Source organism: Lactobacillus sp. A27, from assembly GCF_016742815.1.
GTDB lineage: Bacteria > Bacillota > Bacilli > Lactobacillales > Lactobacillaceae > Lactobacillus > Lactobacillus gallinarum.
The window spans coordinates 1-57,671 of record NZ_JAEHNT010000001.1 but is presented as its reverse complement, the minus strand read 5'-3'; the positions used below and the strand labels follow the sequence as shown (position 1 = coordinate 57,671).

At 37.3% G+C, this 57,671-nt stretch carries 57 protein-coding genes, 1 tRNA gene, 4 pseudogenes and 1 other annotated feature (1 of these 63 running past the window's edge); of the genes and pseudogenes, 51 read left to right on the top strand and 11 right to left on the bottom strand.

The window, feature by feature from the left end:
- Together JEM49_RS00305 and JEM49_RS00300 are read left to right on the top strand one after the other, a co-directional pair.
- Positions 1-419 carry the 3' end of a restriction endonuclease subunit S gene (locus tag JEM49_RS00305; protein ID WP_201873000.1) on the top strand. 970 nt of this gene lie to the left of the window's left edge, so only the last 419 of its 1,389 coding nucleotides appear in the window; the start codon falls outside the window, past its left edge; the stop codon is at positions 417-419.
- Positions 416-1,519, top strand: coding sequence for a hypothetical protein (locus JEM49_RS00300; RefSeq protein WP_201872982.1), 1,104 nt, complete (start codon positions 416-418; stop codon positions 1,517-1,519). The genes JEM49_RS00305 and JEM49_RS00300 overlap by 4 nt, the downstream gene beginning before the upstream one ends.
- Before the next feature lie 285 nt (positions 1,520-1,804).
- Here JEM49_RS00300 and JEM49_RS00295 read toward each other — a convergent pair.
- Both JEM49_RS00295 and JEM49_RS00290 read right to left on the bottom strand, forming a co-directional pair.
- Positions 1,805-2,819: pseudogene (locus tag JEM49_RS00295) on the bottom strand (IS30 family transposase).
- A 160-nt stretch (positions 2,820-2,979) separates the two neighbouring features.
- Positions 2,980-3,177: a hypothetical protein gene (locus JEM49_RS00290; protein WP_201872980.1), complete on the bottom strand. Its 198-nt coding sequence runs from the start codon at positions 3,175-3,177 to the stop codon at positions 2,980-2,982.
- Between the two features lie 181 nt (positions 3,178-3,358).
- On the opposite strand from JEM49_RS00290, the gene JEM49_RS00285 reads away from it, so the two are divergent.
- Genes JEM49_RS00285 through JEM49_RS00270 form a run of 4 tightly spaced genes read left to right on the top strand, consistent with a single transcriptional unit; the run spans position 3,359 to position 6,296 of the window.
- Positions 3,359-4,018, top strand: a complete 660-nt coding sequence (locus JEM49_RS00285; RefSeq protein WP_098044127.1) for an amino acid ABC transporter permease — start codon at positions 3,359-3,361, stop codon at positions 4,016-4,018.
- Positions 3,999-4,673 (top strand): amino acid ABC transporter permease, encoded by a 675-nt coding sequence (locus JEM49_RS00280; RefSeq protein ID WP_013438314.1) that lies wholly within the window; start codon positions 3,999-4,001, stop codon positions 4,671-4,673. The genes JEM49_RS00285 and JEM49_RS00280 overlap by 20 nt, the downstream gene beginning before the upstream one ends.
- Positions 4,674-4,682: 9 nt before the next feature.
- Positions 4,683-5,423 carry an amino acid ABC transporter ATP-binding protein gene (locus JEM49_RS00275; RefSeq protein WP_013642224.1) on the top strand — a complete coding sequence of 247 codons (741 nt, stop codon included), beginning with the start codon at positions 4,683-4,685 and terminating at the stop codon, positions 5,421-5,423.
- Between the two features lie 12 nt (positions 5,424-5,435).
- Complete coding sequence (locus tag JEM49_RS00270; RefSeq protein WP_098036608.1) at positions 5,436-6,296, top strand: transporter substrate-binding domain-containing protein; 861 nt, start codon at positions 5,436-5,438, stop codon at positions 6,294-6,296.
- A gap of 41 nt (positions 6,297-6,337) precedes the next feature.
- On the opposite strand, the pseudogene JEM49_RS10385 reads toward JEM49_RS00270, so the two are convergent.
- The 4 genes and pseudogenes from JEM49_RS10385 to pyrF form a co-directional block, all read right to left on the bottom strand.
- Positions 6,338-6,439 (bottom strand): annotated as a pseudogene (locus tag JEM49_RS10385) (DNA methyltransferase); the annotation flags it as partial.
- Positions 6,412-7,275: pseudogene (locus tag JEM49_RS00265) on the bottom strand (IS30 family transposase). The pseudogenes JEM49_RS00265 and JEM49_RS10385, both read right to left, overlap by 28 nt.
- Positions 7,276-7,696: 421 nt before the next feature.
- Positions 7,697-8,335: an orotate phosphoribosyltransferase gene (pyrE, locus tag JEM49_RS00260; RefSeq protein WP_201872978.1), complete on the bottom strand. Its 639-nt coding sequence runs from the start codon at positions 8,333-8,335 to the stop codon at positions 7,697-7,699.
- A gap of 1 nt (position 8,336) precedes the next feature.
- Complete coding sequence (gene pyrF, locus JEM49_RS00255) at positions 8,337-9,044, bottom strand: orotidine-5'-phosphate decarboxylase (RefSeq protein ID WP_201872976.1); 708 nt, start codon at positions 9,042-9,044, stop codon at positions 8,337-8,339.
- Positions 9,045-9,296: 252 nt separating this feature from the next.
- On the opposite strand from pyrF, the gene JEM49_RS00250 reads away from it, so the two are divergent.
- From JEM49_RS00250 to msrB, 9 genes are all read left to right on the top strand, one after another.
- Positions 9,297-10,220: a dihydroorotate dehydrogenase gene (locus tag JEM49_RS00250; protein ID WP_191335765.1), complete on the top strand. Its 924-nt coding sequence runs from the start codon at positions 9,297-9,299 to the stop codon at positions 10,218-10,220.
- A gap of 174 nt (positions 10,221-10,394) precedes the next feature.
- Positions 10,395-10,937: a bifunctional pyr operon transcriptional regulator/uracil phosphoribosyltransferase PyrR gene (gene pyrR / locus JEM49_RS00245; RefSeq protein WP_025006322.1), complete on the top strand. Its 543-nt coding sequence runs from the start codon at positions 10,395-10,397 to the stop codon at positions 10,935-10,937.
- Between the two features lie 144 nt (positions 10,938-11,081).
- Complete coding sequence (locus JEM49_RS00240; protein ID WP_056945465.1) at positions 11,082-12,038, top strand: aspartate carbamoyltransferase catalytic subunit; 957 nt, start codon at positions 11,082-11,084, stop codon at positions 12,036-12,038.
- Positions 12,038-13,315, top strand: coding sequence for a dihydroorotase (locus JEM49_RS00235; protein ID WP_201872975.1), 1,278 nt, complete (start codon positions 12,038-12,040; stop codon positions 13,313-13,315). Before JEM49_RS00240 ends, JEM49_RS00235 begins: the two co-directional genes overlap by 1 nt.
- Before the next feature lie 6 nt (positions 13,316-13,321).
- Positions 13,322-14,413: a carbamoyl phosphate synthase small subunit gene (locus JEM49_RS00230; RefSeq protein WP_201873020.1), complete on the top strand. Its 1,092-nt coding sequence runs from the start codon at positions 13,322-13,324 to the stop codon at positions 14,411-14,413.
- On the top strand, positions 14,406-17,594 hold the full coding sequence (carB, locus tag JEM49_RS00225; protein ID WP_201872970.1) for a carbamoyl-phosphate synthase large subunit: 3,189 nt from the start codon (positions 14,406-14,408) through the stop codon (positions 17,592-17,594). The genes JEM49_RS00230 and carB overlap by 8 nt, the downstream gene beginning before the upstream one ends.
- 135 nt (positions 17,595-17,729) lie before the next feature.
- Positions 17,730-18,593: a GRP family sugar transporter gene (locus JEM49_RS00220; protein ID WP_087176578.1), complete on the top strand. Its 864-nt coding sequence runs from the start codon at positions 17,730-17,732 to the stop codon at positions 18,591-18,593.
- 113 nt (positions 18,594-18,706) lie between these two features.
- A complete protein-coding gene (locus tag JEM49_RS00215) occupies positions 18,707-18,988 on the top strand; it encodes a hypothetical protein (protein ID WP_056945464.1) in 282 nt (93 codons plus the stop codon).
- The gene (gene msrB, locus JEM49_RS00210) at positions 18,981-19,406 is read left to right on the top strand and encodes a peptide-methionine (R)-S-oxide reductase MsrB (protein ID WP_098036615.1); all 426 of its coding nucleotides are present in this window, start codon (positions 18,981-18,983) and stop codon (positions 19,404-19,406) included. Before JEM49_RS00215 ends, msrB begins: the two co-directional genes overlap by 8 nt.
- Positions 19,407-19,458: 52 nt before the next feature.
- Here msrB and JEM49_RS00205 read toward each other — a convergent pair whose 3' ends face one another.
- Positions 19,459-21,840, bottom strand: a complete 2,382-nt coding sequence (locus tag JEM49_RS00205) for a Xaa-Pro dipeptidyl-peptidase (protein ID WP_098044116.1) — start codon at positions 21,838-21,840, stop codon at positions 19,459-19,461.
- 152 nt (positions 21,841-21,992) lie between these two features.
- On the opposite strand from JEM49_RS00205, the gene JEM49_RS00200 reads away from it, so the two are divergent.
- Together JEM49_RS00200 and JEM49_RS00195 are read left to right on the top strand one after the other, a co-directional pair.
- Complete coding sequence (locus JEM49_RS00200) at positions 21,993-22,601, top strand: SHOCT domain-containing protein (protein WP_201872959.1); 609 nt, start codon at positions 21,993-21,995, stop codon at positions 22,599-22,601.
- A gap of 84 nt (positions 22,602-22,685) precedes the next feature.
- A complete protein-coding gene (locus JEM49_RS00195) occupies positions 22,686-22,946 on the top strand; it encodes a hypothetical protein (protein ID WP_087176582.1) in 261 nt (86 codons plus the stop codon).
- A 50-nt stretch (positions 22,947-22,996) separates the two neighbouring features.
- On the opposite strand, the gene JEM49_RS00190 is transcribed toward JEM49_RS00195, so the two are convergent.
- Together JEM49_RS00190 and JEM49_RS00185 are read right to left on the bottom strand one after the other, a co-directional pair.
- Positions 22,997-23,353, bottom strand: coding sequence for an arsenate reductase family protein (locus JEM49_RS00190; RefSeq protein ID WP_098044114.1), 357 nt, complete (start codon positions 23,351-23,353; stop codon positions 22,997-22,999).
- An 8-nt stretch (positions 23,354-23,361) separates the two neighbouring features.
- Positions 23,362-24,258, bottom strand: coding sequence for an alpha/beta hydrolase (locus JEM49_RS00185; protein ID WP_087235440.1), 897 nt, complete (start codon positions 24,256-24,258; stop codon positions 23,362-23,364).
- Between the two features lie 154 nt (positions 24,259-24,412).
- On the opposite strand from JEM49_RS00185, the gene JEM49_RS00180 reads away from it, so the two are divergent.
- The 5 genes from JEM49_RS00180 to JEM49_RS00160 all read left to right on the top strand — a co-directional run bounded on the left by JEM49_RS00180 (position 24,413) and on the right by JEM49_RS00160 (position 28,799).
- Positions 24,413-24,486 (top strand) — tRNA-Arg (locus tag JEM49_RS00180).
- Between the two features lie 225 nt (positions 24,487-24,711).
- Positions 24,712-25,905: a GH25 family lysozyme gene (locus JEM49_RS00175; protein WP_201872956.1), complete on the top strand. Its 1,194-nt coding sequence runs from the start codon at positions 24,712-24,714 to the stop codon at positions 25,903-25,905.
- A 117-nt stretch (positions 25,906-26,022) separates the two neighbouring features.
- A complete protein-coding gene (locus tag JEM49_RS00170; protein WP_201872953.1) occupies positions 26,023-27,819 on the top strand; it encodes a DUF2207 domain-containing protein in 1,797 nt (598 codons plus the stop codon).
- A gap of 71 nt (positions 27,820-27,890) precedes the next feature.
- Positions 27,891-28,070: a 2-hydroxymuconate tautomerase gene (locus tag JEM49_RS00165; RefSeq protein WP_003547962.1), complete on the top strand. Its 180-nt coding sequence runs from the start codon at positions 27,891-27,893 to the stop codon at positions 28,068-28,070.
- A gap of 66 nt (positions 28,071-28,136) precedes the next feature.
- Positions 28,137-28,799 (top strand): HI_0552 family protein, encoded by a 663-nt coding sequence (locus tag JEM49_RS00160; RefSeq protein WP_025005861.1) that lies wholly within the window; start codon positions 28,137-28,139, stop codon positions 28,797-28,799.
- Between the two features lie 42 nt (positions 28,800-28,841).
- Here JEM49_RS00160 and JEM49_RS00155 read toward each other — a convergent pair.
- Positions 28,842-29,867 (bottom strand): annotated as a pseudogene (locus tag JEM49_RS00155) (branched-chain amino acid aminotransferase).
- Between the two features lie 136 nt (positions 29,868-30,003).
- Here JEM49_RS00155 and JEM49_RS00150 point away from each other — a divergent pair.
- The 25 genes from JEM49_RS00150 (at position 30,004) to JEM49_RS00030 (ending at position 52,232) form a co-directional block, all read left to right on the top strand.
- Entirely contained in the window at positions 30,004-31,371 is a 1,368-nt protein-coding gene (locus JEM49_RS00150) for a DUF2325 domain-containing protein (RefSeq protein WP_025005859.1), read from the top strand.
- Positions 31,372-31,442: 71 nt separating this feature from the next.
- Positions 31,443-31,523 (top strand) — a sequence feature (ribosomal protein L21 leader region).
- A 14-nt stretch (positions 31,524-31,537) separates the two neighbouring features.
- The gene (gene rplU / locus JEM49_RS00145) at positions 31,538-31,849 is read left to right on the top strand and encodes a 50S ribosomal protein L21 (RefSeq protein WP_003627604.1); all 312 of its coding nucleotides are present in this window, start codon (positions 31,538-31,540) and stop codon (positions 31,847-31,849) included.
- Positions 31,850-31,867: 18 nt separating this feature from the next.
- On the top strand, positions 31,868-32,158 hold the full coding sequence (gene rpmA / locus JEM49_RS00140) for a 50S ribosomal protein L27 (RefSeq protein ID WP_007125344.1): 291 nt from the start codon (positions 31,868-31,870) through the stop codon (positions 32,156-32,158).
- A gap of 112 nt (positions 32,159-32,270) precedes the next feature.
- Positions 32,271-33,380, top strand: coding sequence for a M24 family metallopeptidase (locus JEM49_RS00135; protein WP_201872950.1), 1,110 nt, complete (start codon positions 32,271-32,273; stop codon positions 33,378-33,380).
- An 81-nt stretch (positions 33,381-33,461) separates the two neighbouring features.
- Complete coding sequence (gene efp / locus JEM49_RS00130) at positions 33,462-34,031, top strand: elongation factor P (protein ID WP_025005857.1); 570 nt, start codon at positions 33,462-33,464, stop codon at positions 34,029-34,031.
- 17 nt (positions 34,032-34,048) lie between these two features.
- On the top strand, positions 34,049-34,480 hold the full coding sequence (locus JEM49_RS00125; protein ID WP_025005856.1) for an Asp23/Gls24 family envelope stress response protein: 432 nt from the start codon (positions 34,049-34,051) through the stop codon (positions 34,478-34,480).
- A gap of 7 nt (positions 34,481-34,487) precedes the next feature.
- Positions 34,488-34,880 (top strand): transcription antitermination factor NusB, encoded by a 393-nt coding sequence (gene nusB / locus JEM49_RS00120; protein ID WP_201872947.1) that lies wholly within the window; start codon positions 34,488-34,490, stop codon positions 34,878-34,880.
- Between the two features lie 59 nt (positions 34,881-34,939).
- On the top strand, positions 34,940-35,785 hold the full coding sequence (locus tag JEM49_RS00115) for a bifunctional methylenetetrahydrofolate dehydrogenase/methenyltetrahydrofolate cyclohydrolase (protein ID WP_201872945.1): 846 nt from the start codon (positions 34,940-34,942) through the stop codon (positions 35,783-35,785).
- Positions 35,782-37,125 carry an exodeoxyribonuclease VII large subunit gene (gene xseA, locus JEM49_RS00110; protein ID WP_025005853.1) on the top strand — a complete coding sequence of 448 codons (1,344 nt, stop codon included), beginning with the start codon at positions 35,782-35,784 and terminating at the stop codon, positions 37,123-37,125. The genes JEM49_RS00115 and xseA overlap by 4 nt, the downstream gene beginning before the upstream one ends.
- A gap of 2 nt (positions 37,126-37,127) precedes the next feature.
- Positions 37,128-37,370, top strand: a complete 243-nt coding sequence (locus JEM49_RS00105) for an exodeoxyribonuclease VII small subunit (protein WP_025005852.1) — start codon at positions 37,128-37,130, stop codon at positions 37,368-37,370.
- A gap of 1 nt (position 37,371) precedes the next feature.
- Positions 37,372-38,241, top strand: a complete 870-nt coding sequence (locus tag JEM49_RS00100) for a polyprenyl synthetase family protein (RefSeq protein ID WP_201872943.1) — start codon at positions 37,372-37,374, stop codon at positions 38,239-38,241.
- A complete protein-coding gene (locus JEM49_RS00095) occupies positions 38,242-39,054 on the top strand; it encodes a TlyA family RNA methyltransferase (RefSeq protein ID WP_056945479.1) in 813 nt (270 codons plus the stop codon). It abuts the gene before it with no gap.
- Between the two features lie 10 nt (positions 39,055-39,064).
- On the top strand, positions 39,065-40,747 hold the full coding sequence (recN, locus tag JEM49_RS00090) for a DNA repair protein RecN (RefSeq protein ID WP_025005850.1): 1,683 nt from the start codon (positions 39,065-39,067) through the stop codon (positions 40,745-40,747).
- Positions 40,740-41,180 carry an ASCH domain-containing protein gene (locus JEM49_RS00085; RefSeq protein ID WP_025005849.1) on the top strand — a complete coding sequence of 147 codons (441 nt, stop codon included), beginning with the start codon at positions 40,740-40,742 and terminating at the stop codon, positions 41,178-41,180. The genes recN and JEM49_RS00085 overlap by 8 nt, the downstream gene beginning before the upstream one ends.
- A 136-nt stretch (positions 41,181-41,316) precedes the next feature.
- A complete protein-coding gene (gene gmk / locus JEM49_RS00080; RefSeq protein ID WP_025005848.1) occupies positions 41,317-41,931 on the top strand; it encodes a guanylate kinase in 615 nt (204 codons plus the stop codon).
- Positions 41,932-41,933: 2 nt separating this feature from the next.
- The gene (gene rpoZ / locus JEM49_RS00075; RefSeq protein WP_003627587.1) at positions 41,934-42,158 is read left to right on the top strand and encodes a DNA-directed RNA polymerase subunit omega; all 225 of its coding nucleotides are present in this window, start codon (positions 41,934-41,936) and stop codon (positions 42,156-42,158) included.
- Positions 42,159-42,207: 49 nt separating this feature from the next.
- Complete coding sequence (priA, locus tag JEM49_RS00070; RefSeq protein ID WP_087176434.1) at positions 42,208-44,607, top strand: primosomal protein N'; 2,400 nt, start codon at positions 42,208-42,210, stop codon at positions 44,605-44,607.
- Positions 44,608-44,619: 12 nt separating this feature from the next.
- Positions 44,620-45,564 (top strand): methionyl-tRNA formyltransferase, encoded by a 945-nt coding sequence (fmt, locus tag JEM49_RS00065; protein ID WP_201872941.1) that lies wholly within the window; start codon positions 44,620-44,622, stop codon positions 45,562-45,564.
- Entirely contained in the window at positions 45,515-46,879 is a 1,365-nt protein-coding gene (rsmB, locus tag JEM49_RS00060; RefSeq protein ID WP_201872939.1) for a 16S rRNA (cytosine(967)-C(5))-methyltransferase RsmB, read from the top strand. The genes fmt and rsmB overlap by 50 nt, the downstream gene beginning before the upstream one ends.
- A gap of 4 nt (positions 46,880-46,883) precedes the next feature.
- Positions 46,884-47,639, top strand: a complete 756-nt coding sequence (locus tag JEM49_RS00055) for a Stp1/IreP family PP2C-type Ser/Thr phosphatase (RefSeq protein ID WP_025005845.1) — start codon at positions 46,884-46,886, stop codon at positions 47,637-47,639.
- Positions 47,629-49,644 carry a Stk1 family PASTA domain-containing Ser/Thr kinase gene (pknB, locus tag JEM49_RS00050; RefSeq protein WP_201872937.1) on the top strand — a complete coding sequence of 672 codons (2,016 nt, stop codon included), beginning with the start codon at positions 47,629-47,631 and terminating at the stop codon, positions 49,642-49,644. The genes JEM49_RS00055 and pknB overlap by 11 nt, the downstream gene beginning before the upstream one ends.
- A complete protein-coding gene (gene rsgA, locus JEM49_RS00045) occupies positions 49,645-50,535 on the top strand; it encodes a ribosome small subunit-dependent GTPase A (protein ID WP_087176438.1) in 891 nt (296 codons plus the stop codon).
- Between the two features lie 12 nt (positions 50,536-50,547).
- Positions 50,548-51,198 (top strand): ribulose-phosphate 3-epimerase, encoded by a 651-nt coding sequence (rpe, locus tag JEM49_RS00040; protein WP_056945477.1) that lies wholly within the window; start codon positions 50,548-50,550, stop codon positions 51,196-51,198.
- Entirely contained in the window at positions 51,198-51,884 is a 687-nt protein-coding gene (locus tag JEM49_RS00035; RefSeq protein ID WP_201872934.1) for a thiamine diphosphokinase, read from the top strand. The genes rpe and JEM49_RS00035 overlap by 1 nt, the downstream gene beginning before the upstream one ends.
- A gap of 138 nt (positions 51,885-52,022) precedes the next feature.
- On the top strand, positions 52,023-52,232 hold the full coding sequence (locus JEM49_RS00030; protein ID WP_087235451.1) for a hypothetical protein: 210 nt from the start codon (positions 52,023-52,025) through the stop codon (positions 52,230-52,232).
- 97 nt (positions 52,233-52,329) lie between these two features.
- Here the strand turns inward: JEM49_RS00030 and rpmB are convergent, their stop codons facing one another.
- Entirely contained in the window at positions 52,330-52,515 is a 186-nt protein-coding gene (gene rpmB, locus JEM49_RS00025; protein WP_025005840.1) for a 50S ribosomal protein L28, read from the bottom strand.
- Between the two features lie 157 nt (positions 52,516-52,672).
- Between rpmB and JEM49_RS00020 the strand changes: the two genes are divergently transcribed.
- From JEM49_RS00020 to plsX, 4 genes are all read left to right on the top strand, one after another.
- Positions 52,673-53,035, top strand: coding sequence for an Asp23/Gls24 family envelope stress response protein (locus tag JEM49_RS00020; protein ID WP_003547910.1), 363 nt, complete (start codon positions 52,673-52,675; stop codon positions 53,033-53,035).
- Positions 53,036-53,056: 21 nt separating this feature from the next.
- A complete protein-coding gene (locus tag JEM49_RS00015) occupies positions 53,057-54,718 on the top strand; it encodes a DAK2 domain-containing protein (protein ID WP_201872930.1) in 1,662 nt (553 codons plus the stop codon).
- Between the two features lie 3 nt (positions 54,719-54,721).
- A complete protein-coding gene (gene recG / locus JEM49_RS00010) occupies positions 54,722-56,752 on the top strand; it encodes an ATP-dependent DNA helicase RecG (protein ID WP_201872927.1) in 2,031 nt (676 codons plus the stop codon).
- A 19-nt stretch (positions 56,753-56,771) separates the two neighbouring features.
- Positions 56,772-57,671: phosphate acyltransferase PlsX (gene plsX / locus JEM49_RS00005; protein WP_201872924.1), on the top strand; the 900-nt coding region annotated here is incomplete at its 3' end.

The following is a 57,671-nucleotide window of genomic DNA, read 5'->3' as shown; positions in this document are numbered from 1 at the left end:
GTGTGAACAATAAAATCAATAAGGTTACTAATCCAACTAAAATTATAATCAATAAAGATAAAATTGCTTCAAGAGCGCGACAAGTTTTAAGTAAAAATGATATTTTATTCTCTGTAGTAAGACCATATTTAAAAAATATTGCTATGGTGCCAAATACAAAAGACGTTCAAGTAGGAAGCACAGGTTTTTATGTGCTAAAACCATATAATTTATTAAATAGGCATTATCTTTTTTACTTGATGTTGTCAAAGTATGTGATACAGAATATGACTAATAAAATGAGAGGTGATAATTCTCCTTCTATTAGAAAAAGCGACCTTCAAAACCTTCTAATTCCTCTTCCTCCAATTAATGAGCAGCTCCAAATTGTTAATATAATTCAAAATTTGAATCTTATATTTAATAAGGTACAAGAATGATGAAAAGAAAACCAAGTAAGTTAGATGAAACTTGGACTAAATTAGTTAGCTTAATAAAACAAAATACAGTTTACGCATTAAATACAGAGAATACTAAAATACAATTTGCTTATACTAAATGGATCGAAAATATTGATAATAGATATCTTTATGTTCTTACACCTGCAACGGATAAATTGTTTTCTCAATTTTGTAAAGAAATTTGTTCAAAATCCACATATAGGTTATTTAGTTTAGACCAAATGAGGCGTATCGCTTTTGCTGAAGTTACCGATTTGATGAATCATCCTTGGAAAAAAGCTAATCTTCAAAATCTGTTTAAAAGAATTGAGAAAGAAAAGAACAATAAGAAGACATATATTTTTGCAATAGCTAGAAGCAAAAGTGATCTTGAAGATATCTACAAAGTACATAATGATATAAGAATAGGTAAGATGGTCGATTTGTTAAGAGATATGAAGGAAAATTATGGAGTTGATGATATTTCCTCAGAATTTTCTGATTTTTCAAAAGAAAATGGGCTTTTTATTGAAGTGGATGTCTATGGAAAAAGAGATCATGAGAATTTAAATAAAGCTATAGTCAAAGGACAAAAGATTATTAACTTTATAAATTACTTTGCATATTACGTACAAGGTGATATGGAACCAATTCACCTGATTACTAATTTAAATCAATTAGATTATTCAAATAGTTATAGTTATATCGTAAAATCTGAAAACAATGAATGGCACATTTCATGTGCGGGAATAGATCACCAAAATATTGGTTTTGTTAATGTTAACAAAGAATTGATTGATAGAGTAAGAAATCTGTTTAAGCGATGCGATAAAAATAATTTTTATGTTAAGGTAGAACAAGCCATTAATTGGTTAGGCAAATCTTTGATAGAAGATAACTATAATGACAGAATTATGGACGTTATGATCGCTTTTGAATGTATGGCAGAAAGAAAGGTAAAAAATGTATCTATTGTAAATCAATTGGTTAACTTTGTTTCATATATATTAGGTACGCATGATAAAAAACTTTTTAAAAAAAGATTTCAAAATACTATACTCTTAGATCCAAGATTGTCCATGATGGATTTAATGATGTAAGTTCAGAGCAATATTGGGATATTTTTTCACTAGTAAGTATGTTGGTAAATGAATTACTTACAAATAAATTTTATAAAAAGGAAGACGCTATTTGGGATGAAGCAAATAAAAATGATTTGAATCAGAAAGAGTAGTCAGGATATTATGTTTAAAGTATTAAAAACATTATAATCAGACGAATATAGGCAAAAATTATGAGTAATAGAAAATTTAGTTATGATAAAAGTAAAATCGTAATTGCAATAATAAATTGAACATTTAGGCTGTTTGATAGATTTTATCTAATTATCTTTTGAAGATTTCATCTGGCGTGTGATATGCCAAGATCTTTCTGGGCAAAGAGTTGCACCAGGTTTCAATATCAATGATTTGTTGGAGAGAATAGTTATTGATGCAGTCTCCTTTAGGAATGAATCTGCGGATCAGGCCATTATGTCTTTCAACAGTTCCTTTATCACAAGAAGTATAAGGATGAGCATAATAAATAAGCGTTTTAGAGACTTGTTCCAGATCAGCTAGATCCGCAAACTCTGAACCATTATCAGTAGTAATTGTCTTAAAGATATCGTTCCAATGCTCGCTATACTGTTTTTGAAGCATTTGAAAGGTTTGCATGACGCTGGCAGATGTCTTATCAGGTATACGAATAATCAGGAATTCGCGGCTCATGCGCTAGGAAAGAGTTAACAGAACCTGATCGTCCTTGATCTTATGACCCAAGACAAGATCACATTTCCAATGACCCAATTCGCTGCACTGCTCAATCTCTTTAGGCCGCTCTTCGTTGCTTCGTCCCAGCTTCTTCTTATTTTGGCGAACATGATGAAGCTTGGTATTACGTTTATTTTTTTCAGGCAAATCATAGTTCTTAATTGCAATTAGGCCTTGATCTACATAGTTGTACAAAGTTCAGGTGCAGACTGTTTGATAATGCGAGAATTCCCCGGTAGCTAAACTACGGTTGACACAAACGTCAAGCGACCAGACGTTTTCAAAGAAATGCTTAATGACATAATTGATAAAGCCAGCCTTCTTCAAGAAATCTGATTTACGACCACAGTGGCGCCGATTTATTTGATAAACACTTTGGCCCTGATCAGCCTCGTAGCGCTTCTGCTTGCCGTGATAGAGAGAAACAGTGCCCCCCGTCTGACTTCATAGCTGATCGTAGAAGGAGAGCAGCCCAGTTCGCGAGAATAGAGCAGCCGTCTTTTAAGCGAGTTTGGATAATAACCCGTTCTTCAAATGACAAGTGCTTGCCTTTAACGTGCTGATTCATGGTAAAATGTAAAGAGTCCATTTGTGACCTCCAATAGATGTTTTTGTGGATATTAACATTCTATCAAACAGGTCCAGATGGGCTTTTATTTTTATAAAGTGTTCAACTTGATTTTACAATCGGCGAGTCGAATAGAATAAAAAGAAAATGATTCAATACCACTCAAGGTACTGAATCATTTTTAATTTGCAATCAATATTTTACAAAGTGAACTGCTAGTGTACCAGTTCTGGGGCTGAATAGCCGCTAAGCTAGCTACAATGATGAAGATGCCACCAATGGCAATAGATAAGGCAAAGATGTAATTAACCATGGTGAATTGTGAACTTTCATTAATAGATTGGCGCAAAATATGGATAGCAAGCGCAACTAAAACCATCCCTATTGAGATACCGATTTGGTAAAAAATACATCAACTTTTCCCCAGTCTTTTTAAATCTGTTAAATATTATATGATTTTTTGAATAATAAGCAAAAATTAAAATTAAATTTGACTTATATTAATAAGTCTATTATTATTCACACTAAAGTATGATGTTTCATGAATGAGAGGTATATAAATGGACTGGACTATTATACAGCAGGCATTGCCAGCATATGGGCATGGCTTCGTTCTTACCGTTTGGCTCTCATTGGTTGGGATTATTGGCTCAATCATTGTTGGAGTCATTGCAAGTTTGCTGCAATATTTTAAGACCCCGATCTTAAGTCAGATTGCAACAGCTTATGTCGAATTGGCACGCAATACACCGCTTTTAATTCAACTTTTCTTTTTGTATTATGCATTTCCAGTAATTGGTTGGCGAATGTCATCAATTACTGCCGGAATTATTGGTTTGATTTTCCTTGGGGGAGGCTACATGGCTGAAGGGTTCACCGGTGGCTTCCAAGGGGTAACGGATAGTCAAATCAATTCTGGCGAAGCTTTAGGAATGAATCGCTTTCAATTAGCAAGATACGTTGTGTTCCCGCAAGGATTTGCCTTAAGTATGCCAGCTTTGGCAGCTAATGTGATTTTTCTTATTAAGGAAACATCTATCTTTACAGTGATTGCGATTCCAGAATTGACTAATACCGCATTGGACCTAATAGGAATGTATTACCGGTCTAACGAATATCTTTTAATGTTGGTTATCGGCTATGTGATTATTATGATTCCAGTAATTTTGCTTTTAAACTGGCTAGAAAGGAAAGTTCGTTATGGCGCATTCGGGGATTAATGTCTTATTTAGCGGCAGCAACTTTGATCGGCTATTAGTTGGTTTATGGACCTCTATTTGGATTGCTGCTTTGTCAATTATCATTGGATTGCTTATCGGAACTATATTCGGTGTTCTTCGGACAATGCCGAATAAAATAATTCGTTGCATTTTAAGAGTCTACATGGAGATCTTTAGGATTTTACCTAGTGTAGTTCTACTTTATTTGGTTTATTATATTTTGCCTCGTAGCTTGCATATTAATTGGCCGGGTACTTGGATGGCAGTCTTAGCTTTTTCGCTTTGGGTAGCAGCAGAGTTCAGCGATATTGTTCGTGGGGCTTTGCAATCCGTGCCATTAGCTCAAAAGGAAAGTGGCTTGGCATTGGGTTTGAGTAAGATGCAGCTTTTCTTGTATGTTTTGTTGCCTCAAGCATTCAAATTAGAGTTACCAGCTACGATCAACTTAGCAACAAGAGTAATTAAAACAACTTCTATTTTAATGTTGATCAGTGTAATGGATGTTATCAATGTGGGACAACAAATTATTGAAGCAAATAATCAAAAATTCCCAACAGGTGTTTTCTGGGTTTATGGTTTGATTTTCTTCTTTTACTTTATCCTGGATTATCCTTTATCAGTATGGGCAAAGAGTTTAATGGCAAAGCAAAAATAGGTGAGAAAAATGACTGAAGAAATTTTAAAAGTGGAACATCTAAACAAGTTTTATGGTGACTGGCAAGCACTTCACGATATTAGCTTTAATTTGAAAAAGGGTGAAGTTTTGGCGATTCTGGGTCCCTCAGGTTCAGGTAAATCAACACTCTTAAGAACACTGAATGGTTTGGAAAATTATAAAAATGGTGAGATTGTCTTTCATGGTAAAAAGGTCCAGTCCTCTCCAAAAGAATGGCAAGCTATTCGACAAAAGATTGGCATGGTTTTTCAATCATATGATCTTTTTCCAAACCTAACAGTAATGCAAAATATTCTTTTGGCACCTACAAAGGTCCAAAAACGGGATCGAGCAGAAGTAGAACAAGAAGCACATCATTTGTTAAAACGGGTAAATATGGATCAATATGCTGACACGTATCCTCGAGAATTATCTGGTGGTCAACAACAAAGAGTGGCAATTGTCCGTACTTTAGCTATGAAGCCTGAAGTTATTCTACTTGATGAAATTACTGCATCTCTTGACCCTGAAATGGTTCGTGGTATTGAAGATATTGTTAAAAAACTTTCAGAAAATGATCATATGACAATGATTTTAGTTACTCACCAAATGAACTTTGCTAAACGTGTCGCTGATCAAGTCCTCTTTTTGGAAAAAGGCAGGATTATTGAAAAAACTCCTTGTGAACAGTTCTTTACTGAACCACAATCTGAAAGAGCTCAGCAATTCCTCACTGATATGGACTTCTAGGGGGATGAAACTATGAGTGGACGAAAGATATTCAACACTATTATTAGTGTAATTGCCGCTGTCGTAGTGTTAGCTTCAGCTTATATGGGTTTAACTAAACCATATCTAGCTCGTTCTGCTGGTGGTAGCGGTTGGAGTAACAATAATAGTGTGACCCAAATTAAGCGTCGAGGTTATATTCGAATTGGTGTTTATGGCGACTTACCACCATATGGTTGGGTTAACTCTCAAGGTAAACGGGTTGGTTTTGATTTGCGACTTGCACGAGAATTAGCTAAAGAATTAGGTGTGAAACCACGATTTACCCAACTTAACGGAAATAACCGGGTTGACGCATTGAATTCTAATAAAGTAGATATGGTCTTAGCCAACTTTACCAAGACTCCAGAAAGAGCAGAAGTAGTAGATTTTGCCCATCCTTACATGAAAGTATCAACTGGTGTCGTTTCACCTAAGAGTCACCCGATTACCAGTGAAAAGCAATTGCGAGGGAAACAATTGATTCTTTTGAAAGGATCAACGGGTGAAAACTACTTTGCTAAGCGTCCTGGAATAAAGCTTTTACGTTTTGATTCAGAAACCCAGCAATTTAATGCAATGAAAAATAAGCGAGGAGCTGCATTAGCTGATGATAACTCCTACTTATATGCCTGGATTAAAAAGAATCCGCAATATGTAGTAGGAATTAGATCAATTGGTCCTCACCAATTTATTGCACCTGCTGTTAAGAAGGGTAACAAATCTTTGTTGAAGTGGACTAATAAACAAATCAATCGTTTGACTGCTGAAGGTTTCTTCAAGAAAGATTACCAAATTGAACTTAAACCATACTTTGGTAAAGGAATTGTGCCTAGCGACATTTTGCTAAAGTAGACTAAAAAGGAGAATCAATTCAAAGTTTGAATTGGTTCTCCTTATTTTATGCCGAAATATTTTTTAGCCGCGTCGCTCATCTTATTAGGTGACCAGAGCGGGTACCAAACGAATTCTACGTCAACATTTTTAACTTCCTCGACTTATCCAACTTCTTTTCAAAGATTTCATCTGGGGTATGATATGCTAAGATCTTTCTCGGTAGTGAATTGCACCAGGTTTCAATATTAATGATGTATTGAAGATGTCGTTCCAGTGCTCGCTGTATTGTTTTTGAAGCGTTCTAAAAGCATGCATGACACTGGCAGCGGTCTTATCGGGAATCCGCAAGATTAAAAACTCGCGACTCATTCGCTCAGACAAAGTCAGCAGTACTTGATCATCTCTAGTCTTATGTCCTAAAACCAGATCGCATTCCCAATGGCCGAACTCTTTTCAATCGTTGATCTCTTGTGGACGTTCTTCAATGCTTCGGCCAAGCTTTCTCTTATTTTTGCGGATGCGATGAATTTTAGTGTTGCGTTTTAACTTTTCGGGCAAATCACAGTTTCTGATATCCATTAATCCTTGATCGACATAGTTATACAGGGTTCTAGTACAAACCGTTTGATTACTAGAAAATTCTCCTATAGCCAAACTGCGATTGGCACATACATCAAGCGACCAGTCGTCTTCAGAGAAATGCTTGTTAACATATTCGATAAAATCAGATTTCTTCAAGAAGCCTGATTTGCGGCCACAATGGTATCGATTAGCCTGATAAACGCTTTGACCGTGATCAGCCTTGTACCGCCTCTGTTTGCCATGATAAAGAGAAACAGTACCGCGTTCGACTTCATAGCTGATGGTAGACGGGGAACAACCAAGTTCACGTGTAATAAGCCGTCTTTGATACGAGTTTGGATAATAACCCGCTCTTCGAATGATAAGTGTTTGCCTTTAATGCGCTGTGATTCATGGTAGAATATAAAGAGTCCATTTGTGACCTCCAATAGAAGTTTTTGTGGTTATTAACATTCTATCAAACAGGCCCAGATGGGCTTTTATTTTTTACAAAGTGTTCAATTTAATTTTACAATCGGCGTAATTAAAAATCATGAATTGGAGGGGAAAATATGAATGAGGTGATTTTGCCGCGCAAACGCTGGCAACAGATCTTTAACGTGCAAATGATTTTTGCACTAATCGTAACAATTTTAGAAATGATTCCTAAGCGAGGACACACTGCAGGTAATATTTTTCAGTTAGTATTCTTATGCTTAGTCATTGGTTTAAATTTTTACATTCAATTTAAGCGTAAAAATCCTAGCAAGCTTAATCATGAGATTACTCGCTGGATAACTCTCTGGCTGTTTAGCGGTTATTTCATTGATGTCTGGTTAGCAACGGGTAATTATTTATTACTTTTCAAATTTCTTGCCCCATGCCCATGGATCTTCGTGCCAGGTCTTCAAGACATTGTATTGTTTGCTTGAGATATGGCCTGATTCATTTTCCTTCTTAAGAAGTTCTGGGTAAGAAAGAAGTGGAGCATATTTAACGCCGCTCTTGGCAAAGTTTTCTTTTGCGTCTGGCAAGTAGTAGGTGAAGATTGAAGATACGCCGATTACGTTGCCACCGTCTTTTTCAGTTGCCTTAACAGCGTTCAAAACTGAACCACCAGTAGTGATCAAGTCGTCGATTAAAACAATCTTATCATCCTTTGAGAAACGACCTTCAATTTGACGACCCTTACCGTGATCCTTTGGCTTTGGACGAACATAAATCATTGGAAGGTGTAACTTGTCAGCAACCCAAGCTGCGTGAGGGATACCGGCAGTAGCGACACCACCGATGATGGTTGCTTCAGGAAATTCTTTTGCAATTAAGTTAGCTAAGTCACTGGCAATCATGTCGCGTAATTCTGGGTAAGATACAGTCAAACGCAAGTCAGTGTAGATTGGTGAAAGCATCCCACTAGCATAAGTAAATGGCTTGTCAGGTGAGATAGTGATGATTTTTTCTTGGATAAGTTGAGAAATAGTTTGATCTTTATGCATTTTAGTTAAACTCCTTCTTGATTGCTTCATATGCGGCTTCTGGATCACTGGCTAAAGTGATAGGGCGGCCAACGACGATTGCGCTTGAACCCCATGCCTTGGCATCGGCTGGTGTTGCGACCCTTGATTGGTCATCCTTGGCGTTGCCCTTTGGACGAATACCAGGAGTTACGTACAGGAAGTCATCACCGATTGCTTCGTGCAATTCTTTTACTTCAAGTGGTGAGCAGATAACACCATCAGCACCAGAATTTTTAGCCATCTTTGCAAGGCTGAGTACTTGTTTATCCATTGGTAAAGAACAGTTTTGTTCGTGGGCTAAAACTTCGTCTGAAATTGAAGTCAATTCAGTTACGGCTAAAAGTTCTGGTACGCTGTGACTAGCAGGTGTTCCTGCAATTAAACCATCTTTAGCGGCCTTGATCATTTGGCTGCCACCAAGTGCGTGAACCGTAGTAAAGGTGATGCCGAGTTTTGCCAAAGCCTTTGCACCGTTATAAACAGTGTTTGGAATGTCATGCATCTTAAGGTCTAAGAAGATCTTGTAGCCTTGATCAGCTAATTTTTTAACTACATCAATGCCGGCATTATAGAACAATTCCATGCCAACTTTGATAAAAACATTTTCCGGTTTGCCTAGTTTTGACAAAATTTCGTGTAATTTTTCTTCATTGTCCAAATCGAGGGCAACGATAACAGGTCTAGTCATTTTTCCTCCACAAAAAAAGTCTATACGTGGCGCAGAGAGACACCAGGTATAGACTTTCCCCAGATAATTTAAGTCAATATTTTGAACTTGCGGTCTCTCTGTACCGTTTAAAGTTTGATCAAAACGAAGTTTAACACCATCGAAAATAAAATACAAATAAAATTTTAGACTTTTAAAAATCAAAAAAGGCGTGTACAATCTGTTCTAAAAAATAAGCGAATGTCCGTGAGCATTCATTTTTGGAGGAAAATTATGACAAATACACGCGTAAAGTTACCAGGATTAAATTTGAAGAACCCGGTGATGCCAGCAAGTGGTACCTTTGGTTTTGGCGATGTGCCAGCAGCTAAGAAGTTCGATTTGAATGACTTAGGTGCAATGGTAATTAAGACAACCACGCCACACGCAACAACAGGTAATCCGCAACCTCAGATCGCTGTTTTAGACGATGGGGTACTTAACTCAGTTGGTTTAACTAATCCTGGTGTTGACGCAGTAATTAGTGAAAAATTAACACCGCTTAGAAAGCAATATCCAGACTTGCCAATTATGGCTAGTGTGGGTGGCGACAGTGAAGATGACTATGTTGAAGTTGCAAAGAAGTTATCTGATTCAGGATTAGTCAACGCACTAGAGATCAACGTTTCTTGCCCTAACGTTGATCGCGGCGGCATGAGTTTTGGTGTGCATCCCGACGTAGTTGAAGAATTAACCAAAAAAATCAAAAACGTGGTTAACGTTCCAATCTACGTCAAATTAACGCCAAACGTAACTGATGTCGTTACTATCGCAAAAGCTGCCGAAAAGGGCGGTGCAGATGGTATTTCCATGATCAACACTTTGCTTGGCATGGAAATCGATGTGAAAACTAGAAAGCCAGTCCTTGGTCACAATATGGGCGGTTTGTCAGGTGAAGCTGTGAGACCGGTTGCTCTTCGCATGATTGCGCAGGTTCACCAAGCAGTCGATTTACCAATCATTGGTATGGGTGGAATTAGCTCAGCTGAAGACGTCGTTAAATTCATGCTTGCCGGTGCAAGTGCCGTAGCAGTAGGTACTGCACACTTCCACGACAGCATCGCATCCAAGCATATCGCTGATAGTTTACCTGCAGAACTTGAAGAATTAGGCGTCGATGATATCAATGATTTAGTTGGACAAGTTAAACTTAATTAATCCCTTGACAAACGCTGTCATTTACAGTAACTTTAAAGCAATGAATGTCCTTTAAAATTAGTCCCGTGAGGCTAGCAAGGCAGGCTTAAATTAAGTTTCGACTTTACAGAAAGCTCCTAGTCTCAGAGAAGAATGGGAGCTTTTTTAATGGGCAAAAATTAGGAGGCTATTAAATTGGCAAAAGAAATTTGGGATGCACTTGCAATGAAGCGTGCGCTTACGCGTATTACTTACGAAATCATCGAACAAAATAAGGGTACCGATGATCTAGTATTAGTTGGAATTAAGACGCGTGGCGTTTACTTGGCTAATCGCATCCATGACAGAATTCAAAAACTTGAAGGTGTTGATGTTCCAGTTGGTCAACTTGACATCACCCTTTACCGTGATGATCGTCATGATGCATCCTTAAAGCAAGATCCAGTTGTTAACTCTGATCAAGTTGGTGTTAACATCGATGACAAGCACGTTGTCTTGATCGACGATGTTATTTACACTGGTAGAACAATTAGAGCTGCGATGGATGCTTTGATGCACGTTGGTCGACCAAGTTCGATCAGAGTGGCAGTTTTGGTTGACCGTGGTCACCGTGAATTGCCAATCCGTGCCGACTTTGTTGGTAAAAACATTCCAACTTCTGCCGACGAACAAGTCGCTGTTAATGTAGTTGAAAAGGACGGCAAAGATTCAGTTGAATTGAAGGCTTTGCCAAAATAAAAAATAGAAAAAGTAAATAATTCAACCATTTAATTGACTCCAGAGAGGGCCAGAAGGGTTGCTTAGTTTTTCGTATACAAAAGTGCGAAGAAAAAGCCTGGAGCAATTAAATGCTTCAGGCTTTTTTGATAGAAAGAATAGAAAATGGAAAATTTAAATCTTGTCAGTTTACCACATTTTGTTAGTGTTGAAAATTTGCATGTCGATGAAGTTGAAGCTTTAATCAAACGAGCTGAATACTTCAAAAAGGGCGGCGCAACACCTCGCTTAACTAAGCCGGTTTACGTAACCAACATGTTTTTCGAAGACTCAAGCAGAACGCATACGAGTTTTGAAATGGCTGAAAGAAAATTGGGCTTAACAGTTATCCCATTTGATCCAGCTCACTCATCTGTTAACAAAGGTGAAACTTTATACGACACTTCATTAATCATGAACGCTTTGGGCGTCGATCTTGAAGTGATCCGCCACTCACAAAATGAATACTACAACGATTTGATCAACTTGAAAGAACACCAACACTTAAACATCGGTGTGATCAACGCAGGTGATGGCAGCGGCCAACACCCAAGTCAATGTATGCTCGACATGATGACTATTCACGAACACTTCGGCCACTTTAAGGGCTTGAAGGTAGCCATCGTCGGCGACATCACTAACTCAAGAGTAGCTAAGAGTAACATGGAACTTCTTACTAGATTAGGTGCAGAAGTTTACTTCTCAGGTCCAAGCTACTGGTACGACAAAAAATTTGATAAATACGGCAAGTATGAAGAATTAGATAAATTAATCCCTGACATGGATGTCATGATGCTTTTAAGAGTACAACATGAACGTCACGCAGGTGATCCTAATGAAAAGAAATTTGATGCTAAAGCTTACCATGAAAAATACGGCATCAACCATAAACGTTACAACGAATTAAAGCCTGACACAATCATCATGCATCCAGGTCCAATCAACCACGACGTTGAACTTAGCGGTGACTTGGTAGAAAGCGACAAGTGCATGTTTGTCCGTCAAATGCAAAATGGTGTATTTATGAGAATGGCCATGATTGAAGCAGTATTACGCGGAAGAAAGCTCGGAGGTCTCGAATAATGACAACAGTAATTAAGAACGGTACCGTTTATCAAAATGGTCACTTAGTTAAAGCAGACGTTTTAATTGAAAATGACAAAATTAAGGCAATCGGTACTGATTTAACAGGCGATAAAGTAATTGATACCAAAGGCAAGTTGGTCAGCCCAGGTTTAGTTGATGTCCACGTTCACTACCGTGATCCTGGTCAAACATATAAGGAAGATATTAGAACAGGTAGTGAAGCAGCTGCTCGCGGCGGCTTTACCACAGTAGGTGCTATGCCTAACGTAACTCCTGTGCCTAACACTCCAGAATTAATGGAGAAAATGGTTGAGGAAAACAAGGAAAAAGGCGTAGTTCACATTTTCCAATATGGTCCAATCACCAATGATGAGACAACCGATGTCATTCCTGACTATGCAGCCTTGAAAAAAGCTGGTGCCTTTGCTTTGAGTAACGATGGCCACGGTGTACAAACAGCTCAAACCATGTACTTGGCTATGCAAAAAGCTAAGGAAAATAACTTGATCGTTGCGACCCACGCACAAGACGATTCACTCTTTAATCACGGTACCGTTAACGCAGGTAAGACTGCGGAAAGATTGAACTTACCACCTGTCACTGAACTTGCTGAAACCACGCAAATTGCTCGTGACTTGCTCTTGGCTCAAAAGACTGGCGTTCACTACCACATCTGCCACGTTTCAACTAAGACTAGCGTTGAACTTGTCCGCATGGCAAAGGCTCGCGGAATCAATGTTACTTGTGAAGTTGCTCCTCACCACATTCTTTTAACTGGTGACGATATTCCAAAAGACAACGGCTACTTCAAGATGAACCCACCACTAAGAACTAAGGAAGATCAAGCAGCACTTTTAGTAGGACTTCTTGATGGCACAATTGATCTGATTGCTACTGACCATGCGCCTCATGCTAAGAAAGAAAAGCAAGGCGGAATGAAAGGTGCGGCTTTTGGTATCACAGGTAGTGAAACTGCTTTCAGTACGCTATATACTAAGTTTGTAAAGAACGAAAAGGTCTTTACTCTCGAACAATTATTGTCATGGCTTAGCGATAAACCAGCTAAGACCTTTGGTCTTAAAGACGTCGGCGTTCTTGAACCAGGCAAGCCAGCTGATATCGCAATCTTTGATTTGGAACATGAAAAAGAAATCAAGGAAGCAGACTTCAAGTCTAAGGGAGTTAACACTCCATTTACTGGTCATAAGGTTTATGGCTCAACTGTGATGACAATGGTTGATGGTAAGGTTGTATACCAGGAAGGAGCAGAGTAAATGTCAATGCGCTATTTAATTTTAGAAGACGGCAGTGTTTATGCCGGTGAAGGCTTTGGCGCCGATTGTGAAACAACCGGTGAAGTTGTATTCACAACAGGGATGACCGGCTATCAAGAAGCAATTACTGATCAAAGTTATGCAGACCAAATTTTGGTTTTCACTAACCCATTGATCGGCAACTACGGTATTACCTTAGCCGACTATGAATCACTTGAACCAAAGATCAAGGGTGTGATTTGCCACCAAGTAGCACGTCACCCAGATAACTGGAGAATGCAAACTACTTTGCCTAAATTCTTAGAGCACTTGGATATCCCAGGTATTCAAGGCATCGATACACGTGCTTTAGTTAAAAAGCTCCGTGTTCACGGTACTTTAAGAGGTAAGATTGTAGATTCTAAGGAAGATGCAGAAAAGATCACCAAGATTTTACAAACTGAAAATGTAACTCAAGGCATAATCAGCCGCGTATCAACTAAGAGTCCATATCCGGTTCCAGGTTCAAAGCGCAACATCGTAGTGATCGACTTTGGTATCAAGCACAGTATTTTACGTGAACTTGCCGAACGTGACTGTAACTGTATCGTCTTGCCATATACTGCAACTGCTGAAGAAGTCTTAAACCTTCATCCAGATGGTGTTCTTCTTTCAAACGGCCCTGGTGACCCAGAAGAAATGGCCGCAAATGGTGCTACCAACATGGTTCGTGAAGTAGAAAAATATGTGCCATTGATGGGTATTTGTATGGGACACCAAGTCTTTGCTTTAGCCAACGGTGCTAATACCTACAAGATGAAGTTCGGTCACCGTGGTTTCAACCATCCAGTTCGTGAAATTGCTACGGGCAACATCGGCTTTACTTCACAAAACCACGGCTATGCTGTAGATGCTGACTCAGTTGATAAAGACAACTTAATGATTACTCACGTTGAAGTAAACGACGGTACTGTTGAAGGTCTTCGCCACAAAAAGTATCCAGCATTTTCAGTACAGTTCCACCCAGATGCAACTCCAGGACCACACGATGAGGTTTCATTATTTGATGACTTTATGTCAATGATTGACCAAAGAAAGGAAGAAGAGCGTCATGCCTAAGAGAAAAGATATTCATAAGATTATGGTGATTGGTTCTGGTCCAATTATTATTGGTCAGGCCGCAGAATTTGACTATTCTGGTACTCAAGCTTGTTTGGCTCTTCGCGAAGAAGGTTACGAAGTTGTTTTGGTTAACTCCAACCCAGCAACTATTATGACTGATACGACAATCGCTGACAAAGTCTACATTGAACCTTTGACTGTTGAATCAATTTCAAGAATCATCCGTCAAGAATACCCAGATGCTATTTTGCCAACCTTGGGTGGTCAAGTAGGTTTGAATATGGCATTGGCTCTTGCAAAAACTGGTATCTTGGATGAACTTCACATTGAACTTTTGGGTACTAAGCTTGATTCAATTGAACAAGCTGAAGACCGTGAAAAGTTCAAGGAATTATGTAAGAAGTTAGGCGAACCTGTGCCACCATCAAAGACTGTTAATACAGTTGAAGATGCTTTGGCATTTGGTGACGAAATCGGCTACCCAATCATTGTACGTCCTGCCTTCACAATGGGTGGTACTGGTGGTGGTATTTGTCACAACCGTGAAGAATTAGCTGAAATTGCAAAGAATGGTTTGGAACTTTCACCAGTAACTGAATGTTTGATTGAAAAATCCATTGCTGGTTACAAGGAAATCGAATTTGAAGTAATGCGTGACCACGATGACAATGCGATGATCGTCTGCTGTATGGAAAACTTCGATCCAGTTGGTATTCACACCGGTGACTCAATTGTCTTCTCACCAAGTCAAACCTTGTCAGACAAGGAATACCAAATGCTTCGTGATTGTTCACTCCGTTTGATTCGTGCGCTTAAGATTGAAGGGGGATGTAACGTACAGCTTGCCCTTGATCCTAACAGCTTTAACTATGACGTTATCGAAGTTAATCCAAGAGTTTCTAGATCAAGTGCCTTGGCTTCAAAGGCTACTGGTTATCCAATTGCTAAGATGGCTGCCAAGATTGCCGTTGGTATGACTTTGGACGAAATCAAGAATCCTGTAACTGGTACTACTTATGCCGAATTTGAACCAGCTCTTGATTACGTTGTCTGCAAGATCCCTCGCTGGCCATTCGATAAGTTCCCTAAGGCTGACAGAGTTTTAGGTACTCAAATGAAGGCTACCGGTGAAGTTATGGCCATCGGTAGAACTGCAGAAGAAGCTATGCAAAAGGCTGTTAGATCTCTTGAAATCGATGAAAAGGATCTTTACTCTGAAGAAACTCATGTAGCTAGTGATGATAAGCTTGAACAAAAACTAGTAAAAGCACAAGACGACCGTTTATTCTACTTAGCTGAAGCATTCAGACGTGGCTATACATTGGAAGATGTGCATGAATTAACTAAGATTAACTTCTACTTCTTGGATATCGTAAAGCACATGGTTGAAATGGAAAAGACTTTGCAAGAAAACAAAGACGATGTAGATACACTGCGCCTTGCTAAGAAATACGGCTTTAGCGATCCAACCATTGCCAACTTGTGGGGCGAAACCGCAGATGATGTAAGAAACTTCAGAAAAGCTAACGGCATCATCCCAGTCTACAAGATGGTTGATACCTGTGCCGCAGAATTTGAATCAAAGACCCCATACTTCTACTCAACTTATGATGCAGAAAACGAATCACATAAGTCAGGTAAGAAATCAGTTGTCGTAATTGGTTCAGGCCCAATCAGAATCGGTCAAGGTGTAGAATTTGACTACGCAACTGTTCACTGTGTTAAGGCTTTACAAAAGATGGGTTATGAAGCTATTGTTATTAACTCAAACCCTGAGACTGTTTCAACTGACTTCTCAGTCTCTGACAAGCTTTACTTTGAACCATTGACTCTTGAAGATGTTTTGAACGTCTGTGACTTGGAAAAGCCAGTAGGTACAATCGTTCAATTCGGTGGTCAAACTTCAATCAACTTGGCAGCTGGTCTTGAAAAGCATGGCGTTAAGATCTTGGGTACCGAGGTTAAGGACGTTAACCGTGCAGAAGACCGTGAGTTATTCGATGAAATCATCAAGGACTTGAAGCTTAACCAACCAAAGGGTTTAACTGCAACTACTCACGAAGGCGTTATCGAAGCTGCAGAAAAATTAGGCTACCCAGTTTTGGTTCGTCCAAGTTATGTCTTGGGTGGTAAGGCAATGGAAATTGTCTACAGCAAGGATGAACTTGAAGAATACTTGCAAGACCACGTAGATATTGCGGCTGATCACCCGATCTTGGTCGATGACTACTTGGATGGTCGTGAATGTGATGTTGATGCGATCTGTGACGGTAAGGATGTGCTTTTACCAGGTATTATGGAACACATCGAACACGCTGGTGTTCACTCAGGTGACTCAATGGCAGTTTACCCACCACAAACCTTCACTGAAGAAGTTAAGGAAAAGATTACCGACGTAACTAGAAAATTGGCTTTGACTCTGAACTGTGTCGGTATCATGAACATTCAGTTCATCGTGCGCGACGGCGAAGTTTATGTAATCGAAGTAAACCCACGTGCAAGTAGAACTGTTCCATTCTTGAGTAAGATTACTGGTATTGAAATGGCTCAAGTTGCTACGCGTGTAATTATGGGTGAAACCTTGGCTGAACAAGGCTACAGTGATGGCTTGGCACCAGAACCTGATATGATCTCAGTTAAGGCACCAGTCTTCAGCTTTAGTAAGTTAGCTGATGTTGACTCATACCTTGGACCAGAAATGAAATCGACTGGTGAAGTAATGGGTAGTGATCATACTTTTGCCAAGGCATTATACAAGGCATTTGCGGGTGCTAAGATGCAACTACCTGAGAATGGCAATGTTCTTCTTACTATTGAAGATAGAGATAAAGAAAAGATTTTGCCAATTGCGAAGCGCTTTGCACGAATTGGTTACAGAATCTTTGCAACTAAGGGTACAGCCAACTTCCTTAAAAAGAACGACTTGCACGTAGAACTCGTGACGAAAGTACATGATGATGAGCATGCTGACGATAACATCCTGAACGAATTACGCGATGGTCAAATTGATTTAGTGATCAATACGATGGGACATGATATTGAAAAGAATTCAGATGGCTTCATTATTAGACAAATGGCAATCCAACAAAACGTTCCGTTATTAACAGCTTTGGACACTGCGGATGCCTTGCTTAAATCGCTAGAAAATATATCATTTGCGACTAAGAGTTTGGATTAAAGGTAAATAAGAAGTAAAAAAGATGATCGAAAGATCATCTTTTTTAACTCGCACTTGTTTTTCGTTTGCAACGTATCCGCTTTCATTGATACAATGCTCCTTGTGACTTTTTTACAAATATAGGGGAGAAAAATAATGAGTTATTTATTTCTATTCATTCCAGCAATCGGCTGGGGACTTATGCCGATGTTCGTTGCTGGGGTCAAGAAGAGTAACATTTACCACCAAATTTTAGGTACTGTGCTCGGTGCATTTATCTTTGGTGCTGTAATGACTCTCATTAAACGTCCAACTTTTGATGGCACTACATTTATGTTAGCAATGCTTGCTGGAGCTGCCTGGGTAATTGGTCAGGTCGGACAGTATTACAGTTATTCTAAAGTTGGTGTTTCTGAAACAATGCCAATTTCAACCGGTTTGCAATTAATTGGTGTACCACTTGTCGGAGTATTAATCTTCGGCGAATGGGCAAGTACACAATCTAAGATCTTTGGTTTCTTAGGAATTTTGGCCTTGATCATCGGTGTTGCATGTACTTCATTGACTGATAAGGGTACTGCCGAAGGTGGCAAGAAGAACCAAACAACTACTATGATTGTTTTGGTTTTGACTACTTTGGGTTACATCACATCAAGCTCAATTCCTAAGGCTTTGAAGGGTGATAACACCATGATTTTCTTCGGTGAAACCATTGGTATGTTGATCACCACTGTGATTTACTTACTTGCAACTAAGAAAATTGACGTTGTTAAAGAAAAGGAAAGCTACCAAGTTATTCCTGCAGGTTTGATTTATGCCGTAGCTGCACTTGCATATATCGTTTCAGTAAAGATGAACGGTGTTAACTTAGCTTTCGTTATGTCACAACTTTGCGTGGTTATTTCAACTCTTGGTGGTATTATCTTCTTACATGAACAAAAGACCAAGAAGGGTTACATCTATACTGCAATTGGTTTGGTATTAATTGTGGCTGGTGCTGTCTTAACTTCAGTATTTTAACAAATTGGCAACAGATATCTAATTTAGATATTTGTTGCTTTTTTTATCTACTTAGTAAGCAAATGAATTAAAATAGTAAGAAACAAGAAAAGTAAAAGTTAGGAGCCTCTTCTATGAATGACAACGTTGTATATGTAATCTGTGCACGGCGATATGCTAAAAATGGTGAAGTAATTGAACAAAACGTCCATGTTTATAGTTCATATCAAAATGTGATTGCCGCCTTTAAGCCATTTTTAGATATGCCAAATAAAGAAGTACATATGAATGGCAAAGATGAAATGCTGCAAGTAAGAATCTATGATCCTGCTAATGAATTTTTGACTAGATATCGTTTCGATATCTATGAAAAGAAAATCGATAATTTCTTTCCAGGAGGAACGGAACATGTTTAATAAAGAAGAAGCGTTAAAAAAGTTAAGCGAAGAAGAATACAACGTTACCCAAAAAGCTGCGACCGAGTACCCTTTTACAGGAAAATATGATAATTTTTATGACAAAGGAATCTACGTTGATGTGGTGTCCGGTGAGCCACTTTTTTCTAGTGAAGATAAATATGATGCAGGGTGCGGCTGGCCCAGCTTTACTAAACCGATTAAGAAATTGGCATATCATCGCGATCAATCTCATGGCATGGAACGAACAGAAGTGAAAAGCCCTGAAGCTGATTCACATTTGGGCCATGTCTTTACCGATGGACCAGTTGACAAAGGCGGATTGCGATACTGCATTAATTCGGCTGCGTTAAAATTTATTCCGTATGATAAGCTTGATCAGGCTGGATACGGAGAATATAAAAAAATATTTAAATAATAAAAAAGACAGGTATTCCAATACGAATATCTGTCTCTTTATTTACTATTAATTATTTTTCGTAAAACTTAATCTCGGTATTAGCTAAATCAATTGTGTAGGTCTCATCTTCAAGTGGACGCTTAGTCATGCCCTGATCAGTTGAGTAGATGATTAAAGCAAGTTTGCTACCAGATGGGATAGTGTAGTAGGTAGGTTGAAGCAAGAAGTCTAAGTCATAAAACTTATCGGCATCGATTGCTTCAGGTTTCTTCATATCCTTAAAGTTTTGTAAATTCATGTGAGCCTTAGTGATTAACTTAGCCTTGGTCTTTTTATCTGGAACAAATTCTTGCAAGGTATCAGTACCAAAACGGTAGCCTAATTCTTGTCCGCCGCGCATTAAGAACCTAGGAGTAGCAGTTAATCGTTGTCTTTCACCAAGTTCAACTAAAGCAACGGAAATTTCACCCTTTGGAAGGCTACCAGAGACTCTTACTTTGACTTCTGGGCGACCCACGATCGTAGTAGGATGAATAAATTCATCTGTTTCAAAACGTAGGCTTGGTTTAGCCCATTTTTCATCGCCACAGATAAACTTGTATTGCCAGTCGCTTTCTGAGATGCCAGATTTCTTAAATTCAGTGCCACCAACATCGGTGAAGCTCATCTTTGCCTTGCCGTTACCATCTTGGTAAAGTTCATGGTCATCTGTTGGATAGTAGATCTTTTCTTGACCTAATTCATCGCTCCAGTCTTTTTCTTCATGCCACTTATCAGCTTGCAGGTTATCTTGAATCATGACTGTTGGCCATTGATTGTAGGCATTGTTTTCAAGACCGAGCAACTCATGAACAAACCAAAGATTCATTAAATCTGTGAAGTCGATTGAGACAAAATTGTTCATGTTGTAGTGAGGGCCTTGGTGCAAGAAGAGATGATGCTTCATTGGCATCTTGGATACTAGCTGCCAGATCTTGTAGACGTTTTTTGGCTTAACGTTCCAGTCGTTTAAACCGTGAACTGAGATCCAGGAACATTTGATGCCATCAGCGTGGTGGCGGTAGTTTCTAGCTTCCCAGAAGTCAGAGTATTGACCAGTTTCACGGTCTTCTTTTTCAAGTAATTCCTTTTGCATCTTGTCGTATTCTGGCTTGATCTTGAGGTAGGAACCTGCATCCCACAAGTTAGATTGACAAGTTTCAGCCAAAAGGTCGAGGTCTTCACCTTGGCAAGCCTCAGGAGCAATAACCAAACCGTGTTCACGGTAGTAGTCGTACCATGATGAAATAGCAGCTTCAGAAACAACAGTCTTCAGACCCTTGACGCCAGTAGTTGCAATAGCGATTTGCAAAGTACCCAAGTATGAACGACCAGTCATACCGATGTTGCCGTTGCACCAGTCAGCCTTAGTTTGAACAGTTCTAGTCCTGTCAGTGTAGGCAATACGATCGCCGTGAAGCCATTCGATAACTGCAGCGGCTGATTCAGTTTCTTCAGGTGCACCGGTAATTCTGACACCGTCACTGCCGCGCGTACCGATGGCACCAGCAAAGACGCTAGCAAAACCACGAGCAAGCATATATTCGTTTAATGGGTAAGATGACTTGTGAACTGCTTCTTCAGTTGCTGGGTGGCTTGAACCATCTGGCTTTTCTGCCTTAACGATTGGTGAGTGAACGTATTGTGGGTCATCCCAAGTGGTAGAATCAGAAAGATTTTCGTCAACATTGTGGTTACGCTTTTCGTTAGCAATGATTCCGCCAAAGTATGGGGATGCGGTGTAAAGTGCGGGTACTTTTAATCCCTTATTGGTTTCTGCAGGACGGAAAACAGTAACTTGGATTAAATCGCTCTTACCGTCATGATCAGTGTCAAGATCAGTTTCGACATAAACGACTTCGCGGATGACTTTGTTTGTGTCAAAAACAGGGATAGATTTGCCATTGAAGAATTTGAACTTGTTTTGACCCCAGAACTGAGTGAAGTAGCCCTTGCCTGCCATTACATCAAGCAAGATTTGTCCGTTCTTAGCACGAGTATTGAGCAAGCGGTAGAAAGCAGAAATTAACTTTTGATTATCGCTAATGTCTTGCATAAATGGCAAAGCGTTTCTTTGCATAAAACCAGTTGAATCGGCAAATTCATAGTCGTAGTGAACGTGGTAGCCGAGGAGTTGCAAAGCTACATTATAGAATTGTTCGGTGCCGATTTCTGTTGGCTTTTCTTTAAGAAAATCAGCCAAGGTCTGGTGATCGGAAACTGCAAATTCAGCAAGTTTGGCATTTTTAGCAGCGTCGGTTTTAGCTTCAGCGATCGCATTTTTAACTAATTTGGCTAAAAGACTACTGAAGTCCCAGTCTTGATAATTTTTTGGTAAGAAGTTGATATCAATTAATTCTTTAACTTGTTGTTGAAAATCAGTTTCAACATAAGCGTATTGGTTATATTTCATATTTTTCTCCTTTGTCAGTATTATTACCTTATAGTTTACCCGTTTGAAGTGAGAGAACCAATAAAAATGAAATCAATAAAGAAATATTTTAAGTAAAGTAAAAATAGTCCATAATATAAGTAATTAGATTTTATTGATATAAGGATATTTTTATGGGACTGTTCGATTTATTTAGTAAAAAACAAAAGAATGCTAATCAATCATTTTTGGCTGAGCAGCGCGGACAACAAGCAATTGCAAAAATTAATAAATTAGCTTTGCCTGAGCGCTTGAAAAAGCAAATGATCGATGCTGGGGTATTCGATATTTGGTTTAACGATGAGGATTTAGCACCGCTGGCTGCAGATATTAAAGATGAAGAAATAGTTCAATATGCAACGATTGGCATTAATGAGCATAGTGAAAATGTAATGCTTGTTTGCAGCAATCGTAATTTGATTATATTGAAGAAAAAACGTAGCGATGAACCTCAGATTATTGATTTAAAGCAGGTTAAAAGTGTCATCTTAAAGAATCAGCTTATGTATGGTGAATTATCTTTAATTGTTGGTAATCGGAGCTTAGATATTAATTCAATTAATAAAGTTCCCGCTGAGATTTTGGCCGATAATATTAAAAAGTGGTCCAAAATTGCTCAGGGTGAAGATGATGATTTTGATCAGCAGCTTGAGCAAATCAAAAAATTGAAAGAATTACTGGATCAAGGGATTTTAACAGAAGAAGAATTTCAAGCTAAAAAGAAGCAAATTCTGAAAATATAATTTTTAACAATGTCTTTTTCTTGATTATGAAGTTAGACCGTGTATAATATTTGTCTAATTATATTTAAGGAAGGACATGGTTTTATGAAGCTTATTAAAGTGAAAATCCTAACAGTCTTGTGTGGTTTGCTAACCTTAAACGGCTTAGCCATGTTGTTTTCAGGACTGATTATTCAAATGAACGAAGCAGCAGATTTTAACGCTGCACATGAATTAGTTGTAGCTAATTCCACTAATGCGATTATCTTTTTAGGTGTTGTGATGGTCCTTGGCTTTGGAGTATTGTTTTTCAATAACTGGGCCAAGATGAAGAATAAACATAGTAAATGTGTAAAATTGATTTAATGTAAAGAAACCCCTACAAGATTTCATAGAGTCTTGTAGGGGGTTATTTTTTATAACCAAGTTTGTTTAAATATATCATCTTTAAAGCCGCAGGTTAAATGTTGCTCATCTACGACAAGAGGGCGCTTAATTAACTTGCCATCTTGCGACATCATTTCTGCTGCTTCTTCAATGGTCATCGTTGGTACTTTTTCTTTTAAATTGTCCGCACGATAACGTTGACCGTGTGTATTAAAGAAGTATTTCAAACCGCGATCTTGATACTTAGTCATCCATTTAAGCAAATCGTCTTTTTTAGGCGGCTCTGCAACTAAATCTTGAAATTCATACTGAACATGATGGTCGTCCATCCATTTGCGTGCTTTTCTAGAAGTGGAGCAACGTTTATAACCGTAAAATTTAATCATAAATTACCTCATTTACTCATGTGTTGTCTGAAAAATTCGATTTCTTCATCGTTAGCGATATCTGCGATTCTGTCTTTTTGGTTAACGAAAAAGACGTGACCACGAGGATTATCTTCATCACCATAAGATTTACAAATAGCATGAACGCCGCGACCAAGCAAAAAGCCGAAAAGTGTAAATTGCATGTCGTGTAAAAAGTCGTTATTGGCAGTAATTAAAAACGTAGGCAAGAAATTGTGGTCAATGTATTTTTCTACATCCAACTGTTCATGATATTTATTAACTGCATTCTTAGTAAAGTAAAGACTTTCCACGCCTGCAAGGCTGTCTGGCGTTAAGACGAAGGATGCGGCACAGTTTAAGCCAACTGCTCTAAATTTTAAGTTAAGTGGCTTATATGAGAATAATTTAGCATAATCTGGATTGGCCAAAATGGTAACGTATTGCTCTGCCATTTGACCGCCTGCACTGTCACCAATAATGAAGACATTATTTCTGTCTAAGCGATATTCTTCTGCATGATCATCGACCCAGTGCATGTAACGATCAACATCGTCTAATTCATCTGGAAATTCTGCATGTTCTGGGGCTAAACGGTAGTTAGGATTAATAAATGCAAATCCACGCTTGGCTAACCCCATGCCATAGTATTGGTAGGTTTCTTTGGTACCATAAACCCAACCGCCACCGTGGATATTAATAATGACAGGGAAGGGTGCACTTTCTTTTTTAGGAAGATAAACATCTAATGTATGCCATTTTTCGTCTGGACCGTAAGGTAAATTGTCGATTCTTTCAACTTCTGGGATGTCATGAGGCAGATCACTGTCACGATGATCATCGCTTTTCTTACAACTACTGCGATACTCATGAAGGAAGTTTTTAATTTTATTTGTAAGTTCCATCTTCTTATTCTCTTTTCTAAAAACAAACGCTTTCACAATTAATTATACTCAAACTAAAAATAAAAAATATTTTTTTGAAAAATATGCTTGCATTTTTAAAAGATATTACCTATAATAATTTATGTTCTGTTGAGGACATACAAACATACGAAATGGTCTGGTAGCTCAGCTGGATAGAGCAACAGTCTTCTAAACTGTGGGTCGTGGGTTCGAATCTCACCCGGATCACTGATAAAAGCAATACTGCGTGTATTGCTTTTTTTGTGCTTAAAATAAGTTGATCACCATTTGACCACTAAAAATTGTATAATACAAATTCATGACAATAATTAAGTTATTCTTACATTGAAGCTTAATCTGTTGACTAAATTTGCTAACGATATTATTCTAAATTTGATTTCTTAAAAAATAAGTGTGAATTTATATTATTTTCGCATAACGGGGGAAAGAAGATTGACTACTACCAAAAAGATTATTATGAAACTGGCATGTGCAACAGCTCTTGGTGCGGCTGGCGTAGCAGTAACTCAAGTAAATAGACCACAAGTTACTGTTAATGCTGCAACTACTTCTGTAGCAGCTCGTGCTCTTGGGGTTGACGTTGCTAGTTACCAAAGTGCTGATTTATCAAGTCACGCTCAAGCTGGTTCACAATTTGCTATTGTTAAGGTAAGTGAAGGAACCTCTTATCGTAATCCAAAAGCATCTAACCAAATCTCAACAGCTATTTCTAATAATATGATGCCAATGGCATATCATTTTGCTACATTTAGTTCAAATGCTAATGCAGCAGTTGCTGAAGCAAATTACGCTATTAAGGCAGCTCAAGCATTTGGTTTGCCTAAGGGTTCATACATTGCTTGTGACTACGAAACTGGCCAAGGCAACAACATTTATGGTGGTAAGACGCCAACTGCTAACGCAATCATTGCATTCATGGACACAATCAAGGCAGCTGGTTACCAACCACTTCTTTACGCAAGTTCATCAGTTTTGCAAAACAACATTGATACCAGCAGCGTAATTGCTGAGTACCCTAACTCATTATGGGTAGCTTCATATGCTATTTCAGGTAGAATTGATAATCCTAACTTTAATTACTTCCCATCAATGGACGGTGTATCAATTTGGCAATTTACTGATAACTGGCGTGGCTTAAACGTTGACGGTAATGTTGCAGTTCTTCCATTGTCAATTGATGGAAATGTAACTTCAAACAATGGTGCTATTTCTCAAGCTCCAAGTAAGCCTGCTACTAGTTCAAAACCAGCTAACAATGAACCAACAACTACTGGCTACATTATGAAGAAGTCATACGTTTACAATAAGAAGGGTGAACGTGTAAGTGGTTCATATGCTGCATATACCAATATTAATTATTATGGTGGAGCAACTAAGCTTGATAATGGTAAGACCGCTATTAGAGTTGGCACAGACCGTTACATTATGGCAAGCAATGTTTTAGGTAACTCTCGTGTCTTAAAGCATAATGCTTATGTTTATAAGAATAATGGTTATTCTCGTGCTAGCTGGCGTGTATTAAGAAAAGGCACTCCAATTAAGACATATGGTTCAAAATTCCACATTAATGGTAAGAGCTATTACCGTATTGGTAAAAACATGTATGTTAAGTGTGGTAACTTTTAATTAATAAAAAATAAATAGAAGCGCAAGTGAATTCGTTTATCAGAATTTGCTTGCGCTTTTTTGTGTTGGCAAGATATGATTATTTCAAATAAGTTGGAAAAAGTAAGGAGGGAAATAATGAAAAAGAAACTTCTAAACTTAATAGGAATACTTAGTTTAATAAGTATTTTTGTAATTTGGGCTCAACCTGTAAAGGCTGATGTTGATTATGACATTACTGATATGAATGTTACTGCTAAGGTTAATCGTGATGGTTCAGTTATGATCCATCGAAAGATATATTATGATTTTGACAGCGATGCACATGGCGTTTTTTATCGACAAAATTTAACGCAAAAACAGCAAATTAAGGATATTCAAGTAAAGGTAAATAATCAACTGGTGGTTGCTGCAAATAACGAGAAAAATAATACTTATCAATTAACCAAGAAAGATAATTCCTATAGGTTTAAGGTTTTTCATCGAATTTCGGAAGATAGCCGGATTAAAGTTGAATACTCTTATAAAATTTTAAATTTAATCACTAATTATAAAGATACTGCTGAATTAAATTTTAAAATTATTGGGAATGGTTGGGATACCGACATTGATCATGCTCAAGCTACAGTTGTTTTTCCTGAACCGGTAAAAGGGCTAAAAGCATGGGCTCATGGCTCGTTAGATGGCTATACTCAAGTTTTGCCACAAAAGGGTAAAGTCATTATGAAAGCAGACGGCGTAGCAGGTGATGTTGGAATCGAAGTGCATGCGATTTTCCCTACCGCTGTCACAGCAGCAAATAAAAATTTTGTTGATCAGAATAAAAAAGCAGCGATTGAAAAGCAAGAGGCGCAACTAGCCAAAGAAGCTAATGAAAGAAGAAAAAGAAAATCATACTTTGGTTGGGGCTTAGCCTTTGTTTCTTTGATTAGTGGGTTAGCAGTTATTATCAAGGGATTCTTTGGTAAAAAATTAGGTTTTAAACCTAAAAAGGAGCGGGATCTTGCTCATAATTATGAAATTCCTAATGTGGATCCAGTAACTGCTCAGGTTTTAGATAATGCTGCCTGGCCAGATACAAAGGCATTTACAGCATATTTAATGCAACTTGCTGGTAAAAAGAAAATTAAAATTGAGGAGTTTAAGACAAAGCACTTAAAGAAGGCCAATTATCGAATTTCTATTGTAGATGAAAGTATCTTAGATGATGATTTGTTATATTTTCTCTTTAAACAGGTAGGAGATGGAAAATCTTTTACAACCAAGGGATTAAGGAATTATACTTCCAGAAAATTAGGCAAAAAATTCGATAGCTGGTGCAAGAAAAGATATAAACAGACCGAAAAAGATGGATTTTTAGATCATGGATTAAAAATGGTTAGAAGTCACTATCGTAGTCTAGCTATCATAGGAATTATGATTAGTATTGCTGCCTGGGCGATTGCAATATTCCAACTTGGTTCATCTACAGCTAGTGTTGTTGGTGGTGGAATTTTACTAATTATCATTGAATTTATCGCTTTCTTTATCGGCAATAATAAGATTAGTCTGTATACAAAAAAAGGCGCGCTTGAAACTGGTCAAGTGCGTGGATTTGAAAAGATGTTAGATGACATTGGCAGATTTAAAATGAAAGATATCGGTGACCTGATTTTATGGGAAGATATTATGCCATACGCGGTTGCCTTTGGTTTGTCAAAAAAAGTTTTAAAGCAATTAAGACTTGAATTCTCTGAAGATGAATTGAATGCGACTGGCTTCATCGTTGGCAGTTCTTTCTATAGTACGGGTAGTGATGGCTTTGAAAGAAACTTTACTAGTAGTTTTTCTGAAGGTGTATCTTATGGTTCGTCGTCCTCATCTGGCGGCAGTGGCGGCTTTTCCGGTGGCTCCTCCGGCGGTGTAGGTAGCGGCAGCGGCGGAGGTGCTTTTTAATCGGAGAATTTTAGAAACAAAGCGATGAAAAAACTTGTATAATTAAAGGAAAAAAGAAAGAAGGATGAATTATGCCATTTGTACACATTGAATTAATTAAAGGTCGTTCTGACGAACAAATTACTAACTTAATGAAGGATGTTACTGAAGCCGTTCATAAAAATACAGGCGCTCCTAAGGAACATATTCATGTCATTATTAATGAATTAGGTAAGCATTCATACGGTCAAGGCGGAGAATGGAGGGCTTAATAATTTGAAGATAATCTTTTGCATCGGCGAAAGATTATTTTTTCGTTTTAGGATTAGGGGATAAATATGACGCAATTAACTGATGAAATGTTTCAAATTTTTGATCAACCAGAATTTTCTTTTAAGAAGATCAAAATGCAGCACACTGAAGCAGAAGTGGCAGAATTAAAGGACAAATTTAAAGGCGTATGGCAAACTTGGAAGGCTGTTAATCAGGTTGTAGCAAAAAAATTGCCAGCGGGCGAATTTGCTAAAGTTCATGTAGAGAGCTGGACTAATGGTTGGAATTTGCGCGATCATTACTGGGCTTCATATCGTTTGCAAGACTTAGCAGATGCTAATCCTTGTATTGGCGTAATGCTGGATAAGAAACAATTGCAAGTATATTTGATGTTTCAGCATTATAAGAGTGAAAAAAGAAGAATGGCTCCTGAACAATATAATAAATTATTGGCTGACATTCCTAGTTGGAGTAAGCAAATTGATTTGCAAGACTGGTATATTTGGAATGGCGAAATGTCTTCTGAATTTGATAAGCATACAAAATTAAATGATTATTTAAAGCAAAGCGATATTCAGACACAATTTAAATCAGATCTCAAAGATGCAACGTTTTTGATAGGGAAATTTATTTTTAGAGATCAGCAACATGATGTTAATATGGAAGACTTTATTACACAGGCAATTATGGACTTGGCGCCATTGTATGAAAATTTGGATAAAAAATAAGGACTTACTTCGATAAAATATCGAGATAAATCCTTGATAAAATTAATTTAACTTAACTATCCAATTATATTTGTCTTCTAAATCGCCGACTTGGATGCCAAATAACGTATCATAAAGTTTTTGTGTAATTGGGCCTACTTTGGTTTCGTCACCGAAGGCATGCTTTTTACCTTGGTAGGTAAGTGAGCCGACTGGTGAAATAACTGCGGCCGTTCCCATTGCACCTGCTTCAACGAAGCGATCAACATCATCGATTGGAATTTTTGTTTCAATTGGATTAAGTCCAAGCTCTTCCGCAATCTTTAAAATTGAACGCTTAGTAATAGATGGCAAGATAGAATCTGATTTAGGTGTTTGGAATTGACCATCTTTAGTAATACCGAAGAAATTGGCACCACCAAATTCATCAATGTATTTGTGTTCTTTAGGATCCAAATAAAGAGCATCCGCAAATCCATTTTTCTTGGCAATTAATGACGGCATTAAGCTGCTGGCATAATTACCGGCAGTTTTTGCTTGGCCAGTACCGGCTGGAGCTGCACGGTCGTAATCGCTGACCTCATAAGGCATTGGCTTAAGTCCTTTAATATAAGCTCCAACTGGAGTGGCATAAATTCTAAATTGATAAGTCTAAGATGGTGACACGCCGACAATTGGCTGCATCCCCATCATGAATGGGCGAATATAGAGCGTTCCGCCAGAACCATAAGGAGGAACAAAGTCTTGGTTAGCTTTAACAACCTCCTTAACGGCTTTAATAAATTCGTCTTCAGGATAAGGCTCCATTAATAGTCGTTTTGCAGAGTTAGCCATTCTTTTAGCATTTTGTTCAGGTCTAAATAAATTAATGCCATCATCTTTTCTGCGATAAGCTTTAAGTCCTTCAAAGACCTCTTGGCCATAGTGCAGTTCTTCAGCTGCTTCATTAAAGGTAATTGATGAGTCTTGGGTTAAGTGGCCGCCTTGCCATTTACCATCTTTAAATTCATCAACCCAGCGATAAGGCAAATCGTGATACTTAAAGCCGAGTTTATTCCAGTCTAAGTCTTCGGGATGAGTTTTAGCCATAATTGTCCTCCTCGTTGTCTCAATATCATTTTTATTAGATTATAGTGAGACTTAACTTAAAAAGCAAAAGGTTTGATATATACTTAAAGTAAGTAAAAATAAAACAATATAGCTAAATTGAAAAAGTGGTGAAAATATGTACGATTATCGTAATAATATCAAAGTAATTTTAAATAAAACGGAGGCAGACGACAAAAGTTTAGCCAACAGTTTAAATGCCATCAAAGCAATTATTGCTATGGCTGATGGCGGAAATGTGGACAAACCAAAAGTAAAAAGCGCTCCAAAGAAAAATGCCAATACTCAATCAATTGCCCAACGAAATGCAGATTTGAAGCAATTTAAGCAACTATTGATGGGATTAACTAATTTAATCGAAACACCAGGGAATGAAAAAGCTAAGAAAACTTCATTGGAAGCTCTACATAAATTAACTTTTGTTCCTGGTGTGGGTAAACGTTATGGCAATGTTTTAGGCAAACTAGACCAAGCGATTCAAAAGTCAAAGACTACTAAAGAGGCAGTCAATAAAAAGATTTTTGAAGATGCGATGAAGCCTAAAGAGCAACCTAAGCGTGATTATCGTAAAGGTAGACGCTATACAGTTATCCGTGCACTTTCTGGTTGCAATTTAATTAATGATGATGGTCAAATTGTTTATCGCATTAAGGAATCACAAATTCATTCGCTTAATTTGAAAAGCGGAGATATTGTAGAAGCACTAGAAGATCGAGAGAATCCTCATTTTGAAGCTGAAATTTTGCGTGTTGTTGGCTATCGCAAATTACGTACGCGAGATTATGATCCGATTGAGGAATTTCGTTATGCGGTTGTGCAAGGTCGAACTGGACAATTGGCAATTACGCGTAATATTAAAGGACAAAAATTACGCATCAGAGGTAAGGCAATAACCATTCCAGTAGATTCAAGCTATTATCAAGGTGAAAATATTCATTTGGAAGATGGCTCAATTGTTGATTTAGCTTGGTATACTGGGGATGTTCGCATTAAGAAAAATCCTGCTGATGCCGTACAAATTCGCTGGATTTATCAAGTAGATCCACCTAAACAATCAGACCTTTCTTATAAGAAGAAAGACAAGAGCAAAGATAAAGCAGCAGAAGAATTAACTAAATTAGATATGAATCTGCACTATCAACGAGTAGGTATTGCAATTGGTGATAATCAAAACGAAGGAGTTTTAGAGGGAATAGTTAATCGTTATAATGGCATTCCGATTCCAATTGATGCCTTTGAAGGCAAAAAGAAGGTCATGGAACGCCAAATTAAAGATCTTGATATTGTGATTTTGATGACAGCATATGCTGCTCATGATGCGACTTGGAATATTCAAGAATTTGCTTCAAAATATGGGGTGAAATTTGCAGTTTCGTCATCAAAAGGTTATAGGTCATTTGAAAGAGCACTATATCGTGCGGAAAATAAATTACCTGCTTACGAGGGAACACAAACAATTGACTATAAAGAAGCAAAAGATAACTAATATCTGCTTTGTTTTTATTGATAAATTCTTTTTTAGGTAGTAAACTATAAGAGTTGTATTTGTGGAGACCTCCACATCTGCAACCGCACGGCTCGGGGTTAGAAGTCTTCTTGAGTAAGAAGCACCTCAGTTCGGCGAGTCTAAGTATTTTTTCGGAGGTGTACAAATGTACGCAATTATTAAGACCGGTGGTAAGCAATACAAAGTTGCAGAAGGCGACAGCGTATTTGTAGAAAAGCTTGATGCTGAAGAAGGTAGCTCAGTAACTTTTGACGAAGTTATCCTTGTTGCTAATGGTGACGACGTTAAGGTTGGTACTCCATTAGTAGATGGTGCTAAGGTAACTGCTAAAGTTGAAAAGCAAGGTAAGGAAAAGAAGGTTGTAACTTTCAAGTACAAGCCTAAGAAGCACTCACACAGCAAGTATGGTCACCGTCAACCTTACACTAAGGTTACAGTTGAAAAGATTGAAGCTTAATTCAGAGGTGAAATGATTATGAATATTTTAGGTATGAAATTATTTGCCCACCACAAGGGTGGCGGTTCTACTGCCAACGGTCGTAACTCAGCTGGTCGTCGTTTAGGCGCTAAGGCTGGTGACGGTCAAACTATCCACGCAGGTACTATTATTTACCGTCAACGTGGTACTAAGATTCACCCAGGCAAGAACGTAGGTCAAGGTGGAGACGACACTTTATTTGCACTTGTTAACGGCGTTGTTAAGTTTGAACGTCTTGGCAAGTACAAGAAGCAAGTTTCTGTATACCCAGCTGAAGAAGCTAAGTAATTCAGATATAAAATAAGGCGGGTAGCTAGTGCCACCCGTCTTTTTTTATGGTATTTTCCATAGCAGATTTAGTATAATTAATAAATATATTACGCAAAGAAGGTATCTGATTATGGAAAATAAAGAGGAATTACTTACATTAATTAACCATCGTATTAATCAAGTTACAGCTTTGATTAAGGGACATAACGCAGATGCTATGATTATCTTTAATCAAGCTAATTATCGTTATCTTACTAATTTTACCGGCGAAGAGGCACAATTAATATTGACGGCCAGTGGTGAGCGAATTCTTTTGTCAGATTCACGTTTTGCAGGACAAATTAAGGCGCAAGCTCCAGGCGAAATGAATGTAATAATGAAACATTCAAGTGACTATGAAGAATTGACTAAAGCCCTTAAGAAAATGGATATCAAAAAGGTTTTGGTAGAAGGTGAATTTGTTTCAGCTAGTGAATTTTCAAAATTAAAGGAATTAAATCCAGATCTTAATTTTGAAATGGTTGAAGAACTAGTCGAACGTGTCAGAAATGTAAAAGATGAACTTGAAATTGCTGCTTTACGCAAAGCTATTGATATATCAATGGAAAGTTTCAAAGGTATTTTGCCGATGATCAAGCCTGGCGTAAAGGAACGTGCAATTGGTGCTAAACTAGATTATCTTTTTAAAGTAAATGGTGGAGACGGCCCAGACTTTGAGACAATTGTTGCTTCAGGTGTGCGCTCGGCTTGGGCTCACGGCGTAGCTAGTGACAAGGAACTTGAAGAAGGCGATATGATCGTCATTGATTTTGGTAGTTTTTATCATGGTTATGCGGCTGATATTACTAGAACGGTTGCCTTAGGTGACGTTGATGAGGAAATGCACAAGATTTATGATATTGTCCATGAAGCACAGCGCCGAGGTATTGAAGCAGCCGTTGTGGGAAATACAGGCCACGATGTTGATAAGGCAGCTCGTGATTATATAACTGAGCAAGGTTATGGTAAATACTTTGGTCATGGTATTGGTCACGGAATTGGTCTTGAAATCCATGAATTATGTCAACCTGCTCTGCCTTTTAGGACAACTAAACTAGTTAATAATATGGTTCACACTGTTGAACCAGGTATTTATTTGCCTGATAAAGGCGGCGTTAGAATCGAAGATGATATTTTGATTCATGATCAAGCGCCTGAAACTTTATCTACTTTGCCTAAAGATGAGTTAATTTCATTATAGTTAATATTTTAATAGGCCGAAGTTATAGCCAAAACGGTCTAAGATTGGTAAGATAATAATTGTAGAAATGAGGGACTTATTATGACAATGATTTCAGTAAACGAATTCAAGAATGGCTTAACTATTCAATACAATAACGATTTATGGCGTATTGTTGAATTCCAACATGTAAAACCAGGTAAGGGTAGTGCATTCGTACGTTCAAAGCTTAAGAGCTTGAGAACCGGTGCTGTCCAAGAATATACTTTCCGTTCAACTGCAAAGGTTGAAACTGCAGATATTCAAACTAAGTCAATGCAATACTTGTACAATGACGGTTCAAGTTACGTATTCATGGATACTTCAACTTACGATCAATTAGCTATTCCAAATGAACAAATCAAGGATGAAGCTAACTACTTGTTAGAAAACATGGTAGTTAACGTAATCATGCACGAAGGTGAAACTTTAGGTATTCAATTACCTAATACTGTTGATTTGAAGGTAGCTAAGACTGAACCAAACATCAAGGGTGATACTTCATCAGGTGGTGGTAAGCCAGCTACTATGGAAACTGGTTTGGTAGTTAACGTACCATTCTTTATTAACGAAGGTGACGTATTAACTATCAACACTTCTGATGGTACATACGTATCACGTGCAAATAAGTAGTTTTTTGAGGTAACAAAATGGCAGATAGTTCAAAAATTCTCTTAAGTGGTGAAGAAAACAGCGAACAAATTAAAATTGATCCAAGTGTTCTAGAAGTTATTTTGGGAATTGCTGCTGAAAAAATTGATGGCGTTGCTGGAATGCGTGGTAGCTTAAAGTCAGGACTTAATTGGGTTCTTGGCCGTGAAGATCACGGTAAGGGCGTTAACGTAAAAGTTGACGAAGATAATAAATTAATTGCTGATGTTTATGTCTACCTTGAAAGTGGCGTTAATGTTCCTAAAGTGGGAATGGAAATTCAAAAGGAATTGAAGGCTCAATTGTTACAAATGACTGACCTTGAACTTAAGTCAATCAATGTTCATGTGGTAGGCTTAGCTTTCCCAGAAGATGAAAATGACGCTGAAGAAAGTCAAACCACCTCAGAGCTGTTTCCGGAGGATGAATAGAGAGATAATGAACCAACACGAAAGTCGAAAAGTTGCTATGCAAGCAGTATATTTGGCTAATCAAGAGCCAGATTTAACTGCTGAAGATGTGGAAGCAAAAGTCGTCGCAACACTTAATTTAAAACAGCTTTCTGCCTATTCAAAGAAACTAATTAAAGGCGTACTTGAAAATCGTGAAGATTTGCAGTCTGAATTAACTAGTCATTTGAAAAAGGGCTGGCGTCTTGAACGTGTAAGTCAAATAGTTGTTGCTATTATGGAAGTTGCACTTTTTGAAATTAAGAATAGTGATGAAATTGATCCTAAGGCAGCAGTTAATGAAGCTTTAAATTTATGTGACGAATTTGCTGAGCCAAAAGAAAAACCATTTATTAATGGTATGTTAGCAAACTTTGTTTAATAACGATTGAATAGCCGGCAGCTTTGCCGGCTATTTTTTAGTAATAAGGAGAAAAAATAATGGGAAAAATTCTTGATGGTAAGGCATTTGCAAATTTATTAGGTCAAAATCTTAAAGAAAAGGTTAAGAAATTAAAAGATGAGGGAATAACGCCACATTTTTGCGTAATAAATATTGGGGACGATCCTGCAAGCAAAATCTATGTTCGAACTAAAAAGCGTCGTGCTGAAAAAATGGGTATTATCCAAGACATCTATCAAATGTCGGCTGATACAAAGCAAGAAGAAGTTTTAGCTTTAATTGATAAATTAAATGCAGATCCAGCAATCAATGGTTTAATGGTACAATTGCCAGCTCCTAAACAAATTGATGCGGATGCCTTGCTAGAAAGAATTGATCCTAATAAAGATGTAGATGGATTAACTCCAGCTAATATTGGTCATCTTTGGATGGGTAACCATTTTGTAGAACCAGCTACTGCCGAAGGGATCATTGCTTTACTTAAGCATTATGAAATTCCACTTGAAGGTAAAAACGTTGTAATTATTGGCCGCAGCAATATTGTAGGTAAGCCTTTAGCAGCTTTAATGTTGGAACAAAATGCTACAGTTACGATTGCGCACTCAAGAACTAAGAATTTGGGTGAAATTACTAAAAAGGCAGATGTTTTAGTTTCTGCAACTGGTCAGGCATTTTTAGTTAAAGCAGATATGGTTAAAGATGGTGCAGTTGTGGTTGATGTTGGTATGAACCACGTTGATGGTAAATTAGTCGGTGATGTAGATTTTGATAAAGTAAAAGAAAAGACCAGTTATATTACTCCTGTTCCAGGTGGTGTAGGTCCCTTAACTGTGCAATTCTTGATGGAAGCAGTAGTTAAATTGACTAGGAGACAAAATAAATGACCGATAATAAGTATTTAACGGTTACAGATTTAAATTATTATATTACGCAAAAATTTAAAAATGATCCTTACTTGCATAAGGTGTTTTTGCAAGGTGAATTGTCTAACTTTCGTTATCGCCGAAATTCACATCAGTATTTTTCATTAAAAGATGAAAAGTCTAAAATTAATGTGGTGATGTTTCGTTCCTACTTTGATAAGGTGAAATTCAAGCCTGAAGAAGGAATGAAGGTATATGTAGTTGGCTATGTTAGCGTTTATGGACCACAGGGCTCATATCAGTTTTATGCGGAGAATATGGAACCGGCCGGGCTTGGAGCGCTTTATGAACAATTAAAGCAACTTCAAGCTAAATTAGCTAAGGAAGGCTTATTTAATCCAGAGCATAAAAGAAAACTGCCACGTTTTCCTGATAGGATCGCAGTCGTAACTAGTGCTTCTGGAGCTGTTATTCATGATATTATGGTGACAGCTAACCGCCGCTTTCCTCATGCGGAAATTGATCTATTCCCAGCACAAGTACAAGGCGATACTGCGGCTGATTCATTAGTTAAAGCCATGCGCCAGATTGCTGCACAAGGCGATAAATATGATGTCATGATTATTGGTCGTGGTGGTGGATCACTAGAAGATTTGTGGCCTTTTAATGAAGAGGAAGTAGTACGGCAAGTTTATGCAATGCCAATGCCGGTTATTTCATCAGTAGGACACGAAACAGATACTACTTTATGTGATTTAGTAGCTGATGCACGGGCGGCTACGCCAACTGCAGCCGCTGAGTATGCGACGCCTAATTTGGCAGATGAATTGGCAGGAATTCATCAATTACAGAGTCGGTTAATTGCAGGAATGCAAAATAATATTAGCCAAAAACGTGATCGTTTAAATCGAATTAAAAACTCTGTAATTATGAGAGAACCTACCCGACTTTATGATCAACAAATTCAACAAGTTGATTTATTAAAGCAGCGCCTGCAAAATAGTATTCAAAATAAAGTGAATAATTCTTTGCAAAATTATCGTTTATTAAAACAGCGTTTGCTCAGCGTTAGTCCTGATAAGCAAATTGCAGGAATGAAACAACAAGAAAATTTTTTGACTAAACAGTTAAATGACAATATGCGTCATTATCTAAAGAGTAAGCGTAGTGATTTTAGTAAAGTAGTTCAACAACTTGATGATTATAGTCCACTTAAAACTTTAGAACGTGGCTTTGTTTATACTACTAATGAAGATGGAGAAACTATTAGTTCAGTTGATCAAATTAAAAAAGATGATCATTTAAATCTTCATTTTAAAGATGGACAAGTTACAGCAACAGTTACAGAGGTAAGGAAATAAATATGCCAACAAAGAAAAATAATTTTGAAGAACAATTAAATAGTTTAGAAAAAATTGTCACTAATCTTGAAAACGGAAATGTACCACTTGAAGATGCTTTAAAGGAATTTCAAGAAGGAGTAAAGATTAGTCGTGAACTAGATAAAAAGTTGACTAGTGCAGAAGAAACTGTAGCTAAGTTGATTGATAGTGATGGTACTGAACATGAACTAGATCCAAATAATGCAGCAGCTCCAGAGGATTAATATGACAGCATTTAAATATTTTAAAGAAGATTGGACACCAGTAATTGATGATTATCTAGCTAAACATTTAGCTTCAGAGGTTGATGACAAGAAAATTAGTCAGATCATGGCTTATTCAGTTATGGCTGGTGGTAAAAGATTAAGACCCCTTTTGTTTTTGGCAATCTTGAATACATTAGGACGCAAAATAGAAGAGCCTGAAATTAGAATTGCTTGTGGGATTGAATTAATTCACACATATTCTTTGATTCATGATGACTTACCTGCAATGGATAATGATGATTATCGTCGTGGTAAGTTAACTAGTCATAAAAAATGGGGTGAAGCTGAGGCTATTTTAGCTGGGGATGCACTCTTACCATTAGGCATTCAATGGATAGCAGAAGGCAGTCGTTCTGCCAAGTTAGTTACCATCATTACACAGGCAGTTGGGCCTAACGGTATGGTTGGTGGTCAATATCTTGATATTGATTCCACTAATAATGCAAGTGTGGCTGATGACGCTAAGTTTATCAACAAGATGGAATGGCTAAAAACTGGTTGTTTAATTCAAGCCAGTGTGGAAATGGCAGCTACTTATGCTAAGGCTAGCGATATTGAACAAGTTAAATTAATCGATTTTGCCAAAGCATTTGGTCGTTCATATCAAATTTATGATGACTTAGTTGATGTGGTTGAGACAAGTGAAGAAGCCGGCAAAGCTACTCATAAGGATAAAGAAGAAGGCAAAAATAATACTTTAACTTTATTGGGAATTAATCAAAGCCGGAAGGAATTAAAGGATTTGATTGATCAAGCTAAAGATGATTTGCATGGCTTGAATGGAGAAGTATTAGCTGGTTTTTTGAATCTATATCAAAAGGTGTTGTAAATGGCAAAGCAAAGAGCAGATGTTTTATTAGCTGAACAAGGAATCTTTCATTCTCGTTCTGCTGCGCAAAGAGCAATTATGGCGGGCTTAGTTTCAGATCATAATCATCAAAGAATTGATAAGAGCGGAACTAAGTTCCCTGAAGGCGAGAAGTTTTACGTCAAAGATGATGGTAAAAAATATGTTTCTCGTGGTGGTTTCAAACTTGAGAAAGCATTGAAGGTTTTTGACATCGACTTACAAGATAAGATTTGTTTAGATATTGGAGCTTCAACTGGTGGCTTTACCGATGTTGCTCTGCAAAACGGGGCCAAGATGGTTTATGCGTTAGATGTAGGCTACAATCAATTAGCTTGGCAATTAAGAGATGATCCACGTGTAGTAGTAATGGAGAAGCAGAATTTCCGTTATTCTAAACCTGAAGATTTTAATCAAGGCTTACCTGATTTTGCGATGACTGATGTTTCGTTTATTTCACTTGATTTGATCATGCCGCCAATGTATGAAATCCTAAAGGATCAATGTGATGCTGTTTGTCTAATTAAGCCACAATTTGAGGCAGGTCCAGAAAACGTTGGTAAGCATGGTATTGTTCACGATCATGAAGTCCATAAAAATGTAATTGAACATACTATGCAAAAGGCAATGGAAATTGGTTTTAATGTTTTAGATGTTGATTATTCACCAATTAAAGGTGGTAAAGGAAACATTGAATTTTTGATTCATTTGCAAAAAGACGAAGCTAACGGTGGTCGTAATTTGTGGTCAAGTACCCCAGCAGAAGTAGTAGAACGTGCTGTAAATAGTCTCTAGGAGTGGAAAAATGCTAGTTGAACTAGATATTAAAAATTTTGCGATTATTAAAAGCTTAAAAGTTCGCTTTCAAGAAAAAATGACCGTGATTATCGGTGAAACTGGTGCTGGTAAATCAATAATCATTGATGCGGTTTCATTATTGATGGGAAGCCGTAGTCAAAAAGAGATGATCCGTTCTGGAGAACAAAAGGCTGTAATTACGGGTTTGTTTGTACTTGATAATCAAAAAGAAAAGATTGCGGAGCTTTGTGAAAAGTATGGTCTGCCTCATGATGACGATCAATTAGTGATTAGCCGAGAATTAGCCATCAAGGGTAGAAATATAGTACGTATTAATGGTCAATTAACTACTATCAATGTTTTACGTGAAATCGGCAATTATTTAGTTGATATTCATGGTCAGCATGATCAGCAAATATTAATGGATCAAGATCGTCAAATTGATTTAGTTGATGATTATGCATCTGATTCTTTTAAAGAAGAATTATCAGCGTATCAAGAGGATTATCGCCATTGGCAAAAGTTAACTAATCAACTGCGTCATTTGCGTCAAGATGCACAAGAATTGGCCCAAAAACAAGATATTCTTCAATTTCAAAATGATGAGTTAGAGTCTGCTAATTTGGAAGATCCTGATGAGGATGAAAAATTAGAGGAAGAATTTAACGAATTAAATAATTATCAAAAAATTGCAGATACTGCCAATTATTTTATGCAGCTGTACGATGATGACGAGCACGGAATTGCAACGTTATTAGGGGATGCACAAAATGCAGCGACAGATTTAACGGAATTTGGTTCAAAATTTAAAGATTTTGCTAAAACTGTTGATGACGGAGTGTATGCTTTAAACGACGCTCGTAGTGAGTTGTCTAATTTGATGGATCAGATGGATTTTGATGAAGAACGTTTCCAATATGTAACTAATCGTTTAGATACGTTGAACTCATTGAAGAAAAAGTATGGTCCAACGTTGGCAGATGTCTTTGCTTTTTACGCTAAAGTGCAAAAAGAACTTGGTCAGTTTGAAACTGGCGGTTTAGATGAAGAAAAGCTGCAAGCAGAAGTGGCACAAGTTGAAGAAAAGATGACCAAAGAAGCTAGACAATTGCACCTAATTCGAGAAAAAGTTGCCCATTCACTAGAAGAGCAAATAAAACAAGAATTAGCAGATCTTTATATGGAAAAGGCCCGCTTTTCTATTAATTTTGAAGAAACCAAAACTTTTACGGCTAAAGGTACAGATGCAATTGTATTCTTGATTGCACCTAACCCAGGTGAAGATCTAATGCCGTTAGTAAAAATTGTCTCAGGCGGTGAGCAATCGAGATTAATATTGGCATTGAAGGCTATCTTTAGTCATGTTGAACCTGTTGGAACGATGATCTTTGACGAAATTGATACAGGTGTTTCAGGACGTGTTTCTGCCGCAATCGGTAAAAAGATGCATTCTATTGGTCAAGACAAGCAGGTAATTGCTATAACCCACTCTCCACAGGTTGCAGCTGCAGGTGATCAACGTTATTTAGTTGCAAAACAAGTAAAAGATGGTTCTACGTTTACTCAAATAGGACCTTTAAGCAAGGAAGAAACTATTACTGCAATTGCTCAAATGATGGCAGGACAAGATGTAACAGATGCGGCTAAAAAGAACGCTGCTGATTTGATTAAGAGTATTAAAGATGAATAGTATCAATAAGTTTTGGATGGATTTTTGTCAAAAACATCATGTTAATCCGGGAGAATTAGAAGGTGCTTATGCATTTGGCGGAAATAGCCAAGATGCTGATGTATTAAGCGATTTAATTAATCGTGGCATTAAAACCGCTACTACAAGCGTATATGATCCAGATGAAGATGTTCCCACAGTCGGTCAATATGCTATTGTTTTAAATGGAGAAAATAAACCAGTGTGCGTAATTCGAAATAAAACCGTGGAAATTATGCCATTTAAAAATGTTTCTGCTGAACATGCATATTTAGAGGGTGAAGGAGATCGCTCATATGATTATTGGCGAAAAATTCATGAAAATTTTTTTGCATGGGAATGTCGAGAAAATTTAAACACTATTTTTAGTGAAAATACTGAAGTAGTTTGTGAGACTTTTGAAAAAGTAGATTGAGGCAAAAAATAGGCTATCAGTCTACTTTTTTGATGCCTTGAGACGTCTACGGTTGAACTACATAAAGAGAAAACTTGAAAAACTATTGATTTTAGTGCAAACTAGATATATTAATAGTTACTAAGAGGAGTTCAGCATGGCAGATAAAGGTTTGTTATTAGTACTTTCGGGTCCTTCAGGTGTTGGTAAAGGAACTGTAAAAAGTGCTATTGTTGAAAACAAAGTCTTTCCATTTGAGTATTCAGTTTCAATGACTACTCGTAAGCCTCGTCCCGGCGAAGTCGATGGAAAAGATTATTTCTTTGTAAGTGAAGAACGTTTTCAAGAAGCTATTAAAAATGGTGAGTTATTAGAATATAATAATTACGTTGGACATTATTATGGTACGCCATTAGGTCCCGTAAAAAAGATGTTACATGATGGCAAAGACGTTTTATTGGAGATTGACGTTAACGGTGCCGCTAAGGTCCGTGAGAAAATGCCTGATGGCGTGTTCATTTTTTTAACTCCACCAGATTTGCATACATTGCACCTGCGATTAGAACATCGTGGTACTGAGTCAGAAGATGTAATTCGTGGTAGAATTAAACAAGCTCGAAATGAAATCTTGGAAATGGAAGAATATGATTATGCAGTTGTAAATGATACAGTTGCTAATGCAGTAGACCATATCAAGGCAATTGTTGATGCAGAGCATGTCAGTGTTAAGCGTGTAATTGATGACTATCGTAAGATGGTCAAGGAGGATTAATCATGAGAATTACTTATCCATCAATTGATAAATTGTTGTCACGTGTTGATTCACGTTATTCATTATCTGTACTTGCTGCTAAGAGAGCACATGAACTTGAAGCTGGCGATCCACCAACTTTAGATCATTTCAAGTGTGATAAGGCAGTTGGTAAGGCACTTGAAGAAATTGCCGCTGGTAAAGTAACGGTTGACCCAGCTCATGCCGAGGTTAACCTCGAAGACTAATTTACTGACCTTCATCCTTTGGGTGGAGGTCTTTTTTACAGGTGATTAGATGATTGCTCAGGTTATTGTTGATGTTGCAACCAAGCAAACAGATCGTATTTTTGAATATCATATTCCGGCTGAATTAGAAAAAGATGTCAAAATTGGTTCAAGAGTAATAGTACCGTTTGGTCGAAGAAAAGTGCAAGGCTTTGTAGTAGGCATAGAGGCAAAAAGTCAATTTACAGGTAAGTTAAAAGATCTTTTAGTGACAGTGGATGAAATGCCACCACTTACACCAGAATTAATAAAATTGTCTGAAAATTTGGCACAAAATATTTTTTCATATCGAATTACCATTTTACAAGCAATGTTGCCATGGGTAATGCGGGCAGGCTATCGTAAACTGTTAGTACCTGCAAATAAAAAAGCTAAAAAGATGCCGTTCTTTCAAGGTGATCCCATTGATTTAGCTAAAATGACGGATCTGAAGCAAATAAAAAAAGTTCATCAATTGCTGAAAAATGATGATGCCAAAATAGAATATGTTGTAGAAAATAGAGCTAAAGAGAAAAAAGAAAATCAGTATGAATTAGCGCTAGATTCTGCAGAATACACCAAGATTTACAATACTTTGCGTCAAAATGCGGTTAAGCAAAAGCAATTGATGATGGATATTATTGAAAATAAAGATGATTATCCTAAAAGTCAAAGTGATTTGATAAAAGGGTTAGGCTTATCGGCTGCTAATTTAAATTCAGCTGTTAAAAAAGGTTGGTTAAAAAGAAAAGCTGTCGAAGTTTATCGTAATCCCTTAGCTGGTTTTGAAGATGAAAAAAAGCCAGTTCCAGTGACTTTAAATGATGAACAACAGGCTGCGTTGGACCAAATTAATAGCGCAATTGATCAGCGTAATGCAGAGACCTTTTTACTTGAAGGAATTACTGGTAGTGGGAAGACAGAAGTATATTTGCATGCAATTGGACAAGCTTTAGCTCAAGGAAGAAATGCCTTGATGCTAGTGCCAGAAATTTCGTTAACACCGCAAATGGTAAAGCAAGTAAAGGCACGTTTTGGTGATAAAGTGGCCGTTTTACATAGTGCTTTATCTGAAGGGGAAAAATATGACGAATGGCGTAGAATTCGTCGTGGTGAAATTCAAGTAGTAGTTGGAGCAAGAAGTGCAGTTTTTGTTCCGCTAGATAATATTGGATTAATCATAATTGATGAAGAGCATGAATCATCATATAAACAAGAGACCAATCCTCGTTATAATGCTAAAAATGTGGCACTCTGGCGTAGTAAATATCACCATTGTCCATTAGTACTAGGAAGTGCTACTCCATCACTAGGAAGTCGAGCACGTGCTCAAAAAGATGTATATCATCTATTACGTTTAACTAAACGTGCAAATCATAAAAAATTACCTAAAGTTAATTTGATTGATCTTAAGCATGTTCAATTTGCAGGTGGGCAATTTGACTTGTCTGTTGAATTAGTCGATGCAATTAAGAAAAGACTAGAGAAAAAAGAGCAAGTCATCTTGATGCTTAATCGGCGAGGATTTGCTAATTTCATGCTTTGCCGGGAATGTGGTTTTGTTTTGAAATGTCCTAATTGTGATGTTTCACTTAATTTGCATAAAGATACTAATAGCATGCAATGTCACTATTGCGGACATACAGAGCCAATTCCTACTCGGTGTCCTAATTGTCAAAGTTCAAAAATCCGTTTTTTAGGTACTGGAACCCAAAAAGTTCAAGAAGAACTTGAAGAACTTTTACCAGGAGCTAGAATTTTAAGAATGGATGTTGATACAACTAGGAGAAAAGGCAGTTATAAGCGGATTTTGGATTCATTTGGTAACCATGAGGCGGATATTTTGTTAGGAACTCAAATGATTGCTAAAGGATTAGATTTTCCAAATGTAACTTTAGTTGGCGTAATTAACGCAGATACGGGATTATGGTTATCGGATTATAATGCATCAGAAAAAACATTTGAGTTGCTGACGCAAGTCGCAGGACGTGCAGGTCGTGCTGACAAGGAAGGCGAAGTTTTAATTCAAACTTATAATCCAGAACACTATGCCATTCAATTGGCACAAACGCAGGATTATGAAAGATTTTATGGTTATGAAATGCATATGCGTCATGCTGGCAATTACCCACCATATTTTTATACAGTATTAATATCAGTTGCTGCTAAAAAAGAGCAAAATGCGGCTAGAGAAGCATTCAAGATAAAAAGATATTTATTGCAGCATTTAAATAATCAAGCAATAATTTTAGGACCATCGCCAAGTGCAATTTCTAGAGTAAAAAATCAATATTATTACCAAATACTGGTAAAATATAAAAAAGAACCAAATTTAAATAAACTATTGCACCATGTTCAAGATTCTGCTCAAGAAGCTAAGAAATATGGTTTAAGTATTTTTATCGATAATGAGCCAGAAAGAGTAATGTAAGGAGTTGTTTTAATGACATCAGTAATATTCATGGGAACACCAGAGTTTTCAGTTCCAGTATTAGAAGGCTTAATCAAAAATAATTATGAAATTAAGGCTGTTGTAACGCAGCCTGATAAAAAGGTTGGTCGTAAACAAAAGATCACTAAGACCCCAGCTAAAATTGCTGCAGAAAAGCATAATTTACCTGTTTTTCAACCAGTGAAATTGTCTGGCTCAGAAGAAATGCAACAATTGATTGATATGCATGCTGACTTAATCGTCACCGCCGCATACGGTCAGTTCTTGCCAACTAAGTTTTTAAACTCAGTAAAAATTGCTGCTGTTAATGTCCATGGTTCACTTTTGCCAAAATATCGTGGTGGTGCACCAATTCAATATTCACTCATTAATGGGGATGCAGAAACTGGTATCACCATTATGGAAATGGTAAAGAAAATGGATGCTGGTGATATTTATTCTCAAAAAGCAATTAAGATTGAGCCAGATGACAATGCAGGAACTTTATTTAATAAATTATCAATTGTAGGTAGAGACTTACTTTTGAAGACTTTACCTTCGATTATTGATGGCAGCGTTAAAAAGATTCCTCAAGATCCAGATAAGGTAGTCTTTTCACCTAATATTACTAAAGAACAAGAACGCATCGTTCCTACTATGACAGCTGCTGAAGCTAACAATATGATCCGTGCTCTTAATCCAGATCCAGGTGCTTATATGATGCTTGAAGGCAAGCGCTTCAAGGTTTGGAAAGCAGAAGTTGCTAAGGATAGTACTGATTTAAAGCCAGGTTGCGTAGTAGCTAATAAGGGCCGCTTTGCAATTAGCTTTGCTAATGGTACTGTTTTAAACTTGCTCGAGGTACAACCAAGCGGCAAGAAGAAGATGGATATTAAGAACTTTTTAAATGGTCAAGGTAGTAAATTTGCCCCAGGAGAAGAAATTGTCGACAAATAAAGGTGCCCGTGCAATTAGCTTAGATACTTTAATTAAAGTCTTAAAAAATGGCTCATATTCAAATATTAGTTTGAACAATAGTTTAAAGCATTCTGATTTATCGATTGCTGATCAAAATTTAGCAACTAGAATTGTTTACGGAACGATTCAATATCGCCTTTTTTTGGAATATCAATTGACCGGTTTGCTTAAAACAAAAATCACTGAAAAATATTTGAAGCCGCTCTTGTTGATGTCACTTTATCAGATAATATTCTTAGACAAGGTTCCTAACCGTGCTGTACTAGATGAAGCTAATAAACTAGCTAAGCAGTTTGGCAAACATCATTCTTCAGGCTATAGAGTAGTGAACGGAATCTTGCGTGCATTTATTAGACGCGGTGTGATTTTACCTGATGAAAAGGATACCGTTAAATATTTAAGTATTAAAGAAAGCGTTCCTAAATGGTTAGTTAAGTATTTAATTGACAATTGGGGAATGCAAAAAGCAAAATCAGTTTTAAGCAGTATTAATGAACCAGCCAAAAATAGTGTGCGAATTTCATCACTAGCAGATAAAAATCAGGTTTTTGATCAATTAACAAAAGAAGGATATCAACCGAAATGGTCAAATTTATCTCTTAATGACGCCGTTTTAAGTCATGGTGGCATTAGCGAAAGTGATTTATTTGAACAAGGAGAGTTGACAATTCAAGATGAAGCCGCTAGCTTAGTGGTAGAAGCTTTTGATTTTGATAAAAATCAAGCTGAACATGTTTTAGATGCATGTAGTGCACCTGGCGGGAAAACTGTCCAGATTGCTGAAAATATCACTGGTGATGTAACTGCACTAGACATTCATGAAAAGAAATTACGTCTAGTAAAAGAAAATGCTCGCCGCATGCATGTGTCGGACAAAGTAACAACTAAGGCATGTGATGCTAGAAAAGCGCAAGAAATGTTTAATGCAGGTAAGTTCACTAAAATTTTAGTTGATGCTCCATGTTCAGGTTTGGGACTATTAAGACGCAAGCCTGAGATTCGTTATACCAAGAGTTTGCAAGATTTGAAGAGCTTACAAAAAATTCAGTTAGGGATTTTAGATTCTGTTAGCACATTGTTAAAAGTTGAGGGAGAATTAGTATACTCAACTTGTTCAATTTCAATGGAAGAAAATGAAGAAGTAGTTAAGCAATTCTTGCGAACTCATCCTGATTTTGAATTAAAACCATTTTTATTAAGCAAGCTTGAGTCCAAGACAGGAATGTTAAAAATAATGCCTGATCAAGATGGCAATGATGGATTTTTCATTGCAAAATTTAGATTACGAGGTTAGATTTTTGATTGAAACAGCATACGCTTCAAGTATCGGCAAGGTACGAAAAAGCAATCAAGATTTTGTACAAGTTTTTGAGAATCGTAAGGGAATTACCTTAGCAATTGTTTGTGATGGTATGGGTGGCCATCAAGGCGGCGATGTGGCCTCTACAATGGCTGTCACTCACTTAGGACATAATTTTGGCATAACAGATTTTACTGATGCTAATATTGCTCGAAAATGGCTAGATGTGCAATTAAATTCTGAAAATGAAACAATTTTAAAAACAGCTGATAAATTTCCTGACTTAAATGGAATGGGTACGACAATTGTTTTAGCTTTTGCATTTAAGGATAATGCGTTGATAGCTCATTTGGGCGATTCACGTGCTTATAGTTATTCCGAAGGAAAGTTTGTCCAATTAACTGAAGATCATTCTTTAGTTAATGAGCTAGTCAAAATGGGGCAAATTACTAAGGAACAGGCTAAGCATCATCCCCAAAAGAACATCATTACTCAAGCCCTAGGTGTATCTAGTACAATTGATCCTGAAGTTAAGGAAATTAAGCTTGATGATGACGACATCATTTTGCTATGTACTGATGGATTAACGAACTCACTCAGTGATCCACAAATACAACAAGTTTTAGCTACAAAAGAATTAAGCTTAAAAGAACGATGCAATAAATTAATTAGTGAAGCCAATCGATTAGGTGGTGGTGATAATATTACCGTTTGCCTAATTTGGAATAAGGAGGACGAGAGCAGTGATCGATAAAGGTTATCTGCTTGGTGAACGTTATCGCATTATTGATACTTTAGGCGAAGGCGGTATGGCCAATGTTTATCTGGCTGAAGATATTATTCTGCAACGTAAAGTAGCAGTTAAAATATTACGGTTAGATTTACAAAATGAACCTCAAACACAAGCTCGTTTTCAAAGAGAGGCTTTAGCCACTAGTGAATTAAGTCATCCTAATATTGTCTCTGTTCTTGATGTAGGAACTGATCATGGATTGCCATATATGGTAATGGAATATGTTGATGGTCCAGATTTGAAAGAGTATATTCGTCAAAATGCTCCTTTGGATTTGCATGAAGTGATTCGCATTATGGATCAAATTCTAAGTGCAGTTGCTTTGGCTCATAAACATAATGTCATCCACCGTGATCTTAAACCACAAAATATTTTGATGGACAAGAGAGGCAATATTAAGATTGCTGATTTTGGTATTGCGGTTGCCTTGAATCAGAGCTCTGTGACGCAGACTAATTCTGTCATGGGATCAGTTCATTATATGTCACCTGAACAAACTAGAGGCGGATTGGTTACTAAGCAGTCCGATATTTATTCTTTAGGGATTATTCTGTATGAATTGATTACAGGCACTGTGCCGTTTAATGGTGATACTCCTGTTTCAATTGCGTTAAAACACGCGCAGGAACCAATACCTTCTATTAGAAAGAAGGATCAAAGTGTTCCGCAAGCATTAGAAAATGTTGTGTTAAAAGCAACTGCTAAGGATCCACGAGATCGATATGCTACAGCACAAGCCATGCAGGCTGACCTAGATAGTAGCTTAGATCCCGAAAGAGCAGATGAGCCGGTTTTTGTGCCTAATCATGGTAACAATAATGATAAAACAATCGTTCTGCCAGGTTTTAAAGCCCCTGAAAAAGAGCAGACTGTAGAATCTGAAGAGGAAAATAAACCTGATAAAAAGGAAAAGAAAAAAGACTTTTGGCAAAATGTTAAAAGTCATAAATGGTGGTGGATTTTTTCAGTTATTGCCGCTGGATTAATTATTTTTATTATGATTTTCGCACTAAGTGGCAATAATAATAAACCACGTCAAGTTCATATTCCTGATGTAACTAATATAACTGAAAAGCGTGCTGAAAAACGGTTAGAAGCCGCCGGGTTACAAGTGGGAAAAGTAATTAGACGCCAGTCTGATGACATTAAAAAAGGTCATGTAATTGGTACTAAACCAGCAGCCGGTAATAGAGTGGATCAAGGAAAGGCTATCATTTTAATTGTTTCTAGTGGTACCAGCATGGTAAAGGTACCTGATGTAGTCGGGGATAATTACGATGAAGCTGCAGAAAAATTAGAAAATCAAGGCTTCGATGTTGTTAGAGAAGATCAATATTCAAATAAAATGGCTAAAGGCAACATCATTTCTCAGAGTATTGCTGCTGGTGTAGAAGTAAAACCAACGCAGACTACAATTACTTTGGTGGTTTCTCGAGGAAAACAGATAAAGCCAAAGATAAATACCGTTACCTTAAAAGATTTGCAAAATTACTCATTAAAGAGTGCGCAAGATTATGCTAAGGAACATGGCTTAACTTTACAGATTAATCAAGAATATTCTGATGAAGTTGAGCGAGGTTTGGTTATCTCAATGCAGCCGGAAGCGGGTACTAAGGTTGATCGTGGATCTACGGTAACCATTAAAGTTTCACGCGGTCCAAAAGAAGAAAAAGATACTACTGTTACGAAGACATTTACTGTTAATTATGTTGGCAGCGATCTGAAAAAGGATGATAAATCCGATGGTAAAAGTGGAGAAATTGACACTAAGGAAGACAATAGTAAAGGCGACCATGTTCAGATTTATATCAAAGATGATGATCACTCCTTGAGTAATATCTATCGTGACTTATATATTAAACGTGATATGAGTTTCTCAATTCCATTTTCAATTAAGGATGGAAACGGCCAGTTGCGCGTAGTTCGTAACGGAGAAACTGTTTTGAATGAAAAGGTGACAAAATAAATGAAACTAGCAGAAGGAACCGTTGTCGGGTTAATTGCTGGTTATTATGATGTGGAAACTGCTGCGGGTATCGTTAGAACGCGTGCTCGCGGCGTTTTTCGTCAAAAAAAGCAAAAACCTGCAGTAGGTGATCATGTAGAAATTCAAATAGATGATCAGGGTATGAGTTACTTGGTAAAGATTTTACCGCGACTCAACAGAATTGGTCGTCCCGCTGTAGCCAATGTCAGCCATGTATTGTTAGTTATTTCTGCGGTTGAACCTGATTTTTCTTTAGAATTATTGGATCGCTTTTTAACTTTCTTTTCTTGGCAAAAAGTACAAGTCACTATTTATTTATCTAAAAGCGATTTATTAAAAGGTGACAAGTTAGCTAAAATTAAAGAAGAACTATCATATTATCAAGAAATTGGTTATCCAGTGTTTACTGATTATCATGATGTAGAAGCTCAAATTCCTCAAATGATTAAAGCGGGGCAAATTTGGACATTGGCAGGACAATCTGGTGCAGGTAAATCTACTTTACTTAACCATTTGAAGAAGGATGCTAATCAGGCAACGGGAGCAATTTCTACTAGTTTAAACCGTGGTAAGCATACTACTAGAAAAGTCGAATTATTTAAATTAGGTGAAGGTTTCTTAGCTGATACACCAGGTTTTTCTTCGATTGATTTAACACCGATCAAATTGAATGAATTATGTAACTATTTCGTTGAATTTAAACGTGCTAGCAGCAAATGTAAATTTAGAGGGTGCCAACATTTAAAGGAGCCTGGCTGTGAAGTTAAAAAGTTGCTTGAAGAAGGCCAAATAATGCCTCATCGTTATGATGATTATCTGGCAATGCGGACAGAAATTAGTGAAGGCCGATTACCCGAATATTTAAAATAATAGGAGAAGAAAATGATTATTGCGCCATCAATTTTGAACGCAGATAATTTAAATTTAAAAGAAAATATTAAAGATGCTGTTGCAGTAGGCATTGATCGTTTCCATATCGATATTATGGATGGACATTTTGTGCCAAATTTATCTTTTGGACCACAATTAATTAGTGATTTTAAACGTGAATTTCCCATGACAGATGCTGAGATTCACTTTATGAGTAATAATCCTGATGATCTTATTCCAGCCTTTGTTGAAGCCGGAGCAGATATCATGGAGCTGCATTATGGTGCGATGAGTGAATCCAAGCTGAATTATTGGCTTGATTATTTGGCTTCTAATGGAGTTGAGGCTGTTTTAGCAATTAAACCGGATATTCCAGCTGACGTTGTCGAAAAATTTTTGCCAAAAATTAAACAAGTTTTAGTCATGACCGTCAATCCTGGTTTTGGTGGTCAAAGCTTTATTGCTGATTCAGCTGAGAAGATTAAGCAAGTCAGAGAAATTGTAGGACCAAACATGGCAATTGAAGTTGATGGTGGCATTAATGACCGTACGATTAAAATTGCCAAAGATGCAGGTGCTGATGTCTTTGTAGTTGGCTCTTATTTATATGAAAATGGTAATATTGCAAATCAAGTACATAAATTAGAAAAAATTATTAAGTAATGGAAGCATATGCATTATTAGGTGGACCAACAGATTTGTGGCCTGTTAACATCAAAGAAATACTTAAAGATGCAAGAAAGACGAATAATCTTATTGTTGGAGTAGATCGTGGTTCTTTGTACTTAGAAGAATTAGGAATAACTCCTGATGTAGCGCTGGGGGATTTTGACTCATTAAAAAAAGCAGATCTAGCGGAAATTGAAAGTAATGTAAGAGATATTCGTTATTCAAATCCGGTTAAAGATTTGACTGATTCTGAATTGATGCTGCATACAGTTTTTGATGATTATCAGATTGATAATTTAAATATTTTGGGTGCAACAGGGGGCAGAATAGATCATTTTTTAATTAATTTATTAATGCTGCTCGATCCATCTCTGCGACAATTCGCTGAACAGGTCTCAATAATGGATAAGCAAAATGAAATTGTCCTTTTCAATCCGGGACGTCATGTAATAAAGAAAGTATCAGAGTACCCATATATTGGTTTTGCTGTTTTAACTGCAATTAAAGATTTTAATATTTTAGGTGCCCGTTATGAGTTGCACCATTATTCTGGTGATTATCCACGAGTGTTTTCTTCAAATGAATTTTTGCCGAATACTTCTCAATTTGAAATTAATTTTGAAAAAGGGATGCTTGCGGCGATTTATTCAAAAGATGTTAATCGCTTTCATAATCTTTAATGATTGGTTTAAATATAGAGGAAAAGGAATCGAGGATTAATTATGAAATATATTGATTTTGAAAAGAATGTGGTCGCTTTTGAAGATGGTCGCTATGAAGCAAGACTTGATCGCGCAAAACAAAATGTAGAAAATTAAATGCACAAAAACCATGTTCACGTTTTTGATAAGAAAAAGAAGAAGGAAGTAGCAACTATTAATGGCCTTGCTAGAAACGTTACTTACCAAGACTTGGGCTTGCCAACTAAATTGGGCGAAATGATTACTGAATATGCCTATACTCCAATTAAGGAAAGAATGGCTGATGAAATTTCAGATGATGATAAAAATCATAATATTATGAAATAATTTAAAAAAGGACAGCTGAAAAATCAGTTGTCCTTTTTTGATGTACAAAATTTTTAGCAAACAAAAAACCTTACAGATAAATCTGCAAGGCTGGTTATTAGGCACGAGTAACTTTACCAGACTTTAAAGCCTTGGTTGAAACCCATACGCGCTTTGGCTTACCGTCAACAAGAATGCGAACTTTTTGAAGGTTTGGCTTCCAAGCACGACGAGCTGAGTTCAATGAGTGTGAACGTTTGTTACCGAATGTGGTCTTCTTACCTGTTACGTAATCTTTAGCCATTTGCTAAACCTCCTTTATATATGGTGTCATACTTAATTAGGTTATCATATGTTTTGTCGCAATTCAACTTTTTTTAGGACGTATTTTATTTATTGATTACGGCAGTACTATGATAAAATAATAATCGTATATGTAGATAATAAGACGGAGGAAGAACATGGCTGTTAAGATCAAGACAAAAGATGGTTTGATTGATATTTCAAACGGTGTAATCGCAACTGTTGTTGGTGGCGCAGCTACGTCTAATTATGGCGTTGTGGGAATGGCTTCAAAAAATGCCATTCGTGATGGATTCGATGGAATTCTTAATCGTGCCAACTATAAGCGCGGTGTTGTTGTCAAGTCAGAAGATAACGAAATCACTGTTGATGTGTACATTATCGTAGGCTATGGGCTTAAAATTTCTGAAGTAAGTAAGAATGTTCAAGATAGTGTTAAATTTAATCTTTCTAATCAATTAGGAATTAACACTAAAGCCGTTAATGTAATCGTTCAAAGTGTAAAGGTACTTGACGAATAACGTAAGCGGAGGTTTTAAATAGTGGTTTTAAATGAAATAGATAGTAAGCAATTTAGAGATATGGTGCGTGTTGCCACCCACAGAATTGGTAAGAACGCTGAGTTTGTTAACTCATTGAACGTGTTCCCAGTTCCTGATGGTGATACTGGTACCAACATGAATTTAACCATTGAAAGTGGGGCAAGAGCCGTTTCTGAAAATCCTAGCAGCAATGTTGGTGATTTGACTGAAAGCTTAGCTAAAGGAATGTTGATGGGTGCACGTGGTAACAGTGGTGTTATTACTTCACAGTTGTTCCGCGGCTTTTACAAAGCTACTCAAGGCATGAAGACCTTAACTGCACAAGAATTGGCTAACGCCTTTTCAAATGGTGTAGCTACTGCTTATAAGGCAGTAATGAAACCTGTCGAAGGTACTATTTTGACTGTAGCTCGTGTTGCTGCTCAAGAAGGTGCTTCTAAGGCTAATGACACTGATGATGTTACTGAAGTAATGAAGGCAGTTGTTGAAGGTGCTAAGAAGGCTCTTAAATCAACTCCAGATTTACTTCCAGTATTGAAGCAAGTTGGTGTTGTTGACTCAGGTGGTCAAGGACTTTTGTTCATTTATGAAGGCTTCTTAGAAGGTCTTCTTGGTGAAAACTTTGCTGATCAATATCAACCTGATGAAAATGAAATGGACGAAATGATCAATGCAATGCACCACCAATCTTCTGTACAAAGTCAACTAGCTACTCAAGATATCAAGAACGGCTACTGTACTGAAATTATGGTTGACCTTAACGCTGACGTGCCAAACAAGAAGAAATTCGATTTGGAAGAATTCAGAAAGCACTTGTCAGGTTTGGGCGACTCACTTTTAGCTGTATCTGATGGTGAAATTGCTAAGGTTCACGTTCACACCGAACACCCTGGTGATGTCTTCAAGTACGGTAGTCAATTCGGTCAATTAGGCAAGATCAAGATCGACAACATGCGTATCCAACACGAAAGCATCGTTGATCAAGATGAAGAACAACAAGAATCAGTTGACTTTGCTGTTATTGCCGTAGCTTCTGGTAACGGTATTAGAAAATTGTTTGAAAGCGAAGGCGTAAACAGGATTATTTCTGGTGGTCAAACAATGAACCCATCAACCCAAGACTTTATTGATGCAATCAAGAAGTCAGGTGCTAGGAAGGCAATTGTTTTGCCAAACAACGGTAATATCGTGATGGCTGCTAAGCAAGCTGCAGAAGTTAGTGACATTCCAGTAGGTATCGTACCAAGCAAGACTATCTCACAAGGTCTTACTGCAATGCTTTCATTTAACCCAGATGCTTCCGTTGATGATAACGTTGAAGCTATGTCAGAAGATCTCGACACTGTAGTTTCAGGTGAAGTAACTCAAGCTACTCGTGATACTGAAATTGACGACGTAGAAATTCACAAGAATGATTACCTTGGTATCATCGACGGTAATATTAAGGTTGATAACGCTGATTTGATCAATACTACTACCGAAATGATCGAAAAGATGCTTGATGAAGATTCAGAAATTATCACTATTATGTATGGTCGTGATGCAAGCGAAGATGAGGCACAACAGGTTGTTGAAGCTCTTGAAGCCAGTCATGATGATCTTGAATTTGAAATTCATGATGGTGGTCAACCTGTATATCACTTCTTAGTATCAGTTGAATAAAAAATGATAGAAAACGCATTATTTGCCCCTGTAACAGATTTAAAAGGTGTAGGAACAAAAACTGCGGCTGATCTAGGTAGCTTAGGCATTTATAGTATTTATGATTTGCTCTTTTATTTTCCTTTTCGTTATGACGAATTGCAGACATTGCCTTTAGATCAAATCATGGATGGTCAAAAAGTAATGCTAAAGGGAATTGTAGCCACCGAACCTTTTGTTAGTCGTTTTGGTTATAAGAAGAGTCGCCTAAGTTTTAAAATGAGAATTGACCATGATGTAATCATGGTCAATTTTTTTAATCAGCCATGGCTTAAGAGCAAGATTGAAATTGGCGAAGAAGTAGCAATTTATGGTAAATATAATGTTGCTCGTCAAAGTCTTTCTGCCTTTAAATTTGTTGCAGTAAAAGAAAATGATAGTGGCATGGCGCCAATTTATCCTGTTAATCGTCATGTTAAACAAAAAAAGCTAGTTAATTTGATTAATTTAGCGGTAGATAGTTTCTTAGATAAAGTACAAGATATTGTTCCCCAGAGCATTAGAGAAAAATATCGTTTGTTGACTGATCAAGAGATTATTCAAAAAATGCATCATCCTAAAAATAGTACTGAAGCAAATCTAGCTAAAAGAAGTGCAATCTTTCGAGAATTTTTTATTTTTGAATTGCAGCTAGCTCTTTTGGCTAGCCATGATGGCAAACAAGCAGGCTATCCTAAAAATTATGATTTAAAAGAAATAGCTCAATTGACCTCTTCTTTACCGTTTGAATTGTCAGACGATCAAAAAGAAGTTGTTAATGAAATTTTTGCTGATATGCATTCATCAGGTCAAATGCGTCGTCTGTTACAAGGGGATGTAGGATCTGGTAAAACTGTTGTTGCAGTTTATGCTATTTTTGCGGCGATTACTGCGGGTTATCAAGCAGCTTTGATGGTGCCAACTGAAATTTTAGCTACACAGCACTTTAAAAAGATTGATGAATTACTGAGGCCCTTGGGCGTAAGAGTTGCTCTATTAACAGGTAATACCAAAACACTCGAGCGTAGAGAAATTTATCGTGAATTAACTGATGGCACGATTAATGTGGTAATTGGCACACACGCTTTAATTCAGAACAGTGTCATTTTTAAAAAGTTAGGCTTGGTAATCATTGATGAACAACACCGTTTTGGCGTTGGACAAAGACAGGCTTTAATTAATAAAGGTGATCAGCCTGATATTCTAGCTATGACGGCCACTCCAATTCCTCGAACGCTGGCTTTAACAGTATATGGAGATATGACTGTTTCTGAAATTCATCATATGCCTGCCGGTAGAAAACCAATCATTTCATCTTGGAAGACTAGTAGTCAGATGAAAGATGTTTATCAGAAAATGCAGGAGCAACTTGCACAAGGTTTTCAAATATATGCTGTTACGCCGCTGATTACTGAATCTGAAACATTGGATTTAAAGAATGCGGAGGAATTACATGCTAAGTTAAGTCATGATTTTCCTAATCAAAATGTGGTTTTGCTTCATGGTCAAATGCCCGGTCCTAAAAAGGACGAAATTATGACCGCTTTTGCTAGTGGAAAAATAAATATTTTGGTTACAACTAGTGTAATTGAAGTTGGAGTCGATGTGGCTAATGCCAATATGATGGTCATCTATAATGCGGATCGTTTCGGATTAAGTCAACTGCATCAGCTTCGCGGAAGAATTGGACGTGGTAAGACGCAAAGTTATTGCGTTTTTATAGCTGATCCGAAGACTGATTCTGGTAAAGCAAGAATGAAAATAATTGCTGCTACCAATGATGGCTTTAAATTAGCAGAAGAAGACCTTAAAATGCGTGGCGAGGGTGATCTTTTTGGTAAAGCTCAATCTGGATTGCCTGAATTTCGCGTGGGAGATGTAGTTAATAACTACAATACCTTGGTTGTTGCGCAAAAAGTGGCACGAGAATTGGTTCAACAAGATCCGAAATTAGCTGATCATCAGACACTTAAACAAGTGCTAGAATATAAACAATTAGAACAAAATAGAATTTAAAAGATTGTGGTGAATTATATTGAGAACAATTGCTATTGATGCGATGGGCGGAGATAATGCGCCTGAAGCAATCGTTGAAGCTGTTTTAAAGGCAAAAGATGAAATGCCTGAAACTAAGTTTTTATTATTCGGTGATAAAGAACAATTACGTAATTTAATTCCTGCTGATCAAATTAATGATCAATTGGGCGTAGTTGCAACCACCGAAGTGATTGTCGATGAAGATGAACCCGTTAAGGCAATTAGAAGAAAGAAAGATTCTTCAATGGTTGTAGCAGCAAACTTTGTTAAAGAAGGAAAGGCCGATGCTCTTCTTTCTTTAGGTAATACTGGTGCATTATTAGCCTGTGGTATTTTTATCATCGGTCGTATTAAGGGCATTACTCGTCCAGGCTTAATGCCAACCTTACCAGTTCAAAATAGTGATGACGGCTTTAATATGGTCGATGTAGGTGCCAATGCTAAGAGCAAACCTGAATATTTACTTCAATGGGCAGAAATGGCATCGTATTATGTTGAAAAAATTCGTGGTATTCAAACTCCTCGCATCATGCTATTAAATAATGGTTCTGAAAGTGATAAAGGGGATGAGGTTCACCAAGCTGCCTATGAATTATTAAAAGATAGTGACCTTAACTTCCAAGGTAACATTGAGGGGAATGAATTATTACTAGGCAAAGCTGATGTAGTAGTTACAGACGGTTTTACTGGCAATGCTGTTCTTAAAAATATTGAAGGTACATCAAGCGTAATCTTGCATTTGCTAAAAGATAGCTTGTTAAACGGTGGTGTTATGACCAAATTAGGAGCTTTGATGGTAAAGGGCTCTTTATCAAGTCTTAAATCAAAGTTTGATACAGCTAAGTATGGCGGTGCAGTTTTGCTTGGAGTTAATGCACCAGTGGTTAAAACTCATGGC

Bases quoted from the DNA above. Each gene is read 5' to 3' on its own strand.
- recN (WP_025005850.1), top strand. From the start codon at position 39,065: ATGCTAGTTGAACTAGATATTAAAAATTTTGCGATTATTAAAAGCTTA.
- efp (WP_025005857.1), top strand. From the start codon at position 33,462: ATGACAATGATTTCAGTAAACGAATTCAAGAATGGCTTAACTATTCAA.
- fmt (WP_201872941.1), top strand. From the start codon at position 44,620: ATGACATCAGTAATATTCATGGGAACACCAGAGTTTTCAGTTCCAGTA.
- JEM49_RS00160 (WP_025005861.1), top strand. From the start codon at position 28,137: ATGACGCAATTAACTGATGAAATGTTTCAAATTTTTGATCAACCAGAA.
- rsgA (WP_087176438.1), top strand. From the start codon at position 49,645: ATGAAACTAGCAGAAGGAACCGTTGTCGGGTTAATTGCTGGTTATTAT.
- JEM49_RS00150 (WP_025005859.1), top strand. From the start codon at position 30,004: ATGTACGATTATCGTAATAATATCAAAGTAATTTTAAATAAAACGGAG.
- JEM49_RS00185 (WP_087235440.1), bottom strand. From the start codon at position 24,258: ATGGAACTTACAAATAAAATTAAAAACTTCCTTCATGAGTATCGCAGT.
- xseA (WP_025005853.1), top strand. From the start codon at position 35,782: ATGACCGATAATAAGTATTTAACGGTTACAGATTTAAATTATTATATT.
- priA (WP_087176434.1), top strand. From the start codon at position 42,208: ATGATTGCTCAGGTTATTGTTGATGTTGCAACCAAGCAAACAGATCGT.
- JEM49_RS00250 (WP_191335765.1), top strand. From the start codon at position 9,297: ATGACAAATACACGCGTAAAGTTACCAGGATTAAATTTGAAGAACCCG.
- pyrE (WP_201872978.1), bottom strand. From the start codon at position 8,335: ATGCATAAAGATCAAACTATTTCTCAACTTATCCAAGAAAAAATCATC.
- JEM49_RS00195 (WP_087176582.1), top strand. From the start codon at position 22,686: ATGAAGCTTATTAAAGTGAAAATCCTAACAGTCTTGTGTGGTTTGCTA.
- JEM49_RS00230 (WP_201873020.1), top strand. From the start codon at position 13,322: ATGCGCTATTTAATTTTAGAAGACGGCAGTGTTTATGCCGGTGAAGGC.
- JEM49_RS00205 (WP_098044116.1), bottom strand. From the start codon at position 21,840: ATGAAATATAACCAATACGCTTATGTTGAAACTGATTTTCAACAACAA.
- JEM49_RS00215 (WP_056945464.1), top strand. From the start codon at position 18,707: ATGAATGACAACGTTGTATATGTAATCTGTGCACGGCGATATGCTAAA.
- JEM49_RS00170 (WP_201872953.1), top strand. From the start codon at position 26,023: ATGAAAAAGAAACTTCTAAACTTAATAGGAATACTTAGTTTAATAAGT.
- nusB (WP_201872947.1), top strand. From the start codon at position 34,488: ATGAACCAACACGAAAGTCGAAAAGTTGCTATGCAAGCAGTATATTTG.
- JEM49_RS00115 (WP_201872945.1), top strand. From the start codon at position 34,940: ATGGGAAAAATTCTTGATGGTAAGGCATTTGCAAATTTATTAGGTCAA.
- JEM49_RS00020 (WP_003547910.1), top strand. From the start codon at position 52,673: ATGGCTGTTAAGATCAAGACAAAAGATGGTTTGATTGATATTTCAAAC.
- rpmB (WP_025005840.1), bottom strand. From the start codon at position 52,515: ATGGCTAAAGATTACGTAACAGGTAAGAAGACCACATTCGGTAACAAA.
- JEM49_RS00275 (WP_013642224.1), top strand. From the start codon at position 4,683: ATGACTGAAGAAATTTTAAAAGTGGAACATCTAAACAAGTTTTATGGT.
- JEM49_RS00235 (WP_201872975.1), top strand. From the start codon at position 12,038: ATGACAACAGTAATTAAGAACGGTACCGTTTATCAAAATGGTCACTTA.
- carB (WP_201872970.1), top strand. From the start codon at position 14,406: ATGCCTAAGAGAAAAGATATTCATAAGATTATGGTGATTGGTTCTGGT.
- JEM49_RS00300 (WP_201872982.1), top strand. From the start codon at position 416: ATGATGAAAAGAAAACCAAGTAAGTTAGATGAAACTTGGACTAAATTA.
- JEM49_RS00280 (WP_013438314.1), top strand. From the start codon at position 3,999: ATGGCGCATTCGGGGATTAATGTCTTATTTAGCGGCAGCAACTTTGAT.
- recG (WP_201872927.1), top strand. From the start codon at position 54,722: ATGATAGAAAACGCATTATTTGCCCCTGTAACAGATTTAAAAGGTGTA.
- JEM49_RS00105 (WP_025005852.1), top strand. From the start codon at position 37,128: ATGCCAACAAAGAAAAATAATTTTGAAGAACAATTAAATAGTTTAGAA.
- JEM49_RS00135 (WP_201872950.1), top strand. From the start codon at position 32,271: ATGGAAAATAAAGAGGAATTACTTACATTAATTAACCATCGTATTAAT.
- JEM49_RS00220 (WP_087176578.1), top strand. From the start codon at position 17,730: ATGAGTTATTTATTTCTATTCATTCCAGCAATCGGCTGGGGACTTATG.
- JEM49_RS00285 (WP_098044127.1), top strand. From the start codon at position 3,359: ATGGACTGGACTATTATACAGCAGGCATTGCCAGCATATGGGCATGGC.
- JEM49_RS00165 (WP_003547962.1), top strand. From the start codon at position 27,891: ATGCCATTTGTACACATTGAATTAATTAAAGGTCGTTCTGACGAACAA.
- rplU (WP_003627604.1), top strand. From the start codon at position 31,538: ATGTACGCAATTATTAAGACCGGTGGTAAGCAATACAAAGTTGCAGAA.
- rsmB (WP_201872939.1), top strand. From the start codon at position 45,515: ATGGTCAAGGTAGTAAATTTGCCCCAGGAGAAGAAATTGTCGACAAAT.
- JEM49_RS00200 (WP_201872959.1), top strand. From the start codon at position 21,993: ATGGGACTGTTCGATTTATTTAGTAAAAAACAAAAGAATGCTAATCAA.
- msrB (WP_098036615.1), top strand. From the start codon at position 18,981: ATGTTTAATAAAGAAGAAGCGTTAAAAAAGTTAAGCGAAGAAGAATAC.
- JEM49_RS00270 (WP_098036608.1), top strand. From the start codon at position 5,436: ATGAGTGGACGAAAGATATTCAACACTATTATTAGTGTAATTGCCGCT.
- gmk (WP_025005848.1), top strand. From the start codon at position 41,317: ATGGCAGATAAAGGTTTGTTATTAGTACTTTCGGGTCCTTCAGGTGTT.
- JEM49_RS00100 (WP_201872943.1), top strand. From the start codon at position 37,372: ATGACAGCATTTAAATATTTTAAAGAAGATTGGACACCAGTAATTGAT.
- JEM49_RS00190 (WP_098044114.1), bottom strand. From the start codon at position 23,353: ATGATTAAATTTTACGGTTATAAACGTTGCTCCACTTCTAGAAAAGCA.
- JEM49_RS00240 (WP_056945465.1), top strand. From the start codon at position 11,082: ATGGAAAATTTAAATCTTGTCAGTTTACCACATTTTGTTAGTGTTGAA.
- JEM49_RS00290 (WP_201872980.1), bottom strand. From the start codon at position 3,177: ATGGTTTTAGTTGCGCTTGCTATCCATATTTTGCGCCAATCTATTAAT.
- rpe (WP_056945477.1), top strand. From the start codon at position 50,548: ATGATTATTGCGCCATCAATTTTGAACGCAGATAATTTAAATTTAAAA.
- rpmA (WP_007125344.1), top strand. From the start codon at position 31,868: ATGAATATTTTAGGTATGAAATTATTTGCCCACCACAAGGGTGGCGGT.
- JEM49_RS00085 (WP_025005849.1), top strand. From the start codon at position 40,740: ATGAATAGTATCAATAAGTTTTGGATGGATTTTTGTCAAAAACATCAT.
- rpoZ (WP_003627587.1), top strand. From the start codon at position 41,934: ATGAGAATTACTTATCCATCAATTGATAAATTGTTGTCACGTGTTGAT.
- JEM49_RS00095 (WP_056945479.1), top strand. From the start codon at position 38,242: ATGGCAAAGCAAAGAGCAGATGTTTTATTAGCTGAACAAGGAATCTTT.
- JEM49_RS00030 (WP_087235451.1), top strand. From the start codon at position 52,023: ATGCACAAAAACCATGTTCACGTTTTTGATAAGAAAAAGAAGAAGGAA.
- JEM49_RS00125 (WP_025005856.1), top strand. From the start codon at position 34,049: ATGGCAGATAGTTCAAAAATTCTCTTAAGTGGTGAAGAAAACAGCGAA.
- JEM49_RS00035 (WP_201872934.1), top strand. From the start codon at position 51,198: ATGGAAGCATATGCATTATTAGGTGGACCAACAGATTTGTGGCCTGTT.
- pyrF (WP_201872976.1), bottom strand. From the start codon at position 9,044: ATGACTAGACCTGTTATCGTTGCCCTCGATTTGGACAATGAAGAAAAA.